54 protein-coding genes (2 of these 54 only partly in view) are annotated in these 55,544 nt (G+C 64.5%); 43 read left to right on the top strand and 11 right to left on the bottom strand.

The window, feature by feature from the left end; genetic code table 11:
* The 18 genes in view from KAK11_RS01465 to galE are tightly spaced (at most 46 nt apart) and all read left to right on the top strand, a layout consistent with a single transcriptional unit that may run on beyond the window.
* Positions 1-548, top strand: partial view of a COG4648 family protein gene (locus tag KAK11_RS01465; protein WP_310737725.1) — the 3' portion only. The gene continues 10 nt to the left of window position 1, outside the view; 548 of the gene's 558 nt are visible here — the last part of the coding sequence; its start codon lies beyond the left edge, outside the window; its stop codon occupies positions 546-548.
* Positions 541-2,232, top strand: coding sequence for an ApeI family dehydratase (locus tag KAK11_RS01460; protein ID WP_210805427.1), 1,692 nt, complete (start codon positions 541-543; stop codon positions 2,230-2,232). The genes KAK11_RS01465 and KAK11_RS01460 overlap by 8 nt, the downstream gene beginning before the upstream one ends.
* Positions 2,225-2,965, top strand: a complete 741-nt coding sequence (locus KAK11_RS01455; RefSeq protein ID WP_210805425.1) for a glycosyltransferase family 2 protein — start codon at positions 2,225-2,227, stop codon at positions 2,963-2,965. The genes KAK11_RS01460 and KAK11_RS01455 overlap by 8 nt, the downstream gene beginning before the upstream one ends.
* Positions 2,962-3,951, top strand: coding sequence for a lysophospholipid acyltransferase family protein (locus KAK11_RS01450; protein ID WP_310737724.1), 990 nt, complete (start codon positions 2,962-2,964; stop codon positions 3,949-3,951). Before KAK11_RS01455 ends, KAK11_RS01450 begins: the two co-directional genes overlap by 4 nt.
* Complete coding sequence (locus KAK11_RS01445; RefSeq protein ID WP_210805423.1) at positions 3,948-5,513, top strand: HAL/PAL/TAL family ammonia-lyase; 1,566 nt, start codon at positions 3,948-3,950, stop codon at positions 5,511-5,513. Before KAK11_RS01450 ends, KAK11_RS01445 begins: the two co-directional genes overlap by 4 nt.
* Entirely contained in the window at positions 5,510-5,965 is a 456-nt protein-coding gene (locus KAK11_RS01440; RefSeq protein WP_210805421.1) for an acyl-CoA thioesterase, read from the top strand. Before KAK11_RS01445 ends, KAK11_RS01440 begins: the two co-directional genes overlap by 4 nt.
* On the top strand, positions 5,962-6,576 hold the full coding sequence (locus KAK11_RS01435) for a LolA family protein (RefSeq protein ID WP_210805419.1): 615 nt from the start codon (positions 5,962-5,964) through the stop codon (positions 6,574-6,576). The genes KAK11_RS01440 and KAK11_RS01435 overlap by 4 nt, the downstream gene beginning before the upstream one ends.
* Positions 6,569-8,938: an MMPL family transporter gene (locus KAK11_RS01430; protein ID WP_210805417.1), complete on the top strand. Its 2,370-nt coding sequence runs from the start codon at positions 6,569-6,571 to the stop codon at positions 8,936-8,938. Before KAK11_RS01435 ends, KAK11_RS01430 begins: the two co-directional genes overlap by 8 nt.
* A complete protein-coding gene (locus KAK11_RS01425) occupies positions 8,935-10,014 on the top strand; it encodes a class I SAM-dependent methyltransferase (protein ID WP_210805415.1) in 1,080 nt (359 codons plus the stop codon). The genes KAK11_RS01430 and KAK11_RS01425 overlap by 4 nt, the downstream gene beginning before the upstream one ends.
* Positions 10,011-10,610 carry a DUF3261 domain-containing protein gene (locus KAK11_RS01420; RefSeq protein ID WP_210805413.1) on the top strand — a complete coding sequence of 200 codons (600 nt, stop codon included), beginning with the start codon at positions 10,011-10,013 and terminating at the stop codon, positions 10,608-10,610. Before KAK11_RS01425 ends, KAK11_RS01420 begins: the two co-directional genes overlap by 4 nt.
* 3 nt (positions 10,611-10,613) lie before the next feature.
* Complete coding sequence (locus tag KAK11_RS01415; protein ID WP_210805411.1) at positions 10,614-11,801, top strand: beta-ketoacyl-ACP synthase; 1,188 nt, start codon at positions 10,614-10,616, stop codon at positions 11,799-11,801.
* Positions 11,802-11,803: 2 nt separating this feature from the next.
* Positions 11,804-12,262 (top strand): hotdog family protein, encoded by a 459-nt coding sequence (locus KAK11_RS01410; RefSeq protein WP_210805409.1) that lies wholly within the window; start codon positions 11,804-11,806, stop codon positions 12,260-12,262.
* On the top strand, positions 12,262-12,993 hold the full coding sequence (locus tag KAK11_RS01405; RefSeq protein ID WP_210805407.1) for a 3-ketoacyl-ACP reductase FabG2: 732 nt from the start codon (positions 12,262-12,264) through the stop codon (positions 12,991-12,993). Before KAK11_RS01410 ends, KAK11_RS01405 begins: the two co-directional genes overlap by 1 nt.
* Positions 12,990-14,216 carry a beta-ketoacyl-ACP synthase gene (locus tag KAK11_RS01400; RefSeq protein ID WP_210805405.1) on the top strand — a complete coding sequence of 409 codons (1,227 nt, stop codon included), beginning with the start codon at positions 12,990-12,992 and terminating at the stop codon, positions 14,214-14,216. The genes KAK11_RS01405 and KAK11_RS01400 overlap by 4 nt, the downstream gene beginning before the upstream one ends.
* Before the next feature lie 46 nt (positions 14,217-14,262).
* Positions 14,263-14,688, top strand: coding sequence for an excinuclease ATPase subunit (locus KAK11_RS01395; RefSeq protein WP_310737723.1), 426 nt, complete (start codon positions 14,263-14,265; stop codon positions 14,686-14,688).
* 29 nt (positions 14,689-14,717) lie between these two features.
* A complete protein-coding gene (locus KAK11_RS01390) occupies positions 14,718-15,323 on the top strand; it encodes a hypothetical protein (RefSeq protein ID WP_210805401.1) in 606 nt (201 codons plus the stop codon).
* A gap of 9 nt (positions 15,324-15,332) precedes the next feature.
* Positions 15,333-16,028 carry a 4'-phosphopantetheinyl transferase family protein gene (locus KAK11_RS22120; RefSeq protein ID WP_210805399.1) on the top strand — a complete coding sequence of 232 codons (696 nt, stop codon included), beginning with the start codon at positions 15,333-15,335 and terminating at the stop codon, positions 16,026-16,028.
* Entirely contained in the window at positions 16,025-17,062 is a 1,038-nt protein-coding gene (gene galE, locus KAK11_RS01380; protein WP_210805397.1) for a UDP-glucose 4-epimerase GalE, read from the top strand. The genes KAK11_RS22120 and galE overlap by 4 nt, the downstream gene beginning before the upstream one ends.
* Here galE and KAK11_RS01375 read toward each other — a convergent pair.
* Genes KAK11_RS01375 through KAK11_RS01365 form a run of 3 tightly spaced genes read right to left on the bottom strand, consistent with a single transcriptional unit; the run spans position 17,019 to position 20,378 of the window.
* On the bottom strand, positions 17,019-18,248 hold the full coding sequence (locus tag KAK11_RS01375) for an FAD-dependent monooxygenase (RefSeq protein ID WP_210805395.1): 1,230 nt from the start codon (positions 18,246-18,248) through the stop codon (positions 17,019-17,021). The two genes, galE and KAK11_RS01375, sit on opposite strands and share 44 nt — an antisense overlap.
* Before the next feature lie 10 nt (positions 18,249-18,258).
* Positions 18,259-18,996, bottom strand: coding sequence for a nucleotidyltransferase family protein (locus KAK11_RS01370; protein ID WP_210805393.1), 738 nt, complete (start codon positions 18,994-18,996; stop codon positions 18,259-18,261).
* Positions 18,993-20,378 carry a hypothetical protein gene (locus KAK11_RS01365; RefSeq protein WP_210805391.1) on the bottom strand — a complete coding sequence of 462 codons (1,386 nt, stop codon included), beginning with the start codon at positions 20,376-20,378 and terminating at the stop codon, positions 18,993-18,995. Before KAK11_RS01365 ends, KAK11_RS01370 begins: the two co-directional genes overlap by 4 nt.
* 176 nt (positions 20,379-20,554) lie before the next feature.
* On the opposite strand from KAK11_RS01365, the gene KAK11_RS01360 reads away from it, so the two are divergent.
* From KAK11_RS01360 to KAK11_RS22115, 13 genes are all read left to right on the top strand, one after another.
* Positions 20,555-21,607: an SPFH domain-containing protein gene (locus tag KAK11_RS01360; RefSeq protein WP_210805389.1), complete on the top strand. Its 1,053-nt coding sequence runs from the start codon at positions 20,555-20,557 to the stop codon at positions 21,605-21,607.
* Positions 21,608-21,623: 16 nt separating this feature from the next.
* A complete protein-coding gene (locus KAK11_RS01355) occupies positions 21,624-23,297 on the top strand; it encodes a DUF4178 domain-containing protein (RefSeq protein ID WP_210805387.1) in 1,674 nt (557 codons plus the stop codon).
* Between the two features lie 30 nt (positions 23,298-23,327).
* Entirely contained in the window at positions 23,328-23,549 is a 222-nt protein-coding gene (locus KAK11_RS01350) for a DUF350 domain-containing protein (RefSeq protein WP_210805385.1), read from the top strand.
* Positions 23,550-23,635: 86 nt separating this feature from the next.
* Positions 23,636-25,213 (top strand): polyamine aminopropyltransferase, encoded by a 1,578-nt coding sequence (locus KAK11_RS01345; RefSeq protein WP_310737737.1) that lies wholly within the window; start codon positions 23,636-23,638, stop codon positions 25,211-25,213.
* 8 nt (positions 25,214-25,221) lie between these two features.
* Positions 25,222-26,850, top strand: a complete 1,629-nt coding sequence (locus KAK11_RS01340; RefSeq protein ID WP_210805381.1) for an NAD(P)-binding protein — start codon at positions 25,222-25,224, stop codon at positions 26,848-26,850.
* A gap of 10 nt (positions 26,851-26,860) precedes the next feature.
* A complete protein-coding gene (locus KAK11_RS01335) occupies positions 26,861-27,196 on the top strand; it encodes an SMR family transporter (protein ID WP_210805378.1) in 336 nt (111 codons plus the stop codon).
* A gap of 81 nt (positions 27,197-27,277) precedes the next feature.
* Positions 27,278-27,652 carry a hypothetical protein gene (locus KAK11_RS01330; protein WP_210805376.1) on the top strand — a complete coding sequence of 125 codons (375 nt, stop codon included), beginning with the start codon at positions 27,278-27,280 and terminating at the stop codon, positions 27,650-27,652.
* Positions 27,653-27,750: 98 nt separating this feature from the next.
* Positions 27,751-28,113 (top strand): DJ-1/PfpI family protein, encoded by a 363-nt coding sequence (locus KAK11_RS01325; protein WP_210806595.1) that lies wholly within the window; start codon positions 27,751-27,753, stop codon positions 28,111-28,113.
* Between the two features lie 20 nt (positions 28,114-28,133).
* A complete protein-coding gene (locus tag KAK11_RS01320; RefSeq protein WP_246498191.1) occupies positions 28,134-28,574 on the top strand; it encodes a hypothetical protein in 441 nt (146 codons plus the stop codon).
* Between the two features lie 84 nt (positions 28,575-28,658).
* The gene (locus KAK11_RS01315; protein WP_210805374.1) at positions 28,659-29,078 is read left to right on the top strand and encodes a VOC family protein; all 420 of its coding nucleotides are present in this window, start codon (positions 28,659-28,661) and stop codon (positions 29,076-29,078) included.
* The gene (locus KAK11_RS01310) at positions 29,079-30,890 is read left to right on the top strand and encodes a M48 family metallopeptidase (RefSeq protein WP_210805372.1); all 1,812 of its coding nucleotides are present in this window, start codon (positions 29,079-29,081) and stop codon (positions 30,888-30,890) included. It abuts the gene before it with no gap.
* A 97-nt stretch (positions 30,891-30,987) separates the two neighbouring features.
* Entirely contained in the window at positions 30,988-32,331 is a 1,344-nt protein-coding gene (locus KAK11_RS01305; protein WP_210805370.1) for a trypsin-like serine peptidase, read from the top strand.
* 124 nt (positions 32,332-32,455) lie between these two features.
* The gene (locus KAK11_RS22115; RefSeq protein WP_310737722.1) at positions 32,456-34,399 is read left to right on the top strand and encodes a methyl-accepting chemotaxis protein; all 1,944 of its coding nucleotides are present in this window, start codon (positions 32,456-32,458) and stop codon (positions 34,397-34,399) included.
* Here KAK11_RS22115 and KAK11_RS01295 read toward each other — a convergent pair whose 3' ends face one another.
* Positions 34,400-34,975 (bottom strand): hemerythrin domain-containing protein, encoded by a 576-nt coding sequence (locus KAK11_RS01295; protein ID WP_210805368.1) that lies wholly within the window; start codon positions 34,973-34,975, stop codon positions 34,400-34,402.
* 62 nt (positions 34,976-35,037) lie between these two features.
* The gene (speD, locus tag KAK11_RS01290) at positions 35,038-35,436 is read right to left on the bottom strand and encodes an adenosylmethionine decarboxylase (RefSeq protein ID WP_210805366.1); all 399 of its coding nucleotides are present in this window, start codon (positions 35,434-35,436) and stop codon (positions 35,038-35,040) included.
* Positions 35,437-35,560: 124 nt separating this feature from the next.
* On the opposite strand from speD, the gene tkt reads away from it, so the two are divergent.
* The 5 genes from tkt (at position 35,561) to KAK11_RS01265 (ending at position 43,829) form a co-directional block, all read left to right on the top strand.
* Positions 35,561-37,606 (top strand): transketolase, encoded by a 2,046-nt coding sequence (gene tkt, locus KAK11_RS01285; RefSeq protein WP_210805364.1) that lies wholly within the window; start codon positions 35,561-35,563, stop codon positions 37,604-37,606.
* Between the two features lie 41 nt (positions 37,607-37,647).
* Positions 37,648-38,628, top strand: coding sequence for an energy transducer TonB (locus KAK11_RS01280; protein ID WP_210805362.1), 981 nt, complete (start codon positions 37,648-37,650; stop codon positions 38,626-38,628).
* 11 nt (positions 38,629-38,639) lie between these two features.
* Positions 38,640-39,641 carry a type I glyceraldehyde-3-phosphate dehydrogenase gene (gene gap, locus KAK11_RS01275; RefSeq protein ID WP_210805360.1) on the top strand — a complete coding sequence of 334 codons (1,002 nt, stop codon included), beginning with the start codon at positions 38,640-38,642 and terminating at the stop codon, positions 39,639-39,641.
* A 187-nt stretch (positions 39,642-39,828) separates the two neighbouring features.
* Positions 39,829-41,835 (top strand): S8 family peptidase, encoded by a 2,007-nt coding sequence (locus KAK11_RS01270; RefSeq protein WP_210805358.1) that lies wholly within the window; start codon positions 39,829-39,831, stop codon positions 41,833-41,835.
* A 125-nt stretch (positions 41,836-41,960) separates the two neighbouring features.
* A complete protein-coding gene (locus tag KAK11_RS01265) occupies positions 41,961-43,829 on the top strand; it encodes a S8 family peptidase (protein WP_210805356.1) in 1,869 nt (622 codons plus the stop codon).
* On the opposite strand, the gene KAK11_RS01260 is transcribed toward KAK11_RS01265, so the two are convergent.
* From KAK11_RS01260 to KAK11_RS01250, 3 genes are read right to left on the bottom strand one after another with little or no spacing between them, the layout of a single operon-like run.
* Positions 43,773-44,483, bottom strand: coding sequence for an SPOR domain-containing protein (locus tag KAK11_RS01260; RefSeq protein WP_210805354.1), 711 nt, complete (start codon positions 44,481-44,483; stop codon positions 43,773-43,775). The genes KAK11_RS01265 and KAK11_RS01260 overlap by 57 nt on opposite strands.
* A gap of 13 nt (positions 44,484-44,496) precedes the next feature.
* On the bottom strand, positions 44,497-45,324 hold the full coding sequence (locus tag KAK11_RS01255) for a biotin--[acetyl-CoA-carboxylase] ligase (protein ID WP_210806589.1): 828 nt from the start codon (positions 45,322-45,324) through the stop codon (positions 44,497-44,499).
* Positions 45,324-45,869 carry an SET domain-containing protein gene (locus KAK11_RS01250; RefSeq protein WP_210805352.1) on the bottom strand — a complete coding sequence of 182 codons (546 nt, stop codon included), beginning with the start codon at positions 45,867-45,869 and terminating at the stop codon, positions 45,324-45,326. Before KAK11_RS01250 ends, KAK11_RS01255 begins: the two co-directional genes overlap by 1 nt.
* 131 nt (positions 45,870-46,000) lie before the next feature.
* Here KAK11_RS01250 and KAK11_RS01245 point away from each other — a divergent pair, with 131 nt between their 5' ends.
* The gene (locus KAK11_RS01245; protein WP_210805350.1) at positions 46,001-48,589 is read left to right on the top strand and encodes a DNA topoisomerase III; all 2,589 of its coding nucleotides are present in this window, start codon (positions 46,001-46,003) and stop codon (positions 48,587-48,589) included.
* 31 nt (positions 48,590-48,620) lie between these two features.
* Positions 48,621-49,607: an AEC family transporter gene (locus KAK11_RS01240; protein WP_210805349.1), complete on the top strand. Its 987-nt coding sequence runs from the start codon at positions 48,621-48,623 to the stop codon at positions 49,605-49,607.
* A 9-nt stretch (positions 49,608-49,616) separates the two neighbouring features.
* Here KAK11_RS01240 and bamE read toward each other — a convergent pair whose 3' ends face one another.
* On the bottom strand, positions 49,617-50,126 hold the full coding sequence (gene bamE, locus KAK11_RS01235) for an outer membrane protein assembly factor BamE domain-containing protein (protein ID WP_210805347.1): 510 nt from the start codon (positions 50,124-50,126) through the stop codon (positions 49,617-49,619).
* A gap of 159 nt (positions 50,127-50,285) precedes the next feature.
* On the opposite strand from bamE, the gene KAK11_RS01230 reads away from it, so the two are divergent.
* From KAK11_RS01230 to KAK11_RS01215, 4 genes are read left to right on the top strand one after another with little or no spacing between them, the layout of a single operon-like run.
* Positions 50,286-51,566, top strand: coding sequence for a glutamate-5-semialdehyde dehydrogenase (locus KAK11_RS01230; protein WP_210805345.1), 1,281 nt, complete (start codon positions 50,286-50,288; stop codon positions 51,564-51,566).
* A gap of 11 nt (positions 51,567-51,577) precedes the next feature.
* Positions 51,578-52,297 (top strand): 7-cyano-7-deazaguanine synthase QueC, encoded by a 720-nt coding sequence (queC, locus tag KAK11_RS01225; RefSeq protein WP_210806587.1) that lies wholly within the window; start codon positions 51,578-51,580, stop codon positions 52,295-52,297.
* Positions 52,294-52,875: a LemA family protein gene (locus KAK11_RS01220; protein WP_210805343.1), complete on the top strand. Its 582-nt coding sequence runs from the start codon at positions 52,294-52,296 to the stop codon at positions 52,873-52,875. The genes queC and KAK11_RS01220 overlap by 4 nt, the downstream gene beginning before the upstream one ends.
* Positions 52,876-52,879: 4 nt before the next feature.
* The gene (locus KAK11_RS01215) at positions 52,880-53,287 is read left to right on the top strand and encodes a DUF4124 domain-containing protein (RefSeq protein WP_210805341.1); all 408 of its coding nucleotides are present in this window, start codon (positions 52,880-52,882) and stop codon (positions 53,285-53,287) included.
* Here the strand turns inward: KAK11_RS01215 and KAK11_RS01210 are convergent.
* Together KAK11_RS01210 and folE are read right to left on the bottom strand one after the other, a co-directional pair.
* Complete coding sequence (locus KAK11_RS01210; RefSeq protein ID WP_210805339.1) at positions 53,284-53,709, bottom strand: BLUF domain-containing protein; 426 nt, start codon at positions 53,707-53,709, stop codon at positions 53,284-53,286. The genes KAK11_RS01215 and KAK11_RS01210 overlap by 4 nt on opposite strands.
* Positions 53,710-53,723: 14 nt before the next feature.
* The gene (gene folE, locus KAK11_RS01205) at positions 53,724-54,398 is read right to left on the bottom strand and encodes a GTP cyclohydrolase I (protein WP_246498300.1); all 675 of its coding nucleotides are present in this window, start codon (positions 54,396-54,398) and stop codon (positions 53,724-53,726) included.
* Positions 54,399-54,595: 197 nt separating this feature from the next.
* Here folE and rsmB point away from each other — a divergent pair, with 197 nt between their 5' ends.
* A protein-coding gene (rsmB, locus tag KAK11_RS01200; protein WP_246498190.1) for a 16S rRNA (cytosine(967)-C(5))-methyltransferase RsmB crosses the window boundary here: on the top strand, positions 54,596-55,544 show its 5' portion. 350 nt of this gene lie beyond the right edge of the window; the window shows 949 of its 1,299 coding nt (coding positions 1-949); its start codon is at positions 54,596-54,598; the stop codon falls past the right edge of the window.

Raw genomic sequence — 55,544 nt, 5'->3', positions numbered from 1 at the left:
CTACCCTGCTGTCAGTCCTGGTGGCCTTGATCACCGTGGCCTATCCGGCCGTGGTTTTTTTCGGGCACGCCGTGCTGGATCCGCGCTGGCTAGCCTTGGGGCTGGTGCTGTTGGCGGTGCTGCGTGCCTGGGCCAGCCAGCAGGCGCTATGGTGGTTGGCGGCAGTGGGAGCGCTTGCATTGGCGGCCGGAACGGCCTGGGGGGGCGGTTGGTTGCCCCTGAAGCTCTATCCAGTGTGGGTCAATGCCGTCTTACTGCTGGTGTTTGGCTGGAGCCTATGGCGTGGGCCGCCGGTGATCGAGCAACTGGCTCGCCTGTCTGAGCCTGAGCTGCCGCCTCGTGCGGTGGCTTACACGCGCCAGGTGACCCAGGTTTGGTGCGGCTTCTTTGTGCTTAACGGCAGCGTGGCCGCCTACACAGCCCTGGCCTGCAACGAGCAAACTTGGGCGATCTACAACGGCGTGGTTGCATACGTTCTCATGGGTCTGTTATTCGGGATCGAGTGGTGCGTGAGACAGCGCGTCAAGGCGAGTGTTGAACATGGTTGAACAACAAGGATTGACCACCGTCATGACGCGTCGGCAAGGCGCCGATGCGGTGGTAGCCTGGGTGGCTGGGCAGGCCCGTACCCGTGCTGAGTTTGAGCACGATGTGGCTGCCTGGGCCTGGATGTTCCAAGCCCAAGCCGGGCAGCGCGTGGCGTTGCTGGCCGAAGATACCTACACTTTTGCTGCTGCTCTGATGGGGGCCTGGCAGGCCGACAAAACCGTGGTGCTGCCCGGAGACGCGCAGCCGCAGACCGTGCGGCGCTTGGCTGAAGCGGTGGACATTCATGCTGCGGACTTGCCCCAGGGGTGTTGGCCGATCCCGAAGGCTGAGCACCGACCCTGGCGCTTTGTCGACTTGGACCTGCAACGCCATCGCTTGGTGGTGCAGACCTCGGGCTCCAGTGGCGAACCCTTGGACATCGCTAAGCAATTGAAACAGCTCGACGCCGAAGTTCGAACGCTGGAAGCCGCCTTTGGTGGCCTGATGAGCGACCCTGCACTGAAGGTCTTGGCGACGGTGTCTCATCAGCACATTTACGGCCTGCTGTTTCAGGTGCTCTGGCCATTGAGCAGCGGACGCGCCTTGGTTGCCGGTCGGCTGGAGTATCCCGAGGCCATCTTGGCAGCCATGTCGCAAGGGCCGAACGTGCTGGTGGCCAGCCCGGCCCACCTCAAGCGATTTCCAGACGCTCTGCCATGGGGGCAGGTGCGAGGCCACACACGCGCTGTTTTTTCATCCGGCGGCCCCCTGCTGCCTGACGCATCTCAAGAGGTGCATCGCCTGACCGGCCTGTCGCCGATCGAGGTCTACGGTAGTTCAGAAACCGGTGGCATTGCGTGGAGACAACGTGCCGAGCATGGCGACATCTGGCGCCCATTTGCGGCGGTCCAGTTGCGGCAAGTCGATGGGCTGTTGGAGGTGGCTTCCCCCAATCTCCCCGACGCTGCACCGTGGCTGACCAGCGACTTGGTGAGGCTTCATGAAGACGGCTGCTTTGAATTGCTGGGCCGGGCAGATCGAATCGTCAAAGTCGAAGAAAAGCGCATTTCCCTCACCGCTGTAGAGCGCATGTTGATGGCGCAGGACAGCGTCCGAGAGGTCAAGGTGCTTCCCTTGACCGAGGCCGATCGTGTGCGCTTGGCTGCTGTTGTGGTGCTCAGCGGGGCCGGTGAGTTGGCCTTGCAAACTCACGGCAAGAAGGCCTTGACTGACCAGCTCAAGCAGGCCTTGCTGCAAGTTGTCGAGAGGGTGGCGTTGCCGAGGCGTTGGCGCTTTGTCGCGACCCTGCCTACCAATGCCCAGGGCAAAGTAACCGAGGCACTGCTCACACAGTTGTTTCGGCCAGAGCGACCCTCCGTCCAGTGGCTGCATCGCGGCGCCACAGAAGCACAGGCTGTGCTGGATATCGTCCCGGAGTTGGCTGTCTTTGATGGCCATTTCCCGGGAAGCCCCTTACTGCCTGGCGTGGCTCAGCTCGATTGGGCGATTGCGCTTGGGCGCGAGTGCTTTGCGCCTGCGGGTGTCTTCACGCGGGTCGATGTGCTTAAGTTCCAGGTTCCCATCTTCCCGGGCTGCCGCGTGCATCTGCACTTGCATTGGGATGCCGCCAAGTCGGTGCTGAGTTTTCAATATCTGTCTGGCGAGCAAAAGCATGCCAGCGCAAGGGTGATTTTCCATGCCTAAGACAGTGGCCGTGATCCCGGTCTACAACCATCCCTCCACCATTGCAGCGATGGTGTCGGGCGTGCGAGAGCACGGCCTTTCTTGCATCTTGGTGGATGACGGCAGCGAACCCGGCTGTGCAGCTGTGCTCAAGAGTTTGGCGGCAGCGCAGCCTGAGGCGGTGACCTTGGTGGTTTTGGCTGTCAATCAGGGCAAGGGGGGAGCGATGATGGCTGGCCTGCGAGAGGCGGCTCGCCAGGGCTACAGCCACGCCTTGCAAATCGACGCCGACGGCCAGCACGATGTGCATGACATCCCTAAGTTCCTGACACTGTCTCAGACACAGCCTGATGCGGTCATCACAGGGTGTCCCCTCTATGACGAGAGCGTGCCCAAAGGTCGCCTGATCGCGCGTTACGCCACCCATGTTTGGGTGTGGATCAACACCTTGTCGCTCGACATCCGCGACTCGATGTGCGGCTTCAGGGTCTACCCTCTGGAGCCCGTGCTGGCGGTCATCGATCGAGAACGTCTGGGCAAGCGCATGGACTTTGATTGCGAGGTACTGGTGCGCCTGCATTGGCGAGGGGTGTCCATCGTCAGCTTGCCAACGAGGGTTACCTACCCGCAGGATGGCGTCTCGCACTTCAAGGTCTGGTTGGACAACGTCTTGATCTCTCGCATGCATGCCCAATTGTTCTTTGGCATGCTGCTGCGCCTGCCCAAAATCCTGTGGCGCAAGGTGGCGGCGTGAGCCTCGATGCGGCAAGCCGCTCACCCGCTGTTGCCACCCATTGGGCGCAGTTGGGGGAGAACACCTTTGTGGCAGGCATGTGGTTTCTCTACGGGGTATACAAGTTATTGGGCCGTGGGCCGTTTCTGGTGTGTCTGTATCCGGTCGTTTTTTACTACTGGGCCACACGCCGTGCGGCCCGACAGGCGTCCCTTGACTATCTGCGCCAGATGCACCGCCAGCACGGCGTACCCGCTCGGCCACCCACCTGGCGTGACAGCCTGCGCCACTTCCTGTCGTTCGCCGACACCTTGCTCGACAAAACGCTGGCGACCAGCGGCAGCTATCGCTTTGACCGTATCCGCTATGAAGGTTTGGAGCCCATGCTGGAGCGTGTGCGCAGTGGTGAGGGGGGGGTCTTCATCACCGCCCACATGGGCTGCCTAGAGCTTTGTCAGGCCTTGGCCGGGCGGTGCCAGGATTTGCGCATTCATGTGCTGGTGCATACCCGCCACGCAGAGCGCTTTAACCGCATGTTGAATCGGCTCAACCCCCACAGCGGCGTGCAGTTGATGCAGGTGACAGAGATCACACCGGCCACGGCGGTGCTGTTGGCAGAGAAAGTGGCCCAAGGCGAGTTCGTTGCGATCGCCGGAGATCGCGTCCCGGTTCAGATGGGACCTCAGAGCTGTGTGGACGTGCAGTTTTTAGGGCGCAGTGCAGCACTCCCGATCGGGCCTTACGTGTTGGCTTCCTTGCTGAAGTGCCCCTTGTACCTACTGGCCTGTATTCGAGAAGGCCGTGAACACACCCTCATTTTTGAGCCCTTGGCCACGGTGGTTCGCTTGCCGCGCGGCCAGCGCGTGCAAGCGGCAACAGATCTGGCGCAGCACTACATGAGTCGCATTGAAGCCTTGCTGGTGAGGGCGCCTCTCGAGTGGTTCAATTTCTTCGCGTTCTGGGCGCAGCGTGCGCCCCAGCACGCCCCCCCACCTTCCCATCCATGAACGCCGCAACCTCCCCCACCACCCTGGTCGTGTTTGATGGCCAGCGCCTTGATATTGCCGATGTACTAGCCCTGTCGCGTCGGCAAGCCCAGGCGCGTTTGTCCGAGTCGCCCGAGTTCAGGGCTCGTATTCAGCGAGGGGCGGACTTCCTGGACCGTTTGCTGCGTGAGGATGGGGTGATCTACGGCGTCACCACTGGCTACGGGGACTCATGCACCGTCAGCATTCCGGCCGACTTGGTGCCCCAACTCCCCCATCATCTCTACACCTATCACGGATGTGGGTTGGGGCAGTTCCTCAGCCCCGAAGAGACGCGCGCTGTCTTGGCCACTCGCTTGGCTTCGCTGTGTCAAGGGGTGTCGGGGGTGAGTTGGGCATTGCTGGCGCAGCTTGAACAGTTCTTGTGCCATGACCTCCTGCCGCTGATTCCCGCCGAAGGGTCGGTTGGCGCTAGTGGTGACTTGACTCCTTTGTCCTATGTGGCCGCTGCCTTGTGCGGAGAGCGAGACGTGTGGTGGAAGGGTGAGCGCTGGGCGGCAGACGAGGCCTTGCGCGAGTGTGGCTTGGTGCCTCTTCGCCTGCGCCCCAAGGAAGGCTTGGCCATCATGAACGGCACTGCGGTGATGACCGCATTGGCCTGTTTGGCTTGGCAGCGCGCTGAGTCTGTGGTGCGGCTTGCAACACGATTAACCGCGTGCAATGTGGTGGCGAGTGCGGGCAATGCCCATCACTTCGACGAGCGCCTCTTTGCCGTCAAACCTCATGCGGGTCAACAGCAAGTGGCGCAGCGCATTCGTGATGACTTGGCCAGCTCGCGTCCCGCTCGTAATGAACAGCGCTTGCAAGATCGCTATTCACTGCGCTGTGCGCCACATGTGTTGGGTGTGCTCCAGGACGCCTTGCCGTTCCTGCAGCAACTTATTGAGAACGAATTGAACAGCGCCAATGACAACCCCATCATCGATGGCGACAGCGAGCAAGTGCTGCACGGTGGGCATTTTTATGGGGGGCACATTGCGTTCGCCATGGACAGCCTTAAGAACGCGGTCGCCAACGTGGCGGACTTGATGGACAGGCAGCTCGCCTTGCTGGTGGACACCCGATACAACCATGGACTGCCCCCTAACCTATCAGGCGCTCGGGGGGCGCGAGCAGCCATCAATCATGGCCTCAAGGCCTTGCAGATCAGTGTGTCAGCCTGGACCGCAGAGGCCTTGAAGCTGACCATGCCTGCCTCTGTGTTTTCGCGCTCGACCGAATGTCACAACCAAGACAAGGTCAGCATGGGGACCATTGCCGCGCGGGATGCCTTGAGGGTCTTGACTCTGACCGAGCAGGTCTTGGCTGGCATGCTGATCGCCGCCCGGCAAGGCTTGAGCCTGAGGCAAGACATGGAGCCCAGCTTGCAACTCACCCCGGCGCTGCAAGGTTTTCAGGCTGGGCTATGCAAGCGCGTCGCTCTGGTGGATGAGGACAGGGCTTTGGACGCCGAACTGCTGAGTTTGGTGCAGGCTCAGCAGCAAGGGGCATGGTCAGGTCTGTATGAGGAGCCTAACGCATGAGCCAGACTCGATGGCCTTTGCCGGTCAGCTCGGAGTTGTCCGCTCGACTAACGCACGACATCGAGGTGACGCCTGCGTTTTTCGACATCGACCCCATGGAAGTGGTGTGGCACGGCCACTATGTGAAGTTCATGGAACTTGCGCGCAGTGCTTTGATGTCTCGCCTGGGTTACAACTATGCCGAAATGCGAGACTCAGGTTTTGCTTGGCCTGTGGTGGATATGCGGCTCAAATACGTGCGCTCTGCCGTATTGGGGCAGCGCCTCAAAGTGCGGGCGCGCATCGTGGAATGGGAGAACCGCTTGAAGGTGGACTTCTTGATCACAGATGCCCAGACCGGTCAGCGTCTGACCACGGCCTACACCATCCAAGTGGCCGTGGACATTGCCAGCCGAGAGATGCGTTTTCTTTGCCCAGAGATTCTCTGGGAGAAGCTTGGAGTCTTGGCATGAAGCGCCGCGTCATCCTCGGTGTGGGCACTGCCCTGACCATGCCACTGTGGGCCCAAGAGCGCGATGCCCTGGCCGAGATTCGCTCGCGCTTGTCCAACACTGCCTTGCTGCGTGGCCAGTTCGAGCAACGTAAGACGGTCAAGGGCTTTAAGCAGCCTTTGCTCTCGCGGGGAGACTTTCTTGTGCAAAGGGGCCGCGGTGTGATCTGGCGTACCCTGGAGCCACTGGCTAGTAGCTTAATCCTCACCCGCGATCGATTGGTGAGCCGTGGTGCCGATGGCACCGTTCAGCAGCAGTTGGATGCGGCGCGTGAACCAGCGGTACGCGGCATCACCGAACTGATGTTTGCGGTTTTGAGTGCCGATTTGGCGGTGCTGGCACAGCGTTTCAGTGTATCGCCGCACCTCAAGACGGCCGAGGCATGGCAGATGACTCTGCTGCCCAAAGACGCATCCCTGGCACAGTGGGCCACGCGTGTGGAGATCGAGGGCGACAAGCAGGTCCGGCAAGTGCAGTGGCAAGACGGCTTGGGCGATATGAGCCGCATCCGCATGAGTGGCCATCTGAGCAGCCCTGCGCTGAGCAAAGACGAAGAGGCTTGGCTTGCTTGATGGGGTGAACCTCTCGTCGCAGGCGCTCCAGCGTTGGCGTTGGGCGGCTTGGGCTTGGCTGCTGGTGGTCTTAGCCGTGGCGGTGCACCAGTGGCGGTTTTGGGCACAGCCCCATATCACCACTGACGTGATGGCCTTGCTTCCGCAGGATCCCCAAGACAGTGCCTTGTCGCGTGCTAGCCAACACTGGAGTGCACAGGCCTCGCGTCAGGTGGTTGTGGTTCTGGGCAGCGCAGACTGGGCGCACACCCGGGCCGCTGCAGCGGCCTGGCGCCAGGCGCTGCCGGCTGATGCAGGTTTGCGCGAGCAGCCTTTGGCGGACGTTCAAGCCTTGAGTCGGCAGGTGGCTTTCTATGCGCCATGGCGTGATCGTTTGCTGACTACTGCACAACGGCTGGAGTTGCAGCACCTTACACCCGCCCAAGGGGCAGATCGAGCTATGGCAGGCCTGATGCAGCCTGGTGGCAGCGGGCGCCTGACCGACTGGGCTGCGGATCCGTTGGGTTTGTGGGCAGCCTGGTGGAGTGCTCGTGCTGGCGATGTACAAGCACGTCAGCGTGACGGCGAGGCACACCTTCATCGTGAAGACCTCGACTGGTTGGTGATGGTGTACGAGTCGGACCGCGCCGCCACCCAATTGGACGGTGAGCGCCGGCTGGCCCAAGCCCTAGAGCGGGCCGCCATCGCGGCGCAGGCGCAGACGCCGGATCTAAAGGTCTTGCGCGGCGGAGTGCCCCTGCATGCCGAAGCGGCAGCGGCCCAAGCGCATGGCGAAGTCAACACCATTGGCTGGGGCTCGCTGGCTGCGGTGATGGGCTTGATGTGGTTGGCCTTTCGCTCGCTCAAGCCCCTGGCCTTGACGGCCGCATCTTTGCTGATTGGGGTGGCGGTGGCCACCTCGATGACGATCCTGTGCTTCGGTGAGATTCATTTGGTCACCCTGATCTTTGGTTCCAGCCTGATCGGCGTTGCCGAGGACTATGGGATTCATTACTTTTCAGCCCGGCAAGCCCAGCCGCGAGTGCCCTCTCCTCGACTGATGCACAGCCTGCTGCCTGGCTTGCTGCTGGCACTGGCCACCAGTGTGCTGGGCTATCTGGTTTTGGGCTTGGCCCCGTTTCCGGGCTTGCGCCAGATGGCCGTGTTCTCGGCCACTGGTTTGGTCGCCACCTTCATCACGGCGTGGGCTTGGTTTCCGGGCCTGGACCGAGGGGCGGCACCCCGCGCCACGGCACTGGCTACTCGCGTAGCGGCTTCCTTGCCGCACTGGCCGCGGTGGCGGGCCACCAAGGTCGGCTGGGGCGCTGCAGTGCTGATGTTGGCCGTGTTGGGCGCGGGCGCGCTGACTTTGCGCGCCCAGGATGATTTGCGGCAGCTTCAAAGCGGGGCACCGGAGCGTCTGCAAGAGCAAAGACAACTCTCCTCCTTGCTCGGGCTGCCCAGCCCTCTGCAGTGGTTTTTGGTCACGGGGGCATCGGCTGAGCAGGTGTTGCAACGTGAGGAGGCATTGACCCGGCGCCTAGCGGGCCTGGTCCGTCAAGGACGTTTGCAAGGCTGGCGCGCGGTGTCGGATTGGCTACCGTCGGTAGCGCAACAGCAGGCGGATGGAGCTCTCACAGGTGCTTTGGAAGCCGCGGTCGTGGCAGAGTTAGGGCGCCGCTTGGGTGAGCCGTTGCAGCGGTCTGTCATGGCATCAGGCCCGCTTACCCTGGATGTTTGGTGGGCCAGCGAGGCCTCTCGCCCGGCACGCAGCATGTGGCTGGGCGAGGTAGGCGGCGAGATGGCATCAGTGGTGATGCTGCGTGGCGCGTTTGGACCGGCCGATCTGCCGCTGCTGTCGGCGGCCGCAGATGGCCTGCCGGGGGTACGCTGGGTAGATAGGACCGCAGATACTTCAGCCTTGTTGGCCCGCTATCGCATGACCATGGGCTATTTGCTGGTGCTGGGCCATGTGGTGGTGGGCGCTGCCTTGCTATGGCGCTTCGGGCGCTCGGCCTGGCGTGCCTGGTTGCCCACGGTGCTGGCCACAGGCTTGACACTCAGTGGCTTGGCGTTCTTAGGGCAACCCTTGCAACTGTTCCATGTGCTGGCCCTCTTGCTCCTGCTGGGCGTGGGTATCGACTACGGCGTGTTCTTGTTGGAACACCCTGACGACGGTGGCGCCTGGTTGGCCGTGATCGTCGGGGCCCTCAGCACGGCATTGTCGTTTGGCTTGTTAGGGCTATCGGCCCTGCCTGCGCTGCGGGCCTTCGGGGTGACCGTGCTCTCGGGCTTGGCCTGGGTGCTCTTGCTGGCGCCCCTAATGCGGCTCAGCTTGGTGTCACCACCGGCTCACTCTTCCATTGCTCGGACTAACCTATGACCACGCATCGTTTCTCACCTCCCGGTCAAAAGGCCTTCGCGGCTCGCTTTGAGGCCCAGCGCATTGCCTTTGGGCCGGTCGTCTTTCACTGTGTGCGGCTGGCGTGGAAGCGAGGCTGGCTCCAAGCCATTGCCGACAGTGCCGGGGAGGGATTGAGCGTGGCAGACATGGTGACGCAAGGCCTGGGCACTGACTACGCATTGCGGGTGGTGCTGGAGTCTTGTCTCTCTGCCGGGGTGGTGGCGCTAGAGGCTGACCGCTATGTGCTGGATAAGACGGGTTACTGCGTTCTGACTGACACCATGACTCAGGTGCACCTGGATTTCATTCATGACATTTGCTATGAGGGGCTGATGAAGCTGGAGGCATCGCTGGACGAGGAGGCACCGCGAGGCCTGAGCGTGCTGGGGGAATGGCCGACCTTGTACGAAGGTTTGTCGCGTCTCCCGGAGCCGGCCAAGACAAGTTGGTTTGCCTTTGATCACCTGCATTCCGACACATCCTTCCCGTCCATCTTGCCGGATGTGTTCAAGACGGAACCACTGCAGTTGATGGACATCGGGGCCAACACGGGAAAATTCGCACGCGTGGCGTTGCAGCATGACGCCAAAGTCCACCTGCACATGGTGGATTTGCCCCAGCAATTGGCGCTGGCCGAGATGACGCTCAAGGAGGCCGGCCTGCGTGAGCGCGCCACACTGCACCCTCGCAACCTATTGGACACGCAGGCTGAGTTGCCTGGCGGCATGGACTTGGTGTGGATGAGTCAGTTCCTGAGCTGCTTCAGCGAAGGCGCGATGGCCAGCATCTTGCAGCGCGCGGCGCGGGCCTTGAAGCCCGGCGGCCAGTTGCTGATCCTGGACACCTTTTGGGACCGTCAGCGGTATGACATCGCGGCCTATTGCCTGATCAATACCTCGCCCTATTTCACGGCCATGGCCAGTGGCAACAGCAAGATCTACGAGGGCTCGGTCTACATTCGCCTTGCGCAGGCTGCAGGCCTGCAATTGCAGGATGTACGCGACGGCATTGGCTACAGCCATTCTCTGATGCGTTTTAGCAAGGCGGCGCAGTGAGCCAAGGCAAGAAGCTGCCACTGGCTATGCTGGCTGCGCTGCTGATGCACGGCTGTACCAACTCGCCGGCACCAGACACCAGCCATGACCTCCCCCTGCTGCGCTTGTCGCCTGCCAGCCTGGGTTGCGTGCTCAGCGCACAGCAGCGTATCGTCGTGGCGACGCAAGGGCGTGCGGAACAGAGTGCCGAGGTGTTGCTCGAAGTGGATGCCGAGGCAGTTCGCCTGGCGCTGGTTGCGCTGGGTCAAACCGTCGCTCGCTTGAGTTGGGATGGCCTCACCCTTAACCAACAGCGCGCCGCGTGGGCGCCCGAGCCTCTCTCCGGTGAGCGCGTTTTGAGCGAGTTGCAGATGGCGGGTTGGCCCCTGCAGGCGGTGCAACAGGCGTTGCCACCAGGATGGACGATGAGTGCTGACACGAATGTGCGTGAATTGCGACAGGCAGGCGAGCTGAGACTGCGCGTGCACTATGAGGCGAACCGTGTCTGGAGCTTGGACAATCCGAAGCAAGGCTATCGTCTGACGATCCACACGTTGACGCACAGTGCGGAGCCCACGCAAACCGCCGCCTTACCCTTTGGATCCGCTTGCCGCTGAACCATGTCTGTGCCTGTCTACCTCCATGCACTCGGTTTGAGTTGTGCCTTGGGCAGCAGCCTGACCGACATTCGTCAGCGGCTGTTCGCTGAGTCGCCTTGGCGGCTAAGCCGCAGTGCCGCTTGGTCACCGGGCAGGGAACTGCCGCTGGGGGTGGTCTGCGACGCTTTACCCGCCTGGGCGCCAGAGGCTCCGGCGCGCTGGCGAAGCCGTACCAATCAGCTCCTGCGCCTCGCGATGGCCTCCTTGGAGCCGGCCGTCTTGGCCGCGCGCGAACGCTACGGGGCGCACCGGGTGGCGGTCATTCTGGGTAGCAGCACTTCGGGTGTGGCTGAGGGCGAGAAGGCGGCCAGGGCCCGAGCCCAAGGTCAGCCCTGGCCCGCAGACTTTGACTATGCCGTCCAAGAGATGGCCAACGGCGCGGCGTTTGTCGCCCAAGCTTGGGGCCTGACAGGCCCCGTGCATGCCTTGTCGACCGCATGCTCGTCGGCGCCCAAGGCCATGGCCAGTGCGGCGCGTCTCTTGCGGATGGGGCTGGTGGACGCGGTTGTGACGGGCGGGGCAGATGCTCTGTGCGAGTTGACGGTGGCTGGCTTCTCCGCCCTGGATTCCGTGTCGGATCAAATCTGTCAACCGCTGTCAGTGAACCGCCATGGCATCAACATTGGTGAGGGCGCCGGTTTGTTTTTGATGAGTCGAGAGCCAGGCCCTATTCGTTTGGCGGGTTGGGGCGAAACCTCGGATGCACACCACATGTCGGCGCCTCACCCCCAAGGGCGGGGCGCTATCGAGGCCATGCAACAAGCCTTGGCGCGGGCAGGGGTAGGGCCCCAGGTCGTGGACTATGTCAACCTGCATGCCACCGCGACAGCTCAAAACGACGCCATGGAAAGCCTGGCGGTACAGCAGGTTTTGGGAACGAGCGTGCCTGTCAGTGGGACCAAGCCCCTGACGGGGCATGCACTGGCTGCGGCCGGTGCCGTAGAGGCCGGCCTATGCATTTTGGCCTTGACGGACAATCCGCGGGGCCACTTGCCGCCGCATTGGTGGGATGGCCAGATCGACCCCGCCTTGCCCGCCCTGACGGTGGCTCAGGCTGGAGATAGCCTGGGCAGACCCTTGGACTGGGTGATGAGCCACTCCTTCGCTTTCGGTGGGAGTAATGCGGTTCTGTTGCTGGCCAGAGATTGACCATGAGCCTAAGCCCTTTGCCGCCCTTGCAGTCTTGCCTACCGCACCGCGGCGGGATGCTATTGATTCATCGCCTGCTTCAGGCGGACGATGAGACCGCCCTGGTCGAGGTCGATGTCCGCCCTGACAGCCCCTTTGCGCAGCCCGAGGGTATGCCGGCTTGGGTGGGACTGGAGTACATGGCGCAGGCCGTTGCGGCCTGGGCGGGAGTGCGTGCCCAACGCGCCGGGCGTAAGCCGCGCTTGGGTTTCTTGCTGGGCACCCGTCGCTATGAGGCTCACACCCCGTTGTTTGCCCATGGCACTACGCTCCAAGTTCAGGTCCGGTGTGAGTTGATGGCCGACAATGGGCTCGGTCAGTTCGAGTGTCAAATTTCAGCGTCTGGTCATCTGTTGTGCCAGGCCAAAGTGTCCGTGTTTGAGCCGGAAGATGCCGGCGAAGTCTTGGGAGGAGCGCGTTGATGTCTGACGCCTGGGTATTGGTGACGGGCTCCAGCAGGGGCATTGGCCGAGAGGTGGCCTTGAGACTGGCCCGAGAGGGCTACAACGTTGTGGTGCATGGCCGCGGGCCGTCCGCTGCCGCGCAGTCTGTGCATGACGACATTCAGGCTATGGGTCGCCAAGCCCGATTGTTGTGCTTCGATGTTGGCGACCGTGCCGCTGCGGCGCAAGCCTTGTCGGCCGACCTTGAAGCGCATGGCGCCTACTATGGCGTCGTCTGCAACGCGGGCATTGCCCGAGACAATGCCTTCCCCGCCATGAGCGGCGACGAGTGGGACGAGGTCGTTCACACCAACTTGGATAGTTTCTACAACGTGCTGCATCCTGTGGTCATGCCCATGGTTCAGCGGCGCAAGCCTGGCCGCATCGTCACGCTCTCTTCAGTCTCCGGCTTGGTGGGCAATCGGGGGCAAACCAATTACAGCGCGGCCAAGGCCGGCATCATCGGCGCCACCAAGGCCTTGGCGATTGAGCTGGCCAAACGCAATATCACAGTCAACTGCGTGGCCCCGGGCCTGATCGACACCGAGATGTTGCCCCCTGAGGTGCTCGAAGAGGCAATGAAGATGATCCCCATGCGCCGCATGGGTCAGCCTGCCGAAGTGGCGGGGCTCGTGGCCTTCCTGATGTCGCCCGATGCCGGCTACATCACGCGCCAGGTGATCTCCGTCAACGGGGGGATGTTCGGATGAAGCGCGTGGTCGTGACGGGGTTTGGTGCCATCAGCCCCTTGGGCCACGACTGGCCTGCTGTATTGGCTGGGCTTCGTGCCGGCCGCAATGTGGTGCAGGTGATCTCCGAGTGGGAGCAATATGAAGGCTTGAACACGCGCTTGGGCGTACTCGCGGCTCCTTTCGAGCTGCCGGCCCATTACAACCGCAAGGCCATTCGTACCATGGGCAAGGTAGCCATCATGGCCACGCGGGCTTCGGAGCTGGCGTTGGCCGATGCGGGCTTGCTGGGCGACCCCCTGGTGACCAGCGGCCGAATGGGCATCTCTTATGGATCATCGGCAGGCACACCCAAGTCCATGGGGGACTTCGGCCGCATGGTCACCGAGAAAACCACCGAAGGCATCAATGCGGGTACCTATATCAAGATGATGTCGCACACGGCGGCAGTCAATATGGGTGTCTTCTTGGGCATGACGGGCCGCATCATCACCACTTCGAGTGCCTGCACTTCGGGCAGCCAAGGGATTGGCTACGCATTCGAGACCATCCAAGCGGGCCGCCAAGTGGCCATGCTGGCGGGCGGTGCGGAGGAGTTGGATGCTACCGAGGCCGCGGTTTTCGACACCTTGTTTGCCACCAGTGTCAACAACGAACGGCCTGAGGCCACGCCGCGGCCTTTTGACATTGCGCGCGATGGCCTGGTACTGGGAGAAGGGGCATGTACCTTGGTGCTCGAGGAACTTGAGCATGCCCGCGCCCGAGGCGCTCGTATCTATGCCGAAGTGCTGGCTTATGGCACCAACAGCGATGGTCGCCACGTGACGCAACCCAATGCCGAGACCATGGCCCAAGCCATGCGCTTGGCCTTGAATGAGGCAGGGCTCACGCCTCAAGACATCGGTTATGTCAATGCGCATGGCACGGCCACCGACCACGGCGATGTGGCTGAAACCAATGCCACCCATGCTGTGTTTGGCGAGCGCATACCTATCAGCTCACTGAAGAGCTATATGGGCCACACCTTGGGTGCCTGCGGTGCGCTCGAGGCCTGGATGAGCATTCAAATGATGCACGAGGGCTGGTTTGCACCCACTGTGAATTTGAATGAAGTTGATCCTCGCTGTGGCGCGCTGGACTACATTACCGGCGCAGGGCGAAGCCTGCAAACTGAGCTGGTAATGAGTAACAACTTTGCCTTTGGCGGCATCAATACTTCTTTGATTTTCAGGCGTTGGGCCTGATTTGGCTTCCGAACTTTCAATGATGGAGATGACTATGAGAAAGGCCTTGATCGCCTTCACTTTGGGTGTCGCAGCGCTCGCCCCAGCGGCGGCCCGTGACACGCCTTATATGATCGCGCTTGCCGATGTGCTGGCCATGCCGGAGGCAAATGGCAAGCTGGATGGCTCGGTGAAATTTTTCATGAAGGGTCAAGCCACGCCTAAAGTGCAGCAGCGCTTTTCTGAAGACGTGTCGAACCGGAAGACTAACGGTGTAAACAAGGAAGACGTTGAGGGCTGCAAATGGGCGGCGCTTTCTGCCCTGATGGCTTTCCAGGAAAAAGCCAAGGCCAGCGGCGCCAATGCTGTCGTTGACATCGTGAGCTATTACAAGAAGCGCGAAGTCGTCAACTCCACCAGCTTCGAATGCCATGCCGGTGCGGTTGTCATCGGTGTCGCCCTCAAGGGCACTTACGCCAAAGTAGACAATTGAACACTCATTTGAAACAGGAGGAGACTGCTATGTTCAAAAACACCAATTCGCGGCGGCTGTGGCTGGCCATGGCTGCAACATTGGCATTGGGATCGGCAGGGTTGACCACCGGCTGTGCGACCCATGTGAAAGCCACTGCGCTGACCAACCCACCACCTGCTGAGGTCTTCAGCGCCTTCGGACGCATTGAAGTCAAGCGCTTGCGCGCCACCAAGCCGCTGAGCGAACCCGGTTTGGCCAAGATTCAAGAGAATCTCGACAAGGACCTTCGTGCCAGCTTAGAGGCATGGAACAAGCGCCCAGAAAACGGTCGCACCTTGGTGATCGAGCCCATCGTCGAAGAGCTGGAATTTAAGCATGGTGCCCAGCGCGTATTGCTGGGCCCCTTGGCTGGGAGCTCGGGCGTATTGATGCGTTTGAAGATTACCGACAACCAGGGCCGACAAGTCGCTAACCCAGAGTTCTTCCAGCGCGCCGACGCTATGGCTGCTGGCTGGGTCATGGGCGTGCACGACAACATCATGCTGACTCGTGTGGCCAACTTGGCCAGTGCTTATGTCATCAGCAATTACAGCCATGCTCACGGAGGCCCCACCGGTGCGGACGGCAAGGCCCTTGGCGGTGGCACTCGATAAGCTTGTCGCGTGTCTGGAGCTGGCGATTGCTGGTTAGCGGCCGCTGCCACACAGCAGCTACCGGTCAGCTATCGGCCCAGCCCCGAGGAGGCCTTGCGGGCCGCTACCCTGCCCGCCCAACGGGCGGCGCAGTTCTTGACTGGCCGCTGGCTGTTGCGCGAGCTGCTGACAGAGATTGACCCTGGCCGCTGCATCACTGACTGGGACATCACTGTGCCCAGCGAGGCGGCCCCGCAGTTGCGGAGCCGTTTGCGCCAGCCGCCCTATTTGTCGGTCAGTCATTCGAGACATCAAGTGTTGGTGGCCGTTTGCGCTCAAGACGTGGGCGTCGACATCGAGGTGCCGGTGGCAGGACGAGACCGTAGCGCCTTGGCGGCGCTCGTTTGTCCCGAGCTTCCGGCATTGACAGCGGCGGCGGCTGTGCCAAAACCACATGGCTTTTATCTTTTGTGGACGCTGAAGGAGGCTTGGCTCAAGCGTGGCGGTCTGGGTGTGAGTCCGGGGCTGCTCCAAGCCTTGCGGGTGCGCCCTGCACAGCCAGAAGACGAACTCGTGGCCCGGGCTTGGTCTGGCGGTGAGGGTTGTCTGAGCGTGGTCTGTTCGGCTGCCCTGCAGATACGCTGGTCGACCCAGTTCAACCGGCCCGCTGAATGGGCCGATGCCGGTACTTGGGCGCTGGATGACTTGACTGTGTCGCCAACGTGAGCAAGCCGGCAAAGATCCTCTTGACCGGTGCGACCGGCTACATCGGTTCCCATGCCTGGGTGGCGCTGTCGCAAGCGGGCTGGGACGTGGTGGGTGTGGACAATTTTGCCAATAGCCACCCGGCGGTACTGGAGGGTCTGACGCGCTTGTTGTCGGGGCCGTTGATGTTTGAGTGTGCCGATGTGGGTGATGCTGCTGCGATGTCCGCACTCTTTGCGCGCCATCGCATTGATGCTGTGATGCACTTTGCAGCGCTCAAATCTGTGCCTGAGTCTTTGCTGCGGCCTTTGGACTATATGGCTGTCAATGTGGGGGGGCTGCTTACGCTGACCCAAGTCATGCAAGCCCACAACGTCCAGCGCTTGGTCTTCAGTTCCACCGCTGCCCTTTATGGTGCATCTCAGCCGCCGCCGCTGCGAGAAGATGCTGCGCTGGAGATCAGCCATCCCTATGCGCGCAGCAAGTGGATGGGCGAGCGCCTGCTTGCGGATCTGCTGGCGGCCTTTCCGGCGTGGCGGGTTGCGACTTTGCGTTACTTCAATCCGGCAGGGGCTCATGAGAGCGGCTTGATCGGTGAGCGCCCGCGTGGCCCTGCGGACAACCTGATGCCTTGCTTGGGTGAGGTGGCATTGGGCCTTCGGCCGCACCTGTGGGTATACGGCCGGGATTACCCCACGCCCGACGGTACGGGATTGCGCGATTACTTGCACGTGCAAGACATTGCCGACGGACATGTGTCTGCGCTCGAGCATCTCATGGAGCAGCCCGACTCGTTCACCTTGAACTTGGGGCGTGGCGAGGCGGTGAGCGTGCTGCAGATGATTGCTGCTTATGCTCAAGCCTGTGGTCGACCGATCCCTTATCGAGTCATCCCGAGGCGTGCCGGCGATGTGGCCGCGAGTTGGGCCGACTGCAGCCAAGCGGCACAGCGCTTGGGATGGCAGGCGCAGCGTGACGTGGCAGCCATGTGCCGCGACAGTTGGCGCTGGCTCAGCGCCGCCCAAACATCATCTGCCTTGCCAGCGCCGACTTGACCGGCGGCAAGGCCTGCAGCGCGGCCAGCCCCAGGCCGCGGGCAGCGGCCAAGCCCGGCAGGCGCCAAGTGAAGCTGCGGGCCAGGAAGTCGGTGGCGGCGATCATGCTCCAGCGGTCGGGGTTGCGGCTCCATTCGACGCGGCGCAAGGCCTTGTCCAAGTTGCTGCTTTGGCGCAAGGCTTGCACCAGGGCATAGGTATCGCGCAGGCCCAGGTTCAGGCCTTGGCCCGCCACGGGGTGCAGGGTTTGGGCGGCATTGCCGATGCGCACGGTGCGGCCGCTGACCAAGCTGCGCTCGGCGTTCAGGCCCAGCGCAAAGGACTTCAGTGGTGTGATGGCGGTCAGGGTGCCCGCTTGTGGCGGGATCAAGCTTTGCAGCACCGCCAAACGCTGGCGGTCGTTCAATTCGGCCACCGGGTCGTCGCCCGTTGGAACGCACCACACGAGTGAGGCTTGGCGCTGACCGGGCATGGTCTGTGGTCCGGGGGGCAGCGGCAGCAGCGCGACCGGGCCTTGCCGGGTGAAGCGTTCAAAAGCGCTGCCGGGGCTGGCGCCCACGCCCTGCTCTGGGGGCTGCAGGGTGACGGTGCCGACCCAAGCCGTTTGCTGGTAGTCGTGGGTCACGGCCTTGCGGGCTTGCTCGGCGAACACGCCGCCCTCGGCCACCACGGCCAAGTCAAAGGTTTCGGCCACATCTGCATCCACCTCCACGCCCGCAGCCACCTCTTTCAGGCCCTTCACCGGCGTGCCAAAGCGCAGGCTGTAACGCTCGGGGTGAGCGGCGCAAGTGGCTACCCATGCGGCTTGCAGCGGGGCCACCACCTGGCCATAACGCAGCACCGCGCCCAGTTGTGGCACACCTTCGTCGGCAGCGCGGATCAGCACCTCGGGCTGCACCCCACCCAAGTCCATGGTGGGCGGCGCTTGTGACACATGCACCTCGATGATGGCTTGGGCGTGCTCTGCGGGCCACACCTGCAACTGCTGCAACATCTGGATGGAGCCCAGCGAGAGTGCCAGGGTGCGTGGGTCGCCCGACACGTCTTTGTCGGCGGGGCGAGCATCAAACACCGTGACTTGGGCTTGGGGCCAGCGGCGCGCGGCCAGCAGGGCCAAGGCGAGGCCCACGGGGCCTGCGCCGATCACGGCCATGCGGACAGGTGGGACGTTCGCGCTTGGCAGCATGGAAGTTGCGTCAGACATAGGCGGCATACAAGGATGGTTCGGCATTCACAGCGGCCAAGGTCTCGGGGCGGCCAACATCCGTCCAGCGTCCCTGCCAGCGGCGGGCACCCAATCGACCTTCGGCGATGGCGTTCTCCAAGATGGGTCGCAAAGCCAGGCGTGTGCCGGGGAGGATGTGGGCAAAGGGCTGGGGCTTGAACAGGCCCACACTGGCCCAGGTGAGCTTGGGCCCGCCTTGGCTGGTGGCCAAGCCTTCAGCGGTGATCGCAAAGTCGCCGTTTGGGTGGTGCGGCGCATTCGGGGTCAGCCACAGTTCGCCCACACGGTCGCTGGCGGCGAACGTCTCAGCGTCTTGCGCAGCAAAGGCAAAACCGGGCAACAGTACATCGCCCGACACCACCCAAAACACCTCATCCCCCTGGGGCGCCAGCCAGGGCAGGGCCTTGGCAATGCCGCCTGCGGTTTCCAGCGCGCCGCCATGGTCGCGGCCTTCGTGGCTGTAATGCAGGCGCAGGCCAAAGCGGCTGCCGTCACCCAAGGTAGCGGGGAACTGTTCCTCCAGCCAGGCGGTGTTGATGACCACCTCTTGCACGCCCGCACGGGCCAGGGCCAGCAGATGCCACTCGATCATTGGGCGGCCTTGCACCACCAGCAGGGGCTTGGGCGTGGTATCGGTCAGCGGGCGCATGCGCTCGCCGCGGCCTGCGGCCAAGACGATGGCGCGCGGGGGACGTCGGGCCGCGGTCATTGCAAGATCACCGTACCGACCGCCTGTTTGCCCAGTGTGGCCTTGAGGGTGCAGTTGTCGGCCTTGGCTTGGCGGATGGCGGCATCGCCTTTACCCGCCGGGCTCCAGGCCTCGACCTGGCTCACGCTCATGCAGGCCTTGCTGCCGCCCTGCAGCTTGGCGCTGATTTCTTGCACTTGGTCGGTGCTGTTCACCAGCATCACATAGCTGTGCTTGCCTTGTTGCAAGGCCGCGCCGTAGACACCGCTAGGCAAGTTGATGGGACGCTGTGCCACGGTGGCGCCCGGCGGTACTTTGGAGAACAGGGCTTGCAGGGCATGGGCCACGGGGCGGCGCTCGCCGGTGGCGGACATCATGCCGTGGCTCTTACCCTTCTTCTGCCAGGCAAAGTCTTGGATCTGCCAATAGATCAAGCCACTGGCGCCTTTGCCCAGCAGCAGCACCGCGCTGGAAGCGGCATGCACCGCAAACTCGGGCGTGGTGACCTGCAACTCATCGTCTGCAAAGAAGTCGTCTTCGTCGGAGTGCTGCTTCACACCAAACTCGGTGATCATGATGGGCCCGAATCTGCCCTGGCCCATGAAGCTGGCCGTGCCGCTGTCGCGCCGGTCGGCCAGCACTTCCGGGGTGTCGTACACATGGGCCGAGACATAGCCCAGGGCCTTCTCGGCGTTGGTCTCTTTCATGCCGCCGATGAAGTGGTCGAACTGGCGCAAGCCTGTGCCAGGGCCATCAATCTTGATGTTCTTCAGGCCATGCTCGTCCAGGGCCTTGCGCGTGCTCAGCGCCAGTTTCGCGTATTGGGCCGGCACAAACTTGGTGCCCCAGGCGCCATGCGGTTCGTTCACCAGCTCAATGCCGTCGGGTTCAATCCCCAGGCCCTTGAGATAAAGCAGTTGCGCCACGATGCTGCGGGCATAGTCGTCGATCAACTCGGGCAAAACGTAATTGGCCTTGGACTTGGAGCCCACCTTTTTGGCCTGGGTCTTCACCCAAGGTTCAGGCACGCGCCAAAAAATCAGGTGCGGGGTGATACCGAGGGCGCGCATTTGGTCGCGAAACTCGGTGAAGCGTTCGCGTTGCTCGGCGCTGTCATGCTTTTTGATCAGCGCCAAGCCTTCTTCCACGGTCATGCCTTCGCGCAGCTCTTTGAGCGGAACCTTGGGGTTGAGCGACACCCGCACAAAGCGTGCGTTCAGGTCTTTGAGCATTTGGCTCGTGACGCCGGGGTTTTTATTGTTCAGCCAGACCTGGGTGCCAAAGCCCAAAAAGGTGTGGCTGTTGCCAAAGTCAAACGTGGCCTCGGCGGCGTGTGCCAGCGGGCTGATGAGGGCTGCGCCCAAGGCCACGGCCAGCGCAGAGTGTTTGAGAGCGTGCAGCATGATTCTCCTGATGTGGGGCGCGCGCATCAGCCCAGGGCGGCGGCGCTTGCGCAGAAGTCTACGCGTTGTGCATTCCCCCTTGATTGCTGATTGTTCATCTCTGAAAAACCCTGCGTCACCACGTATCATCCCCGCGCTGGCCAAAGGTGGCCAGACGATTGCGCGAAGGAGCAGCCATGGGCCTGATGGATTTCATCAAGAAACAGTTCATTGACATTCTGGAGTGGACCGAGTCCGGCGACGGGGTCTTGGCCTGGCGCTACCCCATGGCGGATAACGAAATCCAGTACGGCGGCTCGCTGACGGTGCGCGAGAGCCAAATGGCCGTCTTCGTCAACGAAGGCAAGGTGGCCGATGTGTTTGGGCCGGGCATGTACAAGCTCACCACCCAAACCTTGCCGGTGCTGACCTACCTCAAGAACTGGGACAAGCTGTTTGCCAGCCCGTTCAAGAGCGATGTTTACTTCTTCAGTACCCGCCAGCAGATCGACCAGCGCTGGGGCACCAGCCAGCCCGTCACCATCCGCGACAAAGACTTCGGCGCGGTGCGCCTGCGCGCCTTTGGCAACTTTGCCTACCGCATCACCGACCCCAAGCTCTTCCACACTGAAATTTCCGGCACCCGCGACCGCTACACCACGGAAGACCTGGACGGCCAGTTGCGCGGCATGATGCTGCAGCACATCAGCGATGCGGTGGCCAGCAGCGGCGTGCCCTTCTTGGATTTGGCCGCCAACCAGATCGAGTTCGCTCAGGCGCTCAAGGCTGCCACGGCAGGCTCGTTTGAGGCCATTGGCTTGAAGCTGGAAAGCGTGACCGTGCAAAACGTCTCGCTGCCCGAAGAGCTGCAAAAGATCCTCGACCAAAAAATTGGCATGGGCATGGTCGGCAACGACATGGGCAAGTTCATGCAGTACCAAACCGCTCAGGCCATTCCGGCCATGGCCCAAGGGGTGGGCCAAGGCAGCGGCGGCGGTCTCGCGGGCGATGCCATGGGCTTGGGTGCGGGCATGGCCATGGGCCAGGTCCTGGCCCAGCAAATGGGCTCGGCCATGGCGCAGGCCAATGCGGCCTCGGCGGCAGCGGCTGTGCCCGCGCCTGCAGCCCCTGCCATGACGGCCGACCAAGTGATGGCCACGCTGGAAAAGCTGGGCGACTTGAAGGCCAAGGGCATCTTGACCGACGAGGAATTCGCCGCCAAGAAGGCCGACCTGCTGGCCAAGCTCTGAGGCTTGGTTCTCCCTCTTGGCAGCACCCACGCCTGACGCGCCCGCCCCGCGCGCCCAACGCACCTGGCAATCCACCTGCCCGCATTGCGGCGCGCCGGTGGAGTTTGCCTCGGCCGCGTCGGCCAGCGCGGTGTGCAGCTTTTGCCGCAGCACCCTGCTGCGCGAGGGCGACGCCCTGCGCCGCATCGGCGAAAGCGCTGAGGTCTTCGACGACCACTCGCCCCTCCAACTGGGTGCCACCGGCCGCCACCAAGGCGTGGGCTTCACGGTGGTGGGGCGGCTGCAGTTCCGCACCACCGACAGTGTTTGGAACGAATGGCATCTGCTGTTTGATGCCGCTGCCGGCGAGGTGGCGCGGCTCAAGTCCGCGTGGCTGAGTGAAGATAACGGCGCTTATGTGCTGGCCTTTGATCTGCCCTCGGCCAGCGATGCGCCTAAGGCGGATGAGATCGTCGCGGGTGAGCGCCGTGTGGTGGATCAGCAGATCTGGAGCGTGGCCTCCGTGGTGCAGGCCCGCATCACGGCCGCCCAGGGCGAGCTGCCCCAGCCCCCGCTGCTGGACAAGCCCTTCACCGTGGCCGAGCTGCGTAATGAGCGCGGTGAGGTCGGCTCGCTGCAATACCTCGCGCCCGCCCAGCCGCAGTGGTCCACCGGCCGCGCCATCACGCTCAAAGGCCTGGAGATGCGGGGCCTCAAAGAAGGCGAGTCTGCCGCGGCCCTGAAGGGCAAGGCCTTGGAGTGCCCCAGTTGCGGGGCGGCGCTCGCGCCCACCCTGGCCACCACGCAAAGCCTGACGTGTGGCCAGTGCAAGGCCGTGGTGGACATCTCGCAGGGCCTGGGGGCCGACCTTGCGCACTACGCGCAGAACAACTCGGGCTCAGGCGGCGGCCTGGAGCCCCAAATTCCCCTGGGCAAGGTCGGCAGCTTCAACATCGGGGCCGAAGGCACGCAGTCCTGGCAGGTGGTGGGCTACCAAGAGCGCTGCAATGTGCCCCTGCCCAGTGACGAAGACGACGAGCAAGTCTTCTGGCGCGAGTACCTGCTCTATAACCGGCAGTTGGGCTTTGCCTTTTTGGTCGATACCAACGAAGGTTGGAGCATCGTGCGCCCCCTCACAGGCGCGCCCACGGTGCGTGGCGAGAAGGCCAGTTGGTCCAGCGTGCAGTTCCGCCAGCGCGAGCGCTACCAGGCCAAGGTCACCTGGGTGCAAGGCGAGTTTTACTGGCGCGTGCAGCGCGAAGAAATGGCTTGGGTCACCGACTATGTCGGCCCCAAGGGTGAGCTGCTGTCGCGCGAGCAAACCAAGGGCCAAGACGCCAGCGAGGTGGTGTGGTCTTATGGCAAGACGCTGACGCTGGACCAGGTGGCCACGGCCTTCCGGCTCGACGCCAAAGCCCGCCAAGCCCTGCGGCGAGATGCCTCACCGCTGTCCGGCCTGGGCGCTTCTTTGGGCTCGGCATCGGCCGACACCGGCCTCAGCGCAGGGGCCATCATGGTGATGGTGGTGATTGGCGTCATTGTGCTGATGCTCACCATGTGCAGCAGCGACGATTGCGACAGCACCCGCAAAGCCTACGGCGAAGCCAGTGCCGAGTATCAGCAGTGCAAGCGCAACCAAAGCTCCGGCGGCTTCCGCAGCAGCGGCGGCTCGTTCGGCGGGTTTTCAAGCGGGGGTGGCGGGCACAAATAGCCCACTGCACCAGATCAAAAGGAGAACAACATGTCCATGGATTGGTTGAAGCCAGCCGCTGTGCTGGGCTCGGTGCTGTACGCCGTCATCGGCGTGGTGATGCTGTGGGCCAGCTTCATCATCATCGACAAGCTCACCCCCTACAAGCTCTGGGAAGAGATCGTCGAGCACAAAAACATCGCGCTGGGCGTGGTGGTGGCCGGCATGTTCATCGCCATCGGGCAGATCGTCGCAGCGGCGATCCACGGTTGAGGTGGGCTTGTTGTGAACGCCGCCACGGGGGCGCAGAGGCCCAGAGATCGAGGGCCTCGCGCTAGCGATGAGGTTCAGGTTTGAGCGTGACCCAGACCGAGGAGCCAACGCCCAGCCGCGCTTCCCCCGCTGAAGTCCTGCTGCTGGCCTCAGTCTTCCTGATTGCCGCGTGCGGCTTGGTCTATGAGCTGGCCGCCGGTGCGCTGGCCAGCTATTTGCTGGGCGACTCGGTGCTGCAGTTCAGCACCATCATTGGCACCTACCTGTTTGCCATGGGCGTGGGCTCTTGGCTGTCACGCTTTTTTGAGCGGCAATTGGTGGCGCACTTTCTGCGCATCGAGCTCTTGGTGGGCTTGATCGGTGGCCTGATGCCCGCCGCCTTGTTCTTAGCGCATTCCAGCTTGTCCGTGGCCGGGCATATGGTGGGCTCGGGCCTGCCATTTCGGGTGCTGCTCTATGGCCTGGTGTGGTTGGTGGGCGTGCTGGTGGGCTTGGAGATTCCGCTGGTGATGCGGATCTTGAAGCGCCAGTTCTCACGCGCCTATGCGCTCAAAGATTTGGTGTCTCAGGTGCTGACCTTTGACTACCTGGGCGCGCTGGCCGTGGCGGTGGCCTTTCCGCTGCTGTTGGTGCCGCACCTGGGGCTGGTGCGCACGGGCCTGTTTTTTGGCTTGCTGAACGCCGCCGTGGCGGTGTGGGCGCTGTGGATGTTCCGGGGCGAGCTGCGCCGCTGGGGCGCACACGCAGCAGCCTGCGCTGCGGTGGTGGGCGCTTTGGCGGCTGCGTGGTGGGGCGCCGATGCGCTGACCACCTGGGCCGAAGACCGCTTTTATGGCGAGCGCATCGTGATGCGCGCCACCAGCCCCTACCAAAAAATTGTGCTGACCCAAGGGCACTCGGGCGTGCGCCTGTTCTTGAACGGCAATCTGCAGTTCCATTCCCGCGACGAGTACCGCTATCACGAGGCCCTGGTCCACCCGGCCATGGCGGCGCATGGCGCGCCCAGGCGTGTACTGGTGCTGGGGGGCGGTGATGGCATGGCGGTGCGCGAAGTCTTGCGTTACCCCTCGGTCGAGCAAGTCACCCTGGTGGAGCTGGACCCGCACATGACCCAGCTCTTTGCCAGCGAGCCCTTGCTGACCGCGCTCAACGGCCAAGCCCTGCGCTCGCCCAAGCTGCGCATCATCAACCAAGATGCGTTTGCATGGCTTGAAGGCAACAGCGAGACCTTTGATGTCATCGTGGTCGATTTTCCCGACCCCACCAACTTTGCCTTGGGCAAGCTCTACACCACCAGCTTTTATGCGCTGCTGGACCAGCACCTGGCCGCCAGCGGCTATGCGGTGGTGCAGACCACCTCACCGTTGATGGCGCGCAAAAGCTATTGGACCGTGGCCACCACACTCGAGGCCGTGGGCCTGACCACCACGCCGTATCACGCCCATGTGCCCAGTTTTGGCGAGTGGGGCTTTATCTTGGCCAGCCGCCGGCCTTGGCGCATGCCGCAGGCGTTGCCCGAGGGCTTGCGCTTTTTGACCCTGGGCACCTTTCCCACCTTGTTCGAGTTCCCCGCCGACATGGCCCGCGTGCCCGCCGAGCCCAACCGGCTCTCCACCCAAGGCCTGGTGCACACCTTCGAGGCAGAGTGGGGGCAGGTGCGGTGAGACAGGGCTTGCGCCGCCGCACCCTGCTGGGTGCCGGTGTGGCCAGCGCAGCGTGGCCGCTCAGCGCCTGCCGCAACGAGGCCACCCCCACCCCGGCCCGCTGGGTGGGCCACACCCCTGAGCGTGGCCACCGCCTGCGGGCTCCCTTGCCTTCGCTGGCCACGGCCGCCCCACCACAGCGCGTGGGTGCGCTGGTGCTGGGCGGCGGTATCGCCGGCTTGTCCGCACTGCGCGCCTTGAAGGCAGCGGGTGTGGCCGATGCAAGCCTGCTGGAGCTGGAAGACAGCGTGGGCGGCAACAGCCGGGGTCATCTGATGAAAGGCCAGCCTTGTCCTTTGGGCGCGCACTATCTGCCGGTGCCAGGCCCGGCGGCGCGCGAGGTCAGCGAGTGGCTGCACGAGATTGGCCTGATGCGCTTTGATGCGCTGCGCGGCACCAGCCTGCCCGACGAGCGCCACCTGGCCCATGCGCCGCAAGAGCGGCTGTGGAAGGACGGTGCGTGGCAAGAAGGCCTGCTGCCGCGCGCCCACGAGCGGTCCGCCACCCAAGCGCAATACCAGCGCTTTGCCCGCGCGGTGCAAGCCGCCAGCCGCCTGGGCTTTGCCCTGCCCACCCACCGTGCGCCCTTTGGGGCAGAGCATGCCGCGCTGGATGCCCAGACCTTTGCCCACTGGCTGCAGGCGCAAGGCCTGGACGACGCGGACCTGCTGGCCTACTTGGACTACGCCTGCCGCGACGACTATGGCGCGGGTTTGGCCACGGTCTCGGCCTGGGCCGGCTTGCAATACTTTGCCAGCCGGCATGGCTTTCATGCGCCGGGCGATCAGGGCGATGGCGGCGACGGCGAGGCCCCGCGCAGCGAGGGCGTGTTCACCTGGCCGCAAGGCAATGCCTGGCTGGTGGAGCGCCTGGCCCGCCCGCTGCAGGCCCAGGTGCACACCGGCCGCACCGTGTTGCGGGTCGAAGAAGGCAAGCACGCGGTCGACGTGTGGGCCTGGAGCGAAGCCCGCCGCCAGGTCGAGCATTGGCAGGCCCCCCAGGTGGTCTTGGCCCTGCCGCTGTTTGTGGCCGCCCGCGTGCTGGCCACCCCACCCGCTGCGTTGCCGGCAGCCCTGCAATCTGCACGTTATGCGCCGTGGTTGGTCAGCCACCTGCACCTGCGCGAGCCGCTGATCGACCGCCCAGGCCTGCTGCCCGCCTGGGACAACGTGGCCTATGCGCCCGCCGGCAGCACCCACGCCCTGGGCTATGTGGACACCCAACACCAAAGCCTGCGCCCCGACCGCGGCCAGCACACCGGCCCCGGCGTGATCAGCGCCTATCACGCCCTGCCTGAGAGCGAGCGCGCTGCCTTGCTGAGCCAGCCGGCCGAGCACTGGGCGCAGCGCGTATTGGCCGACCTGAGCCTGATGCATGCCGACATCGCGGGCAAAGTCAGCGCCATGGAGCTGTGCCGCCACGGCCACGCCATGCGCATCCCCACCCCCGGCACCCGCAGCCACCCGGCCCTGGCGGCGCTGCGCCAGCAACGCGGCCGCATCCGCTTCGCCCACAGCGAGCTGGCCGGCTACTCGGTGTTTGAAGAAGCCTTCACCTTGGGGTTGGCCGCAGGCGCCGGGGCCAAGCCGACGCCTTAGCATCTGCGGCATGAATGCTGCATACATCTATCTGGCCGTTGCCATCGTCACCGAAGTCATTGCCACCAGCTTTCTCAAAGCCTCGGTGGGCTTCACCCGCCCTGTGCCCAGCCTCATCACCGTGGTGGGCTATGCCGCCTCCTTCTACTGCTTGGCCCAAGCCCTGCACACTATTCCCACCGGCGTAGCCTATGCCATCTGGTCGGGCGCAGGCATCGTGCTCATCTCCATCGTGGGCTGGTTGGCCTTCGGTCAAAAGCTGGATGGCCCGGCCCTACTCGGCATGGGCTTGATTGCGGCCGGCGTGGTGGTGATCAATGTGTTCTCGGCGTCGGCGCCGCATTGAGGCGGACGCCTCATCTGAGCATGGGATGACGCCCGCCGCGTCATCAGCCAGCATGTCGGCTGCTGCAACAAGGAGACCGGCATGACCGCAGAGCAATGGCTTCCCCTCTTGGCCTTGGGGGCCTTATTGGGCGCTTGTGGGCAAATGACGCGTGTGGTGGTGGGCGTGACCAAAGCCAAACGCGACAACCCTGCAACCCCTTTGGACCTCCAGCAACTCTTGGTCGGCTTGTTGATCGGTGCGGTCGCCGGCGTGCTGGCCACCATGGCCACCACCACAGGCACGGCCACTAACCCAGCGGGCGGCTTGGACGCCAAGGCCTTGATGGGGCTGGTGGCCGCAGGCTATGCGGGCGCGGATTTTCTGGAAGGCATGGCCGGCAAGCTGGGCCAGACGAAGCCCCCGTCATCCCCGCCAACCCCCACGCCCCCGCCGCCCCCGCCCAGCAGTACCTGACTTATGTGATGATCCACAGCCAACGACAAAGCTGAGGATCTGATGGCCGAGCCGACTGCGCCCAAGGGCGCCCGCCACCGCGTGATTTTGGCGACGGCATACTCTTCGGCCACCCACTGATCTCTGTCCGTACCGGAGTCTTTGTGCTGCACGCTGCGGGTTGCTTGGAAGGCAAGCGCGCCACCACGCATTGTGGCTCTCTGCAACGCCTGCGAGAACTGGGCGATGTAGCGGTGGTGGAAGAGCGCTGGGTGCGCGATGGTGCGGTGTGGACGTCTGCTGGTGTCGCGGCGGGTATGGATGTGATACTGGCGGTGATCGCCGATGTGGCCGGCGATGAGGTCGCAGGGCGGGTGCAGTTTGCGTCCGAGTACTATCCCGCACCTCGCCGATACGGTAACTTCATGGACCACCCCGGCATGCCGGCCTACGCCCGTTCCGGCGCGGGCAGCGCCTCTTGATGACACAGCCCGGAGCCCTCATGCCCCCACTCGTCCGCCACCTGCTGGCCCTGGTCATTGGCCTGATGGCCGGCAGTGCCGTCAACATGAGCCTCATCCTCTTGGGCGGCCAACTTGTGCCGCCGCCACCGGGGACTCAGACCCAGACCATGGAGGGCTTGGCGGCCGCGTTGCCGCTGTTTGGCCCGCAGCACTTTGTGTTCCCCTTTCTGGCTCATGCCTTGGGCACGCTGGTGGGTGCGGCCGTGGCGGCTACAGTGGCCGGTTGGGGTGGCGCGGCCATGAAGGCCTGGCCCGCCTGGGCGGTAGGCGCGTTTTTTTTGAGCGGCGGCGTGGCCAATGTGTGGATGCTGGGCGGGCCGCTGTGGTTCACGGTGTTGGACTTAGGCTTGGCCTTCCTGCCCATGGCGTGGTGCGGGCTGCGTTTGGCGACGGCCTTGCGGGCCGCGCGCCAGGCCTGATGAGAGCGCTGCAGAACTTAGCCCTGATGATTCACCACCCGTCAGTCGCCTGAGAATACCGACTTTGCCAACCCGTTGAGCCCCATGAAATACCTGCACACCATGGTCCGCGTGACCGACCTTGACGCCTCTTTGCGTTTCTATCGCGATGCCCTGGGCCTGGAGGTGCTGCGCCGCACCGAGCACGAGGCCGGCCGCTTTACCTTGGTCTACTTGGCCGCCCCCGGCCAGCCCGAAGCGCAGGTGGAGCTGACCTACAACTGGGACCCCGAGGTCTATACCGGCGGCCGCAACTTCGGCCACATTGCCTTCGCGGTGGATGACATCTACGCGACGTGCCAGCGCTTGATGGACCACGGCGTGCAAGTGGTGCGCCCGCCGCGTGACGGCCGCATGGCCTTTGTGCGCTCGCCCGACCAGATCTCTATCGAGCTGCTGCAAGCCGGGCCGGCGCTGGCACCGGCCGAGCCTTGGGTCAGTATGCCCAACGTGGGAAGCTGGTAAGTGCCTGCACCCCTCACGCAGCGCCAGCGCTGGCGCTTGACGGTGCTGGCCTTGTGGGGGGCCAGCAGCGTGCAGATCATTGCCTTGCTGCCCATGGCTTTGGGTGTCGCGCTGGTGGCGGGGATGTATCCGCACCCGCTGTTTGTGTGGGGCGGCGCGCTGGTGCTGGTGGGCACATGGTGGCTCATGCAAGGGGGCGAGGAGCCAGAGGGTGAAGAGGTCTCGCGCAGCCAAGCGCCGGGTCTGTGGGCCATGTTGGACGAGTTGGCGGCCGCCATGCAGGTGAGGCTGCCCCAGCGGGTGGTGCTGGTGACAGAGGCCACAGCGGCGGCTGTGGATCATCAAGACCGTTGGCGGCCTTGGGTCTACCACCAGACTTTGGTGCTGGGGGTGCCGCTGCTGCAGGGCTTGTCTGCGGCTGAGATGAAGGCCGTGTTGGCCCACGAGTTGGCGCACTTTTCCCGGCACTTTGGGTGGGGCGGTCATTGGCTGTACCGGGCGCGGGCAGGGTGGACGGCCTTGCTGTCTGCTGATCAGGCCGATGAGTCGGTGTGGTATCGCGCGGCGGGTGCCTATGCACGGTGGTTCGCGCCGATGTTTCAGCGCCTGACGGTGCAGGAGTCGGTGGCCAATGAGTACGAGGCCGATGCTTTGGCGGCTCGGGTCTGCGCCCCAGAAGCCTTGGCCCAGGCATTGCTGCGCATGAGTGCATCGCAACTGCCTGCGCGTCGCAGACGATTTGGTGTGGGGCCTTGCCCCGAGAGTGCCTTGCGTGACGAGGGCTTGCGCCTGGCTGCGCCGCTGTCGGCCGCCGGGGTCCAACAGGCCTTGAGTTTGGACGCCCAGGCCCATGTTGCAGCCGACCCCCTGACCCACACGCACCCGCCGAGCCACGCAAGGATCAGCGCGATCTTGGGTGCTGTGCCGCCGCAGTTGAGCCTCGAAGGCGTGGCCCAGGATCAGGCTGCGGGCCCGGTTTGGTGGGGCGCCGCGTGGCCGGATGTGTTGGCTCAAGCCGAACGGGAATGGCGGGGGCAGTGGCAGCGAGCTTGGGCCGCGCAAGCTGCCTGGCATGCCGCTTGTGAGGCCCGGTTGTCTGCGCTGCAGGGGCCCTCAGCACCGCCCGCTGAGGCGGGAGGAGAGGCTGAGCGCCTCGAATGCTTGGTGACGCTGGAGGAGCCCGCCTGGGAAGGCGAGCCCTTGCTGCCGGATCAAGCAAGTTTAGAGCCCTTGGCGCTGTTCTGGTGGGCCGTGGCCCTGTTGCAGGCCCAGCATCCGCAAGGCCTGGCCTGGGCGGAGGCAGCCATACGCAGCGCCCCTGTGTTGGCCGCCCCGATGAGGCGGCGTCTTGCTTTCGAAAATCCTTTGGGCTCCAGCCCAGAAGAGCGGCGTCGTCAGGAGGCCTTGTGGGCGCGCGCGCTGGCTCGACGAGATGCTGCGCGGGCCAAGGCACTGGGCGCCGGCCCACAAGGTGTACAGGCTTGTCAACTGCCCGTGTGGCGCACGGAGGCCTTGCGCCGGGCCTTGGCAGCGGACTCGGCGGTGCAGCAGGCTTCGCTCATCGGCTATGACATCGCGCTCGCGGATGGTCGCCGCTTCGAGTTAGCCATGTTGTGCCTGCGATTGGATGTCTCGCAGGGCGTTCAGGAGCCAGAGATTCAAGACGTCTATGCGCAGTTGATGGCCCGTGTCGCTACACCCCTGAGGGTGGCGGTGGTGCAAAGCTGGTGGAGCACCGAAGCCTGGCCCGAATGGCTTGTGGCCCATGAGCATGCGCACTCAGCATCGGTGCTGAAGCCACCCTCAAGCTAGGGACTTCAACGCCAACTTCAGGGTTTACGGGATAGGCCGCTGTGTGCACTTGACGTGCAATGGCAGCTTCTACCTTCACAAACCCTTTGGAGTGCATATGCGATCTCTTCCTCGTTTGATGGCCACAGCCGCTGCGGCCCTGTGTCTGGTGGGTGCAGCTTGGGCGGCACCGGCGGCGCTGCCGCATGAGTTGCGGGCTTACAGCTTTGCCAGCCCCGAGCAGGTGGCGCAAGGCCGTGGTGAGGTGGTGGCCAGCCACACCGTCGAGGCAGCCGGTGCGCCTTGGGTGCGTTTGCAGTTCAAGGATGTGCGCTTGATGCCGGGATCCAAGCTGCGCATCACCTCCTTGCAGGACGGCGCTGTGCAAGAGTTGAATGCGCGCACCTTGCACCAGTGGCGCAACACCTCGGCCTACTTCAATGGCGAGGCTGTGCGTGTGGAGCTGCTGGCTGGCAAGGGCACCAAAGGCAATCGCTTTGCTGTCTCGCATGTGATGGTCGGCCAAGTGCCGGTGCAGACGGAAAGCCAATGCGGCGCAACGGACGACCGCGTGCCCTCCAATGCGCCGGATCGCGCTCGCTTGGTGAATGTGGGCTGCACCGTCAACCTGATGAGCAATGGCTGCTTTGTGACCGCCGGCCACTGCCTGGCCAGCCCAGGTTCAGTGAACGTGGTGGAGTTCAATGTGCCGCCATCGGCCAGCAATGGCGCCATCGTGCACCCTGCACCTAAAGACCAATATGTGCCCACCACCAACCGTCAGTTCAAGAACAGCGGCGTGGGCAAGGATTGGGGCGTGTTCACCACCAGCCCGAATGCCACCACCGGCCTGACGGCGCTGCAGGCCCAAGGCTCTAGCCTGAACTTCGCCACCGCCGTGCCGGCCGTGGGCGCCGATGTGGTGATCACCGGCTATGGCGTGGACAGCGGCTCGGCCAACCAGACCCAGCAGGTCTCCAACGGCCCCATCGTGAACGTCAACACCACGGCCCAGTCGCTGCAGTACAAGTCAGACACCGAAGGCGGCAACAGTGGCTCCGTGGTGCTGAGCGGTGGCAATGTGGTGGCCATTCACACCCACGGTGGCTGCACCACCTCGGGCACTGGCGGCAACCAAGGCACCCTCTACACCAACCCTGATCTGCAAGCCGCCTTCACACAAGTCTGCGGCGCCACCCCCACGCCACCCACCTGCAGCAGCATTCGCAGCGTCAAGGCGTCTTGCAGTGCCAAAGGCAAGATCACGGTCAATGTCCGTCTGACAGACAGCAGCCATGATGGCCAGTCGGTGGTCGTCGCCATCGACGGCGCTAGCCAAGACGCGCCCATCAACGGCGATCTGGCTCGCGCCAGCCTCACGCGCCAAGCCTCAGGCAGCCACACTTATGAGTTGATCGACCCAGAAGGCTGCGTGGCGCCCAAGACGGTGGTGTGCCCATAAGACAAACCGGGGCGGGTAAATGGGTGCGAATGGGCATCCATTTACCTTGATCGGATGTCGCGCACACGTTGCAACATCCCTGCTGAAAACATGGGCTTATCGCCCAGGTACGGAAGGGATTGCAATGAACCGATGGCTCAGCCGGCTCACCTTGAGCGGCAAGTTCTTGTTGCTGGCCGTGTTGGCTGTGGCCATGCTGGCCGTGCCCACGGTGCTGCATGTTCAAAACACACTGTCCGACTTGCGGCAGGCCTCGCGTGAGGAGTTGGGGCTGCAGCCGGCGACGGAGTTGCTGAAGCTCATCCGGCTGACGCAGCAGCACCGGGGCTTGTCCAATGGCGCCTTGGGCGGCAATGCAGACGCAGCTGGGCAGCGGGCCAAGGTCCAAGAGGCTGTGGAAGCGGGTTGGGCTGTTGCGAGCGAAAAGCTCGCCTTGGTGGGGCATCCTGAAGATGTGAAGAATTTGGAGGCCCTGCAGCAGCGCTTCAAAGCCTTGGGGGCTGATGTGGCGGCCAAGCGCATTGCGGCGGGCCAGAGCTTCAAGCTGCACACCGAGCTGATCACGCAGCAGCTGAACCTTTTGTATGACGTGGCCGTGGATGCGGAGTTGGTGCTTCACCCTCAACCTACGGGCTACTTTTTGCAAGATGTGCTGCTGCGCTCCTTGCCTGCGCTGAGCGAGACCTTGGGCCAGATGCGCGGTGCTGGCATGGGTTTGCTGGTCCGGGGTGAGGCCAGCGCACAAGACAAGGCGCGCCTGCAGGCGCAGATCGCCCTGGCGCGCGTGCAGGCGCAGGAGGTGCAACGGGCCCTGCAGATGGCCGCGCAAGACCCCAAAGTCGCCAGTGCGCTGGGTGAGGCCAAGGCGCAGGCTCAGGCGGCCGTTGAGCAGGGCTTGAGCTTGGTGGAGCAGCAGTTGGTGGCAGCTGAAACGCTGAACCACCCGAGCGCCGATTACTGGGCAAAGATGACGCAAGTGATCGATGCCCAGTTCAAGCTGGGTGACTTGACGCAAGAGACGCTTTTTGCCGACCTGACGCTGAATGTCAGCACGGTCAAAAAGACACTCTGGCTGTCGATGATTTGGATTGCCTTGGTGTTACTGGGTAGCTTTGGGTTGATGATGGCCGTCTGGCGGCAGACCACCACGTCCTTGCGACAAGCCGTTGCGGTGGCGGAGGCTGTGGCCAGCGGCGACCTGAGTCAAAAGTTGGCGGCTCAAGGTGAGGATGAGATGGCTCAGTTGCTGCGTGCTTTGAGCCGCATGACCCACAGCTTGTCGCAGGTCGTGGCCGTGGTGCGCGGCAATGCCGAGCAAGTGGCCACAGCCAGCGCCCAGATCGCGCAAGGCAACCACGACCTCTCCAGCCGCACCGAGCAGCAGGCCAGCGCCTTGCAGCAAACGGCAGCTTCCATGGACGAGTTGGGTTCGACCGTGAGCCAGAACGCGGATAACGCCCGCCAGGCCAATCAATTGGCACAAGGGGCCAGCGATGTGGCGGCGCGAGGCGGTGAAGCCGTGGGTGAAGTGGTGGCCACCATGCACCAGATCAGCGCCAGCGCCAAGCAGATTGCCGACATCATCGGCACGATTGACGGCATCGCTTTCCAAACCAACATCCTGGCCCTGAACGCGGCGGTGGAAGCGGCCCGCGCCGGTGAGCAAGGCCGAGGCTTTGCCGTGGTGGCGGCCGAGGTGCGCAGCCTGGCCCAGCGCTCGGCAGCGGCAGCGCGCGAGATCAAAGGTTTGATCACCACCAGCGTGGAGCGGGTGGAGCAGGGCCGCGCTCAGGTGGACCGCGCCGGTGCCACCATGGAAGAGATCGTCAGTGCGATCAAGCGCGTCTCGGACATCATGGGCGAGATCAGCACGGCCAGCGTGGAGCAAAGCTCAGGCGTCAGCCAGGTGGGTCAAGCGGTGTCTCAAATGGACCAAGCTACCCAGCAAAACGCCGCCTTGGTCGAGCAGAGCGCGGCGGCTGCAGAAAGCCTGCGCGGCCAGGCCTTGGAGTTGCAGCGGGCCGTCGCCTCGTTCCGGCTCAGCCAAGGCGCTTACGCCGCCGCGTGATCAGCCCAAGCCAATCGGCGCCGGGGCTTTTTGCAGGATTTTTTGAACCACCGGTTGGTAGGTTTCGAGAGAGCCATGCCCGGCCAGTGGGTCGCGATTCTCGGCGAAGGCTTGGTCCAGCTCGGCCCAGTCTTCAGGGCTGAGGTGGGCCTTGGCGGCGGGCAAGATGGTCTGCTCTTCCAGGCCCATGTGTGAGAGATAAAACTCCACATAGCGGCCGACCGCGTTCTCAAACGCCTCGCGGCGCGACTCGCCCATCACCTCATAGGCAATCATCAGGTGTTCCAGGTGGCGGATCGCGCGCTCGCCGTTCGTGTGCTCTTGGTCTAAGCGCTTGAGCGTCTCGCTCAAGCCCGGCACCTTGCTGCGCAGCTTGGGGAAAAGCAGGGTGGTTTCTTTGGTGTGATGCAGCCGCTCGGGGAACTCATCAATGTAGAAGAGCATGGCGCGCAGCACCTCAAAGTCTGGCGGCGTGCCGTTGCGGCGAGATTGCTGCAAGAGCATGCTCAACGAGCGCAGCATGGCGGCCAGGGCGGCGTGTTCTTCTTGAATGATGGTCAGGGTCAGCGGGCGCATGTCTTTGTCTCCAACGAGAGGAGGAGACTGCCCGCCGGAGAGCCGTTCGAGCTTGACGCGCGTCAAATCGTTTGCAAAAGGCGCCCGCCGCGTTGCAGGCGGTGGCATTCCGTCTCAGTCGCGCCAAAGGCCTGTTGCAGGCGCGCCATCAGGGCCTCGGCCTTGGCGCTGTTGTCTTGCCCCAGGTTGCAGACATAGACATCCAAGGTCACCGCGGCCAGCTCAGGCCAGGTGTGAAGGGCCAAGTGGGATTCGGCCAGCAGCACCACGCCCGTCACACCGGCGCTGTCCTCAGGCTGTCCTGGGGCGGCTTGAAAGCGATGAAACAACTCGCCCACGGCCTGCAAACCGGCCTCCGCCACGGCGGCCAAGCACAGCGAGCGCAGCGCGGCGGGGTCGGTCATGGCGGGCTGCGCCAGAGGGCAGCCGCGCAGGTCAGCGGTGAGGTGCAGGCCATGCATAGGGGGCGGATCATATCGGTGCGGGTCATCCCTGACGCTCCTCGCCTAAAATCTCACCTTTCTCCTCCTTCCCTCCCTTCCTTCTCGGGGCCCACGCCCCGCCAGCCCGCCTGAGAGACGCCGCATGTCCACTTCCGCCCAGAACCAACCTCCCTTGATGGCCCATGCCATTCGCGCCCTGGCCATGGACGGGGTGCAGCAAGCCAACTCCGGCCACCCCGGCGCGCCCATGGGCATGGCCGAAATGGCCCAGGCGCTGTGGACGCGCCACCTGCGACACAACCCCCAGCAGCCGCTGTGGGCCGACCGCGACCGCTTTGTGCTCTCCAACGGCCATGGCTCCATGCTGATCTATGCGCTGTTGAACCTGACCGGCTACGCGCTCTCGCTGGACGAGCTGAAGAACTTCCGCCAACTGCACAGCCTGACCCCCGGCCACCCTGAAGTGGACGTGACCCCCGGCGTGGAAACCACCACCGGCCCGCTGGGCCAGGGCATCACCAATGCCGTGGGCATGGCCTTGGCCGAGAAGCTGATGGCCGCCGAGTTCAACCGCGATGGCCACACCATCGTCGACCACCACACCTATGTCTTCATGGGCGACGGCTGCCTGATGGAAGGCATCAGCCACGAAGCCTGCGCCCTGGCTGGCGCCTGGAAGCTGAACAAGCTGGTGGCCCTGTACGACGACAACGGCATCTCCATCGACGGCCAAGTCGCCCCTTGGTTCATCGACAACACGCCCCAGCGCTTTGAAGCCTATGGCTGGAATGTGATCGGCCCGGTGGATGGCCACAACGCCGACGCGGTGGACGCGGCGATTGCCCAAGCCAAGCTCAGCACCGAAAAGCCCACGCTGATCGTCTGCAAGACCAGCATCGGCAAGGGCTCGCCCAACCGCGCTGGCACGGCCAAGGCCCACGGCGAGCCCCTGGGCGCCGAAGAGATCAAGCTCACCCGCGAAGCCCTGGGCTGGTCGGCAGAGCCCTTTGTGATTCCTGAGGACATCCGCGCCGCCTGGGATTGCACCGCCCAGGGTGCTGCTGACCAGGCCGAGTGGGACGCCCGCTTTGCCGCTTACACCGCTGCCTTCCCTGAGCTGGCTGCCGAGTTCACCCGCCGCATGGCCGGTGAGCTGCCCGCCAACTTTGCCGAAGTGGCCGTCGAAGCCGTGGGCAGCGCCCACGACAAGGCCGAGACCGTGGCCAGCCGCAAGGCCAGCCAGATCGCGCTGGAAGTCTTCACCGCTGCGCTGCCCGAGCTGCTGGGCGGCTCGGCCGACCTGACCGGCTCCAACCTGACCAACACCAAGTCCACGCCCAATCTGCGCTTTGACTTGGCGGGTGATGTGGTCAAGAACGACGCTGGCGTGGGGGGTCGCCACATCAACTACGGTGTGCGCGAGTTCGGCATGGCCGCCATCATGAACGGTGTGGCCCTGCACGGCGGCTTCATCCCCTACGGCGGCACCTTCCTGACCTTCTCGGACTACAGCCGCAACGCTATCCGCATGGCCGCGCTGATGAAGCGCCGCGTCATCCATGTCTTCACCCACGACTCTATCGGCCTGGGCGAAGACGGCCCCACCCACCAGTCGGTGGAGCACGCCGCCAGCCTGCGCCTGATCCCCAACCTCGATGTCTGGCGCCCCGCTGACACCACCGAGACGGCCGTCGCCTGGACCATGGCGCTGGCCAACAAGCATCGCCCCACCGCCTTGCTGCTGTCGCGCCAAAACCTGCCCTACGCCCCCAAGGAAGACGCTGACGTCATCACCAAGGGCGGCTATGTGCTGTCTGAGCCTGTGAATGTGGGCCTGAAGAAGAAGGCGCAAGCCGTCATCATCGCCACCGGCTCCGAAGTGCAACTGGCCCTGCAAGCACAGGCCGAATTGGCCAAGGCCAAGATCGCCGTGCGCGTGGTCTCCATGCCCAGCACCACGGTCTTTGACCGGCAAGACCTGGGCTACAAGCTCGAAGTGCTGCCCAAGGGCCTGCCGCGCATCGCCATCGAAGCCGGTGTGACGGACGGCTGGTGGAAGTACGGCTGCGCCGCCGTGATCGGCCTGGACCGCTACGGCGAATCCGCCCCCGCGGGTGTGCTGTTCAAGCTGTTCGGCTTCACCGTCGACAACCTGGCGCTGACGGTGCGCAAGGTGCTGGGCAAGTAAGGCGCCCAGTCCGTTTTCGATTACGCTGAGGGCCAGTGCAGATGCGCGCTTCGACTTGGATGGTGCTGCTGTGGGCTGGCCTGGTCGGTGCAGCGCATGGTCAAGAGCATCTTGACCAATCCCATCCGGCTGCAGCCTGCATTGCCGTGGCAGAGGCTGGTGCTCCGGAGTTGCCGGAGTATCCATTCGGGCTGTACAAAGAGGGCGTTGAAGGCAAGGTGAAGGTGCAGCTGACTTTTGTGGCACCAGACAAGGCGCCGCATGTCAAAGTTATCAAAGCCTCCGATGACCGCAGCTTTGAAGCGTCCGTGCTGCTGCACGTCAAGCAGTTGCGTGTCCCTTGTGCACAAGCGTCGGACCTTCCCTTTGTTCTGGTGCGGGAGTACGAGTTCAAGAAAGACAGTAGAGAGACCTTTGTCCTCAACAATGACCTTGAACGAGCAAAGAAGCAGGAAGTGCTTCGGTCCTGTCTCAAACATCGTACGGGGTTGAAGATCCCCAAGTACTCGTCAGCCGCACGGCGCGAGGAAGTTCAGGGGGCAGTGCTGGTGACCTACCGATTCACCAGTGCGGACGAGGCTCCGAGCTTCACCGTGACGGCGCCTCCCGAGCTAGGGCTACTTCAAGAGGCCACTCAAGAGTGGTTTGCTGGGATGCGTATGCCGTGCTACGACGGGGAGCCCTTTCATGGTCGGGTTGTCTACAAGTACAAGTTTGAGGGCGATGCCTATGGCTTCAAACCGGGTATTTCCTTCAAGGAGTTGCTGGCATTGAGCAGCAAGAGTCGATTGGCGACACTGCCTAGCAGCAGTGTTGACATGGCTTGTCCTTTTGATGTGCGTTTGACGTACTTCATGCCGTACCGACCCAACACGGTGAGACAGGTCGGTGACAGCGATGCCCGCCGCAAGCCATTGCTCGATTGGTTTGCTGATCTGTTGTTGCAGCTTCCTAAAGATGCCGAGTGGAAAGTCTTCGGCGACTCCACCACTTTTCAAGTTCCCTGTTATCAGTTCAAGTAAGGAGATATGACATGACCATCAAGATTGGTATCAACGGTTTTGGCCGCATCGGCCGCATGGTGTTCCGCGCTGCGGTGCAGAACTTTGCCAACGACATCGAAGTCGTCGGCATCAACGACCTGCTGGAGCCCGACTACTTGGCCTACATGCTCAAGTACGACAGCGTGCATGGTCGTTTCAAGGGTGAAGTCTCGGTCGACGGCAGCAACCTGATCGTCAACGGCAAGAAGATCCGCCTGACCGCGGTGAAGAACCCGGCCGAGCTGGCTTGGGGTGATGTGGGCGCGGACATCGTGATCGAGTCCACCGGCCTGTTCTTGACCAAGGAAACCGCCGAAGCCCACCTGAAGGCCGGTGCCAAGAAGGTGATCCTGTCGGCCCCGTCCAAGGACGACACCCCGATGTTCGTCTATGGCGTGAACCACGCCACCTACGCCGGCCAAGCCATCATCTCGAATGCGTCTTGCACCACCAACTGCTTGGCCCCCGTGGCCAAGGTGTTGAACGACACCTTCGGCATCAAGCGCGGCCTGATGACCACGGTGCACGCAGCCACCGCCACGCAAAAGACCGTGGACGGCCCGAGCAACAAGGACTGGCGCGGCGGCCGCGGCATCCTGGAAAACATCATCCCCAGCAGCACCGGTGCCGCCAAGGCCGTGGGCGTGGTGATTCCTGAGCTGAACAAGAAGCTGACCGGCATGGCCTTCCGCGTGCCCACCTCCGACGTGTCGGTGGTGGATCTGACGGTGGAGCTGAACAGCGAAGCCAGCTATGACGACATCTGCAAGGCCATGAAGGCCGCCTCCGAAGGCGCCATGAAGGGTGTGCTGGGCTACACCGAAGATAAGGTGGTGGCCACCGACTTCCGTGGCGAGAGCTGCACCTCGGTGTTCGACGCCGAAGCCGGCATCGCCCTGGACAAGACCTTTGTGAAGGTCGTGTCCTGGTACGACAACGAGTGGGGTTACTCGAACAAGTGCCTGGAGATGGCCCGCGTCATCGCCAAGTGATTGCTGACCACCCTCGACCCAGGGGGTGACAGACCAAAAGGGGCGCCCGGTGCGAACGGGGCGCCCTTTTTCTTGGATGAAGCCAGTTTGCACTGGGCAGAATCTTGCAATGTGTCACGAAGCCTGGCCGCAGGGTTATAGACCTCCGCCTAGACTTCGTTCTTTGATTTTTTCGAGCGAGACCGGGATGCACGCAGCTCTGACAACGCACGCTAAGCGGGCGCAACGCCGATTTCTGGCGGTGGTGGGGGCGGTGTCCGTCCTCAGCCTGGGGCTGCTGGCCAGCCCACTGCAAGCGGCAGAGCGCGGTCTGTTGACGCCGCCCCAGAAGGCGCTTGAAGCCCCAGGCCGCGTGATCGTCAAGTACCGCGCGGGTGCGGCGGCCTTGAGGGCCACCGCTTATGCTGCCAAGGCCGGCCCCCAGCAAGCGCTGGCCATTGGCCAACGCTTGGGCCTCAGCCTGCAAGACGGCCGCGCCTTGAGCGAGCGCTCGCAGGTGCTGATGGCGCCCGGCCTGAGCAGCGCCGCCTTGGTGCAGGCCTTGGCCCAGCACCCGGATGTGGAGTGGGTGGTGGAAGACCGCCGCCGCTTTGTGCGTGCCGTGCCCAACGACCCCTTGTTCCGTGCTGATCAAACCACCACCACGCCGGTCGTGGGCCAGTGGTATTTGCGTGCGCCAGACACCACCTTTGTATCGGCCATCAATGCCCAGGCGGCCTGGGACCGCACCAAGGGCGGCGGCAATCTGGTGGTGGCGGTGCTGGACACCGGCATCCGCAAAGAGCACCCTGATTTGGCGGGCAAGCTGCTGCCGGGCTATGACTTTGTGGGCTTCAGCGCCCCAGCCACGGGCTACAGCACTGCCGATGCCTTGGCCTATGCCAATGACGGCACGCTGGCTGATGACAACCCAGAGGACCCAGGTGATTGGGTCACCAGCGCCGAGGCCGCCACCAGCCGCTTTGAGGGCTGCGAGGTGTCCTCCAGCTCTTGGCACGGCACCCAGGTGGCCGGCTTGATCGCTGCGTCCACCAACAACGGCACGGGCATGGCCGGCGCGGCCTGGGACGCCAAGGTCTTACCGGTGCGCGTGCTGGGCAAATGCGGGGGCTTTGACTCCGAGATCATCGCAGGCATGAAGTGGGCGGCGGGTTTGGCCGTGCCCGGCATCCCGAGCAACAGCTATCCCGCCAAGGTCATCAACCTCAGCCTGGGCAGCTCCGGCGCCTGCACTCCGGCCTACACCGAGGCGGTGGCGCAGCTCGCGGCCGTCAAGGCCACGGTGGTGGTGGCGGCGGGCAACGAAGGCTTGGCCGTGGGCGCCCCAGCCAACTGCGCGGGTGTGGTCAGTGTGGCGGGTGTTCGCCATGCAGGCACCAAGGTCGGTTACTCCAACCTCGGCCCTGAAGTGACCTTGGCGGCGCCGGCGGGCAACTGCGGCCAGGACACCGGCCCTTGCCTTTACGCGCTGCTCTCCACCTCAGACACCGGCACCACCACGCCGGTGGGACCGAGCTACACCACCTCGGGTGCCGATGCCACCATTGGCACCAGCTTTGCCGCGCCCTTGGTGTCGGCCACGGTGTCGCTGATGCAGGCCATCAACCCCGAGGTCACCCCCGCGCAGGTCATTGCCGCATTGCGCTCGACCGCGCGGGCCTTCCCCAGCAGTGGGGCGGGCGCTGGGGTGTCGGCCTGCCAAGCGCCTGGCCTGATCCCTCAAGATTCGGAGTGCTACTGCACCACCAGCACCTGTGGTGCGGGCTTGTTGAACGCGGCCGCTGCAGTGGCCTCCATGTCAGGAGCTGCACCGACGTCTTCCTTCAGCTTCTCACCGGCCAGCCCACAAATTGGTGTCAATGTGTTGCTCAATGGCCAGTCCAGCACGGCCGCGGCCGGGCGCACGCTCACGGCCTATCAATGGGCCATCACCGCGGGCGGCACCCTGGCCAGTTTCAGTGGTGCGACCAACGCCGTCACGGCCACACTGAGCCCCGTGGCGGCGGGCACGGTGACGGTGCAACTCACGGTGACGGACGACCTGGGCAGTAGCCATGTCAGCAGCCAAACCCTGACCATCGGCAGCGCGCCCGCCCCCCAGCCGGTGCTGGAGTCTGGCGGCGGCTCCAGCAGCCCTGCGGCCCTCTGGGTGCTGGCGCTGTGCGCTGTCTTGCTGGGCCGTCGCCGCACCTGAAGCACAGGCGCACAAGCGCCTCTCACTGCCCTTTGGTTTGGGAGCCGTTGGTCGATAAGCCGTGAAGACTTCTCTTCACGGCGCCCGCAGCGTTGCGGGTGCCGGCATTTGCTGGACCCGAACGCATGACTTTGTTGTCCGCCGCCGTGCGCGGCCTTGTGACGGCTGCCCTGGCTGCCAGTGTGGTGGCTGCGGAGCGCCCTGCCGCGCCCGTGGTGCATGGCTTGATCGTCCGCTTGCATGAGGCCCCCACCTTGCAAAGGGCGCCCCAACGCGCCAGCGCACTGGAGGCCGACCGGGCCCAGCGCCAGCGCCACAGCCTGCGCTGGCAGGCCGTCGTGCAAGGGGCCGGTTTGCGCGGCCTGGCCGACTGGCGCCTGGAGCCTGTGGGCGCCGCCTCACAGCTCTTGGTGCCCCCCGCGCCGCTGACACCGGCCCAAGCCGCACAGTGGAAGGCCGCGCTGGCCGCCCGTCCGGAGGTGGCGTGGGTCGAAGAGGACGTGCGCGAGCCCTTGCAACAGGCGGTGGTGCCCAACGACCCGTGGTTTGCGGGTGCCAGCGGCCAATGGTGGCTGCAAACCGTCGCGGGCAGCAACAGCGTGCCGCTGGCCGACCGCCGTCGCGGCGTGCCCGGTGTGCAAAGTGCCTGGGCGCTGTCCACCGGCCGCAGCCAAGACGTGGTGGCGGTGCTGGACACCGGCCTCACGGTGCACCCCGATCTGGCCGCGCAGCGCCTGCTGCCTGGCTACGACTTCGTCTCGGACTGGGATACCCGCCTGGGCCGAGGCTATGCCAATGACGGCGATGGCCGAGACGCCGACCCCAGCGACCCCGGCGATTGGGTCAGTGCCGACGATCAGGCCCAAGACCCGGCGCGCTACGGCAGTTGCGCTCTCAGCGCCAGCACCTGGCACGGCACCGGCGTGGTGGGCGTGGTGGCTGCGGCCACCCAAAACGGTCAAGGCGTGGCGGCACTCACCTGGCAAGGCAAGGTCTTGCCGGTCCGCGTGGCCGGCAAGTGCGGGGCCTCGGTGCGCGACATCATCGACGGCATGCGTTGGGCCGCCGGCCTGTCGGTCTGCCAGCGCTGGCAGCAAGCACAAGACCCCGGCTCCGGCTGCGCGGCCTGGGTGCCGCTCAACCCCCACCCCGCCCGCGTGGTGAACATCAGCTTTGGCGGCCCTGCCGCCTGCCACGCCGAGTACCAAGCGACGGTGAATGAGCTGTGGCAGCGCGGCGTGGTGGTGGTGGCGGCAGCGGGCAACCAACATGGCGACCCCGCCCGGCCCGCCAACTGCGACAAGGTGATGGGTGTGACCGCGCTCAACCGGGATGGATTCAAGGCCAGCTATGCCAACTTCGGTGCGGCGGTGGGCTTGGCGACGGTGGGGGGCGATGACACCCGAGGCACCTGGGGCCGGCTGCTGGCGGATGGTGGCCTCTTAACCCTGCACAACGAGGGCGCTCAAGGGCCGGCAGCGGGCAGCTATGGCCGCTTGGTGGGCACCAGCTTTGCCGCCCCCATGGTCAGCGGCACATTGGCCTTGATGCTGTCCGTTCACCCGGAGCTCTCCGCCCAAGAACTGGTGGACGGCTTGCAGCTCAGCGCCCGGCCGCATGTCGGCTCTCGGCTCATGAAGACCTGTAGCGCCGCCAACCCAGGCCGCTGCCTGTGCAGCCGCCAAACCTGTGGCCCGGGTATGTTGGACACCGAGCAGGCCCTGCGCTATGCCCGTGCCAAAGCGCAAGGCTTGGTGTATCAAGCCCCGCAATGGTCGTGGGTGGAGCTGGACACGCCGGAGCTGGTGCAGGCCTTGGCGCTGGGCCCAGACCGCGAGCCCAGTGCCGGTGCGCAGCCCGAGGTGGGCAGTGCCACGCCAGCCAGCGCGGGCGGTGGGGCGCTGGAGGCGCCCGCCTTGATGCTGGCGCTGCTGGCCTTACTCTTCGCAGGCGCGCCAGCGCAGCGGCGCATCCGCTGCCGTCAAGGCGCGTAGCTTGCTCAAGGCGGCTGGGCTGAGTTGATCGGCCCGCAGCCGCACCTCGACGCGGCCTTCCGTCAGGCCCACCACGCGCGCGGTGCGCACGCCGCGCTCTTTGAGCTGACTGAGCCGCTCTTGGGCGGCTTGCGAGGTGCTGAACTCACCCAAGATCAGCCCCGGCGCCAAGTCGCCCGTGGCCTCGGTGGTCTTGAGCTGCAAGCGCTGCAACTCCGCGAGCTTGCGCTGGAGTTGCTCGCGGTTTTCAAAGCGGCCCATGGCAATCGCCCAGCGGCCCGGGATGTCACGCCGGATCTCGGCCCAGCCGCCTGGCGCCACGCCGGCCTGCACCAGGGCCTTGGTGGCCGTGGGAATCTGCGCCGGGCTCAGCGGGCCGGCCTCCAAGCAGGCCTGGCCATCGAACGAGGCGGCTTCTGCGGCGGCGCTGGCCGCCACGCTGGCGGGCGCCGAGGCTGCCGTCACCGGAGCGGCCGAGGCGGCTGCTGGCAGGGGCTGCAAACGGATGGCGTCTGGGCGGATCTGGCGCAAGAGGCGCTCAGGCTCGCGGTCCTGAGGTTGGGGCAGGCCCAAGGCTTGGGCAATGGTGGGTTGCTTCCAGGCCCAAAACCCCAGGTTGGCAATCAGCAAGGCAATGACCAGGCCACGCAGCATGCTTCAGGGCCTTTCAGTGAGCCAGGGGCGCTGGGCGCACACTGACCTCGCCACTGACGATGCGATGCGGCCCGGCCTGGCCCCGCACGACCAGCGCACCGTCCACATCCACCCCCTCCGCCAGGCCCTGTGGGCAGGCGGGGTCGGTGGTGGTGAGGGGGCGGCCGCGCAGAATGTCGCGCTGCGCAAAGGCCTCGGCGGCCTCTGCAAAGCCGTGCTGCTCAAAGCGCAGCAGGCGCTGCACCAGCACGGGCATGAGCCGGCCCAAGGCCCAGGGCGCAGAGGCGCCGGGGTGGAACTCGCTGAGCGAGGCCATGTTCTGCCCCAGGGATTGGATGTTCAAGCCCACACCGATGACGGCCACACGGCTGGCGCCGACGCCGATGGCCTCGATCAAGATGCCGCCCAGCTTGCGCTGGCTGCCGTCTTTGATCCAGAGGTCATTGGGCCACTTCAGGCCCAGATGTTGGCCGTCCGGGTCCAAGGCTTCGGCCACGCTCAAGCCCACCACCAGCGACAGGCCGGACCAATCGGCGCGCTGCAGCGGCAGGCTCAAAGAGAAGGTGAGGGAGGCTCCCAGGGCAGACTGCCAGGTGCGGCCCAAGCGGCCCCGGCCCTGGGTTTGTTGCTCGGCCACGAGCAGGCAGGGGTTCAGGTCATCGGCGCGCACATGGCGGTCGCGGCCGCTGCTGGCCACCACTCGCAGGCGCTCCACCAACTCGGCATTGGTGGAGGCAATGCTCTCGACCACCTCAATGCTCAGCCCAGGCAAGAGCGGGGAGAGCGTCTCCCACAGGGCCGGTGTGCCCCATTTGGCCAGGGTGGGGGAGGTGGCGCGCATCATCCGCCCTTGGCTTTTCTGGGGGCCCGCTTGGGCGCCAGCATGGTGCGACGGCATTCCGGCGAGCCGCAGCGGCATTCATAACGCTTTTTGAGGGCCGGGGTGTAGCGCTCGTCAATGGTCAGGCCGTAGTCGTAGAACAGCTCTTCGCCGGGGCCAATCGGCCGCAGTGCGTGGATGAACACGCGGCCGTCCTCGGTCTCCTCGGCTTTGCAGTTGGGCTCGCAGGCATGGTTGATCCAGCGCGAGGCATTGCCGCCGTAGAGGGCGTCAATCACCTGCCCGCCTTCAATCTGGAAGTAGAAGGTGTGGTCAGGCTGCAGCGGGTCGTGGGGATGGCGGTCCAGCGCCTCTTGCCAGGAGATGCGCTGGCCGGTGTATTCAATCAGCCGCTCACCGGGCTCCAGGGTGGTGGTGGCAAACACGCCCCGGCCATGCACGCCGCTGCGGCGCACCTGGATGCGTCGGCCGCCCTTGGCCCGCTCGCGCGGTGTGGAGTCGGCGGCGGGGGCCTTGGGCGTCTTGGCTTGCGTGGGCGATTTCATTAGGTACATTGAAAGCATGGGCGCGCGCGTGTGTGCGTGCACACCTGCGAGCGCGTGCGCGTAAGCGCGCGCGAGCTGCGATTGTAGGCATGGCGTTTTGTCTGTGCCCCGAAGGTCAACCTGAGAAACGAATGAGCAAGTCACTGATCATTGCCGAGAAGCCCAGCGTGGCGCAGGACATCGTGCGGGCGTTGACGCCGACTGCAGGGAAGTTCGAGAAGGCCGCCGACTACTTTGAGAACGACCGCTATGTCGTCACTTCGGCGGTGGGCCATTTGGTGGAGATCAAGGCGCCCGAGGAATATGACGTCAAGCGCGGCAAGTGGAGCTTTGCCCACCTGCCCGTGGTGCCGCCGCACTTTGACCTGGCTCCCATCGACAAAGCCAAGACCCGCTTGGCGGCGGTGGTCAAGCTGGTCAAGCGCAAGGATGTGACCGAACTCATCAACGCCTGCGACGCGGGCCGAGAAGGGGAGCTGATCTTCCGCTTGATCGTGCAGTACGCCGACAACCTCAAAACCCCGCTGAACAAGCCGGTGCGCCGCCTCTGGCTGCAGAGCATGACGCCGCAGGCCATTCGCGATGGGTTCGAGAAGCTGCGCAGCGATGAGCAAATGCGCGGCCTGGCCGATGCGGCGCGCAGCCGCTCTGAGGCCGACTGGCTGGTGGGCATCAATGGCACGCGCGCCATGACGGCCTTCAACTCCCGCGATGGCGGCTTTTTCCTGACGACGGTGGGCCGGGTGCAAACCCCCACGCTGTCCATCGTGGTGGAGCGCGAAGAAAAAATCCGCAAGCACATCGCCCGCAACTACTGGGAAATCAAGGCCGACTTTGGTGCTGCCGCAGGGGAGTACGAAGGCAAGTGGTTTGACCCCAACTTCAAGAAAAACGACGACGCGGACCGCCGTGCCGACCGTTTGTGGAGTGAGGCCGAGGCCCAAGGCATTGCCGCTGCCGTTAAAGGCCAGCCCGGTGTCGTCACCGAAGAAGCCAAGCCCAGCACGCAGGCGAGCCCGCTGCTCTATGACCTGACCACACTGCAGCGTGAGGCCAACTCGCGCTTTGGCTTCTCGGCTAAGACCACGCTGAGCCTGGCCCAGGCCTTGTATGAAAAGCACAAGGTGCTGACCTACCCCCGGACGGACTCGCGCGCCCTGCCTGAAGACTATCTGGGCACCGTCAAGCAGACCTTCGAGATGCTGGCGCATGAGGACATGCCCGGGCCGCTCAAAGAGCTGTCGCAGCATGCCAGCAAGGCGCTGAAGGCCGGCTATGTGAAGCCCAGCAAACGGGTGTTCGACAACGCCAAGGTCTCAGACCACTTTGCCATCATCCCCACGCTGCAAGCACCTAAAGCGCTGAATGAGCTGGAAGCCAAGCTCTACGACCTGGTGGTCAAGCGCTTTTTGGCGGTGTTCTACCCCTCGGCCGAATTCATGGTCACCACCCGCATCACCAAGGTGGCGGCGGCTGGCGCGCAGCACCACTTCCAAACCAACGGCAAGGTGCTGGTCAACCCCGGTTGGCTGGCCGTGTATGGCAAGGAAGCGCAGGACGAAGACGCCAACTTGGTGGCCGTGCAGCCCGGGGAGAGCGTGAGCAACGAAGGCGTGAGCCTGAACGCTTTGGCCACCAAGCCCCCCGCGCGCTACACCGAAGCCACGCTGCTGTCGGCCATGGAAGGGGCGGGCAAGCTGATCGACGATGAGGACTTCAAGGCGGCGATGCAAGAAAAGGGCTTGGGCACCCCTGCCACCCGCGCTGCCACCATTGAAGGCTTGATCCTGGAAAAGTACATGCTGCGTGAGGGCCGCGAGCTGGTGCCCACGGCCAAAGCCTTCCAACTCATGACCCTGCTGCGCGGCCTGGACATTGAAGACCTGACCAAACCCGAGCTGACCGGCAACTGGGAACACCAGTTGGCTGAGATGGAACACGGCCGCCTCTCGCGCGACCAGTTCATGAAGGCGATTGCGGGCCTGGCCGAGCGCATCGTCAAAAAGGCCAAAGAGTACGACCGTGACACCATCCCTGGTGACTACGCCACCCTCAAGGCCCCTTGCCCCAACTGCGGCGGCGTGGTCAAAGAGAACTATCGCCGCTTCACGTGTACCGGAAGTGCTGGCGCCGAAGAAGGCTGTGGCTTCTCCATCACCAAGATCCCGGCCGGCCGCAGCTTTGAGCTGCACGAGGTCGAGCAGTTCTTGGTCGATAAAAAGATCGGCCCGCTGGAAGGCTTCCGCTCCAAGGCCGGTTGGCCCTTCACGGCTGAGCTGAAGCTGGCCCATGACGAGGTGGAAAGCCAGTGGAAGCTGGAGTTCGACTTTGGCGAAGACGCCAAGCAGGCCGAAGAAGGCGAGGCGGTGGACTTCTCGGCTCAGACCACCCTGGGCGCTTGCCCCAAATGCGGCAGCAGTGTGTTTGAGCATGGCAGCAACTACGTTTGCGAGAAGAGCGTGGGCCCTGGCCCCAGTTGCGATTTCAAGACCGGCAAGGTCATCCTGACCCAGCCGGTGGACCACACCCAACTCGCCAAGCTGCTAGAGACGGGCAAGACCGATTTGCTGGAGAACTTTGTCTCCAACAAGACCCGCCGCAAGTTCAAGGCTTTCCTGGCCTTTGACAAGAAGGAAGGCAAGGTCAGCTTCGAGTTTGAGCCGCGCGCCGCCAAGGTGCCGGCCAAGAAAGCGGCGGCCAAAAAGGCCGCCAAGGCGTGACCATTCACAGCGGCTTGAGGGGCGTTGGCGCATGACGCTGGCGCTGTTCTACAAGCTGCTGGCCATGGTGGCCGTGGTGGGCCTGGGCTGGGCCGTGGGGCGGCTGCGTTGGCTGGGCGATGAGCAGGCCGACCCGGCCCGCGTGCTGGCCAATGCGGCCTTCTTCATCTTCGCCCCGGCGCTGCTGTTCCGCACCACCGCGCGCATTGATTTGGGGGCCTTGCCTTGGCACATGCTGGCGGCTTATTTCATCCCGGTCGTGGCCATCATGCTGGCGGTCTGGGCTTGGCAGCGCTGGCGCCGTGAGGCTGAAGGCTTGCCCGTGGCCGCCCCGGCCACGCGGGCCATCACGGTGAGCTTTGGCAACTCGGTGCAGATTGGCATTCCCTTGGCGGCCGCCCTGTTTGGCGAGGCGGGCTTAGGGCTGCACCTGACCCTGGTCAGCCTGCACGCCTTGGTCTTGCTGTCCATGCTCACCTTGTTGGTCGAGGCCGACTTGGCCCTCGCACGCGCCCGCGAAGGCTCGGCCACCCAAGGCCGCGCCAGCCTGTGGCGGCTGCTGCGCGGCACGCTGCGCAACACGATTGTTCATCCGGTGGTGCTGCCCGTGCTGTTGGGCCTGGCCTGGAACGTCACAGGCTGGCCCATCCCCGATGCCATGGACGAGGTGCTCAAGCTCTTGGGCGCGGCCGTGGTGCCGCTGTGCCTGACCCTGATCGGCATGAGCCTGGCCTATCTGGGCCTGCCCCGCCCCCTGCACCACGCGGTGAGCCTGACCCTGCTGAAGATGCTGGCCCAGCCCTTGCTCGTCTGGCTGGCCGGCCGCTATGTGTTTGGCCTCAGCGGCCTGCCGCTGAATGTGTGCGTGATGATGGCCGCGCTGCCCGTGGGCTCCAACGCCTTGCTCTTTGCCCAGCGCTACCGCGCCCAAGAGGCCGAAACCACCGCAGCCATCGTGCTCTCGACGCTGAGCTTGGTGGCGGCGGTCCCGCTGTGGTTATGGGTGTTGACCCCTTGATAGGCTGACTCAGCGCCCCGCATCCCGCTCACGCGGGTCGTCTTGCGTGGCCGTGGCGATCACGGTTTTGTCTTTGCCAAAGGTCACGCTGAAGACCTTGCGCTCTTGGCCGTCTTGAAAGCGCCAATCCCAAATGGTTTCGTCGGGCTTGAGATCAAACCGGTGGGTCTTGGCAGGCTGGCCCAAGAGTTGGCGCACTTCCAAGTCGCTCATGCCTGGCTGCACCTTGGCAAAGTTGGCCGGCTGCAGCAGTTGGCGCAGCGAGCTCATCTTGCCGTCGGGGCCGATCTCGATGACGTAATTGGTGGTGCCCTCGGGCTGGCGCGGGTACTCCAGCACCTTGGAGCCATCGGCCCGCTCGACGGTGCGGGTGGGCTCGCCAAACTGCTGGCGCACATCGGACTCGCTGGCCACGCCTTCTTCGAGCTTGGCCACGCGCTCTTGGTCGCAGGCGCTCAAACCAGCCAGGGCGAGGGCGGTCAGCAGGGCAAGGGCAGTGTGGCGGGCATGAAGTCTCATGAGGCTCTCTGGAGTGAAAGAGCAGGCTTAACGCCTGCACAGGCCGAAGGGACGACGCGCAGCATGTCATGCGCGGTGGGGTGTAGCGCGCCCCTTCAGCGCGAGGATGTGCGCGATTTGGGACAATGGCCCCCCAATTGACTTTTTTGCGCGACGAACATGACTGCGATGGATGTCTCTGCCCACATGTCCCATTTGGGGGCGTCTGCCCGGGAGGCATCACGCACCATGGCCGCCGCGCCCACCCGCGCCAAGAACCAAGCCTTGCTGAACTTGGCGCGCCTGCTTCGCGAGGCCGGCAGCCCCTTGAGCGCCGCCAATGCCCAAGACCTGAACGCGGCGCGTGCCGCTGGCTTGGCCGAGCCTCTGGTGGACCGCCTCAAGCTGAGCCCTGCCGTGATCGCCACAGTCGCCGAGGGCTGCGAGCAACTGGCTGCCATGCCCGACCCGGTGGGCGAGATCACGGGGGTGAAGCGCCGCCCCACCGGCATCAGCGTGGGCCAGATGCGGGTGCCGCTGGGCGTCTTCGGCATGATTTACGAGAGCCGCCCTAACGTGACGATTGAGGCGGCCTCCCTGGCCATCAAGAGTGGAAACGCCTGCATTTTGCGCGGCGGCTCCGAGGCCTTTCACAGCAATGTCGCCCTGTGGCAGTTGGTGCAGGAAGCGCTGCGCGAGGCGGGTCTGCCCGAGGCCGCCGTGCAACTGGTGCAGACCACCGACCGCGCAGCCGTGGGCCAGTTGATCGCCATGCCTGAGTTTGTGGACGTGATCATCCCGCGCGGCGGCAAGGGCCTGATCGAGCGCATCGCCAACGAAGCCCGCGTGCCGGTCATCAAGCACTTGGACGGCAACTGCCACACCTATATCGACGCGCAGGTGGACCTGGAGCAAGCGGTGGTGGTGACCGAGAACGCCAAGACCCAGAAGTACAGCCCGTGCAATGCCACCGAGTCGCTGCTGGTGCATGCGCAAAGCGCTGCGGCCTTTTTGCCGCGCATCGGCGCCGTGTTTGCGGCCAAGGGCGTGGAGATGCGCTGCTGCCCGGTGGCGCGTGCGCTGCTGGCGGGCGTGCCGGGCGCGCAGCTGACCGAGGCCCAAGAGAGCGACTGGAGCGAGGAATACCTCGCCCCCATCATCAGCATCAAGGTGGTGGCGAGCCTGGATGAAGCCATCACTCACATCAACCGTTATAGCTCGCACCACACCGACGCGATTTTGACCACCCACCACCCCAGCGCCATGCGTTTTTTGCGCGAGGTCGATTCGGCCAGCGTGATGGTCAATGCCTCGACCCGCTTTGCCGATGGTTTTGAATATGGCCTGGGCGCCGAGATCGGCATCTCCACCGACAAATTCCACGCCCGTGGCCCGGTGGGCCTGGAGGGGCTGACCTCGATGAAGTGGGTGGTTCTGGGCCAAGGCGAGGTGCGGCAATGAGCGCAGCTGTCATGGCCGCGCAAAACCGCACAGCCCTGGTGCTGTTCTCGGGCGGGCAAGACTCCACCGTCTGCCTGGCCTGGGCCTTGCAGCGCTTTGCGCGGGTCGAGACCCTGGGCTTTGACTATGGCCAGCGGCATCGCATTGAGCTGGACTGCCGGCTGACCGTGCGCCAAGAGTTGGCGCGCCAGTTCCCGCAGTGGGCGGCCAAGCTGGGCGAAGACCATGTGCTGGACCTGAGCCTGCTGGGCCAGATCTCCGCCTGCGCCTTGACGGAAAACCGCGCCATTGAACTGGAAGCCAACGGCCTGCCCAACACCTTTGTGCCGGGCCGCAACCTGCTGTTCCTGAGCTTTGCCGCCACCTTGGCTTACCGGCGCGGCGCCAGCGTGCTGGTGGGCGGCATGTGCGAGACGGACTACTCCGGCTACCCCGACTGCCGCGACAACACACTCAAGGCCTTGCAAGTGGCGCTGAGCTTAGGGCTCGACACGCCCATGACGCTGGAGACGCCGCTGATGTTCCTGACCAAGGGCCAGACCTGGGCCTTGGCGCATGAGCTGGGTGGCGAGGCCTTGAACGCGCTGATTGCCGAGCACACCCACACCTGCTACCTGGGCGAGCGCGGCACGCGCCACCCTTGGGGCTATGGCTGTGGCGAATGCCCGGCCTGCCAGTTGCGTGCGGCCGGCCACACCCATTGGCTGCAGCATGGGGGGGCCAGCGCATGAGCGGCGCCGGCCTGGACGCGGCTAGCCAGTTTTCGTCTTGGGCGTGGCTGCTGCGGGCCGTGCTGCTGGCCGTGCTGCTGTTCTGGGTGGTGGGCGCCTACAACCGCCTGACGCGGCTCCGCAGCGCCATCGGCGCGGCCTGGGGCCAGATCGACGAGCAATTGGCGCGCCGCGCGGCAGCGCTCGACTCTTTGCTGGAGCTGGTGCGCGAGCCCTTGGCCGATGAGGTCACCACGCTGTCCGCGCTGGCTGCCGCTCAAGAGCGCCAGCAACAGGCCGCGCGGGCGGTGCGCGCCAAGCCGCATCTGGCCGCAGCCCTGCAAGCCTGGCAGTTGGCCGAGAGCGAGCTGGCCTCGCCCTTGGCCCGCCTGCAAGCCCTGCTGGAGCACCGCCGCGACTTTGAGGGTGCCGAAGCCGTGCGCCCCTTGATCCGCCAATTGGTGGAGCTGGTGCCGCGCATGAGCTATGCCCGCCAGGGCTTTAACGATGCGGCGGCCGCCTATAACGCGGCGGTGCAGGAGTTCCCGACGCGGCTGCTGCAGCGCCCCTTTGGCTTCAGGCCCACGGCCTCGCTGTGACGCCATGCGCAGCAGCTCGCTCTGGAAGGCCCTCGTCGCGCTGATGCTGGTATTGGCAGCCGCTGGGTGGTGGGCGCCCGCCGAGCTCGCCCAAGCCCAGGTCTGGATGGCTGCGCAATGGCGGCACTGGACAGGCAGCGAGCCCACGCCGGTGTTCCGACACACCGACGCCCAAGGCCGCGTCATCTACAGCGACCGCGCGCCTGCCAGCGGCGCCACCGCGGCCGAGCTGCCCCCTCTGACGGTGATGCCAACGGTGCCGGCGCCCGCGCCTCAGCGGCCCGCCCTCAACCCGGCTGAAGCGCTGCAGAAAGACCGCGCCCAACTGGCCGAGGAGGCCCAGAAACTCAAAGAGCAGCGGATGGAGCGATTGATTCAGTCGGGATCGACCGAGGCGAAGGGGTCGCCTTAGCTCTGCCCCATGATGGCCGCAGACGCCATCATTTCTTCGAACAGGGCTGCTGTTGCCTCACCCGAGACGGCGTAAGGGTCCAGCGTGGCGGTCTCGGAGTATTTGAGCAGCATGGCCGGGTTGAGCCGGTTGGTTTGCACCTGGCCCATGGACCACCCAGCAAAGCGGCGCTCGGCGATTTCTTCGTAGGCCAGCAAGGTGACCTCGGCATGGCGCGGGTCGGCGGCGATCTTGTTGTAGAGCGCGTTGACCGAAGCGCGGCCGCCTTCGAGCACCTGGATGAAGATGCCGCGCGACAAGCACAGCACGCCGGTGATGCCGCGCTCGGGGTTTTGGGTGCGCGACTGGCGCAGGATGCCGACCAATTCTTCGGTGTCAATCGCCGAGGTGGCTCGGCTGCAATACATCAAACGCACCAGCATGATGAAGGGCTCCTTCAGGACTTCTTGGGCAGCAGCGACAGGAATTCGCGACGCAGGTTGGCGTCTTTCAGGAAGGCGCCGCGCATCACGCTATTGGTCATGGCGGAGTCATTGTCTTTCACCCCGCGCCAGGCCATGCAGAAATGATCGGCTTCCATGACGATGGCTAAACCGTCAGGTTTGACGCGTTCCAACAAAGTGTCGGCCAGCATGATCACGGCTTCTTCCTGGATCTGCGGGCGGCTCATGATCCAGTCGGCAATGCGAGCGTACTTAGACAGGCCAATCAGGTTGGAGTGCTCGTTGGGCAGCACGCCGATCCAGAGCTTGCCGATGATGGGGCACATGTGGTGCGAGCAGGCGCTGCGCACGGTGATGGGGCCGACGATCATCAGCTCGTTCAAGCGCGAGATGTTCGGGAACTCGGTGACATCGGGCATGGGCTGATAGCGCCCCCGGAACACTTCTTCGACAAACATTTTGGCCACGCGCTTGGCCGTCTCTTGGGTGTTGTGGTCGCTCTCGGTGTCGATCACCAGGGCCTTGAGCACCTCGGCCATCTTGGCCTGGACCTCGGCCTTGATCTCGGCGAGCTCGCCTTCGCGCACAAAGGCCGAGATGTTGTCATTGGCGTGATAGCGCTTATCTGCGCCCACCAGGCGGTAGCGGATCCGCTCGGAGGCGGGCATTTGGGCCAGATCGGCCTCATCCAAGATGAGGCCCGAAGGGCGGGAAGGGGCTTGAGTGGGGTCGGCCATGCCGGGCTCCTGACGAGCGTGATCGAGGGCTGATTGTGGGGCAGAAGCCAAAGACCTTGCGGGCGCGGGGCTAGACTCAGTGGGTGAATGCGTCAAACACTTCCCCTTCCCCTCATGCCGGGCCGCCTTTGTCGCGGCTTTTGGAGCTGACCAGCGAGGCCGTGCAGGCCGTGCGCTCGGGTCGCTCGCTGACCGATGTGCTGGCCAAAGCCCCGCCTGCAGCGCGTGGTGGCACTCAGGCCTTGAGCTTTGCCGTCTTGCGCCGCCTGGGCGCGGCCCAGGCTGTGCGGGCGGGCTTGGCACCGCGCCAGCCGCCACCCAATGTCGAGGCGCTGCTGATCACCGCGCTGGCCCTGTTATGGCCCGATGAGAACCCGCCCTACCCCGAGCACACCTTGGTGGATCAGGCCGTCACGGCGGCCCGCAAGCGCATGCCTGCGGCCGCCAGCTTTGTGAACGCCGTGCTGCGCCGTTTTTTGCGTGAGCGCGACGTCTGGGTGGCCAAGGTCCAGCAAGACCCGGTGGCGGCCTGGAACCACCCGCTGTGGTGGATCGAGCGCGTGCGCCGCGATTGGCCCGAGCAGTGGCAAACCCTGCTGCTGCAAGCGCACCTGCACCCGCCCATGGCCTTGCGGGTGCATCGCGGCCGGGGCACGCCGCAGAGCGTCGTGGCGCGCTTGGCTGAGGCCGGCATTGCCGCGCATGCCGTGCCTGGTTTTGATGATGCGGTGGTGCTGGATCGCGGCTGGCCGGTGGAGCGCCTGCCCGGCTTTGCGCAGGGCGATGTCTCGGTGCAAGACCTCTCGGCCCAGCGCGCGGCCGGGCTCGTCTTGGGGGCAGGCTTGCCCGCTGGCGCTCGTGTGCTGGATGCGTGCGCAGCGCCCGGTGGCAAAACCGCGCACCTGTTGGAGCGAGCGCCCAGCCTGAACCTGCTGGCCTTGGATGCCGATGCCAGCCGCCTGGCTCGGGTGAAGCAGACCTTGGACCGCGTGGGCGCCACCGCCGAGCTCAAGGCCGCTGACGCGCGCCAGGTCGCGACGTGGTGGGACGGCCAGCCCTTTGATGCGATCTTGCTGG

The sequence above is a fragment of the Ideonella paludis genome, assembly GCF_018069865.1.
GTDB lineage: Bacteria > Pseudomonadota > Gammaproteobacteria > Burkholderiales > Burkholderiaceae_C > Ideonella > Ideonella paludis.
The sequence above is the reverse complement of the archived record's forward strand: the minus strand, read 5'-3'. Positions and strand labels throughout refer to the sequence as shown.

Excerpts from the sequence above, each read along its gene's own strand:
- KAK11_RS01360 (WP_210805389.1), top strand. The coding sequence starts at position 20,555 with ATGGGCCTGATGGATTTCATCAAGAAACAGTTCATTGACATTCTGGAG.
- KAK11_RS01365 (WP_210805391.1), bottom strand. The coding sequence starts at position 20,378 with ATGCTGCACGCTCTCAAACACTCTGCGCTGGCCGTGGCCTTGGGCGCA.
- KAK11_RS01295 (WP_210805368.1), bottom strand. The coding sequence starts at position 34,975 with ATGCGCCCGCTGACCCTGACCATCATTCAAGAAGAACACGCCGCCCTG.
- KAK11_RS01255 (WP_210806589.1), bottom strand. The coding sequence starts at position 45,324 with ATGCGCGCCACCTCCCCCACCCTGGCCAAATGGGGCACACCGGCCCTG.
- KAK11_RS01370 (WP_210805393.1), bottom strand. The coding sequence starts at position 18,996 with ATGACCGCGGCCCGACGTCCCCCGCGCGCCATCGTCTTGGCCGCAGGC.
- KAK11_RS01265 (WP_210805356.1), top strand. The coding sequence starts at position 41,961 with ATGACTTTGTTGTCCGCCGCCGTGCGCGGCCTTGTGACGGCTGCCCTG.
- KAK11_RS01400 (WP_210805405.1), top strand. The coding sequence starts at position 12,990 with ATGAAGCGCGTGGTCGTGACGGGGTTTGGTGCCATCAGCCCCTTGGGC.
- speD (WP_210805366.1), bottom strand. The coding sequence starts at position 35,436 with ATGCATGGCCTGCACCTCACCGCTGACCTGCGCGGCTGCCCTCTGGCG.
- KAK11_RS01440 (WP_210805421.1), top strand. The coding sequence starts at position 5,510 with ATGAGCCAGACTCGATGGCCTTTGCCGGTCAGCTCGGAGTTGTCCGCT.
- KAK11_RS01260 (WP_210805354.1), bottom strand. The coding sequence starts at position 44,483 with ATGCTGCGTGGCCTGGTCATTGCCTTGCTGATTGCCAACCTGGGGTTT.
- KAK11_RS01435 (WP_210805419.1), top strand. The coding sequence starts at position 5,962 with ATGAAGCGCCGCGTCATCCTCGGTGTGGGCACTGCCCTGACCATGCCA.
- bamE (WP_210805347.1), bottom strand. The coding sequence starts at position 50,126 with ATGAGACTTCATGCCCGCCACACTGCCCTTGCCCTGCTGACCGCCCTC.
- gap (WP_210805360.1), top strand. The coding sequence starts at position 38,640 with ATGACCATCAAGATTGGTATCAACGGTTTTGGCCGCATCGGCCGCATG.
- KAK11_RS01375 (WP_210805395.1), bottom strand. The coding sequence starts at position 18,248 with ATGCTGCCAAGCGCGAACGTCCCACCTGTCCGCATGGCCGTGATCGGC.
- KAK11_RS01250 (WP_210805352.1), bottom strand. The coding sequence starts at position 45,869 with ATGAAATCGCCCACGCAAGCCAAGACGCCCAAGGCCCCCGCCGCCGAC.
- tkt (WP_210805364.1), top strand. The coding sequence starts at position 35,561 with ATGTCCACTTCCGCCCAGAACCAACCTCCCTTGATGGCCCATGCCATT.
- KAK11_RS01335 (WP_210805378.1), top strand. The coding sequence starts at position 26,861 with ATGAATGCTGCATACATCTATCTGGCCGTTGCCATCGTCACCGAAGTC.
- KAK11_RS01390 (WP_210805401.1), top strand. The coding sequence starts at position 14,718 with ATGTTCAAAAACACCAATTCGCGGCGGCTGTGGCTGGCCATGGCTGCA.
- KAK11_RS01445 (WP_210805423.1), top strand. The coding sequence starts at position 3,948 with ATGAACGCCGCAACCTCCCCCACCACCCTGGTCGTGTTTGATGGCCAG.
- KAK11_RS01405 (WP_210805407.1), top strand. The coding sequence starts at position 12,262 with ATGTCTGACGCCTGGGTATTGGTGACGGGCTCCAGCAGGGGCATTGGC.
- KAK11_RS01215 (WP_210805341.1), top strand. The coding sequence starts at position 52,880 with ATGCGCAGCAGCTCGCTCTGGAAGGCCCTCGTCGCGCTGATGCTGGTA.
- KAK11_RS01305 (WP_210805370.1), top strand. The coding sequence starts at position 30,988 with ATGCGATCTCTTCCTCGTTTGATGGCCACAGCCGCTGCGGCCCTGTGT.
- KAK11_RS22115 (WP_310737722.1), top strand. The coding sequence starts at position 32,456 with ATGAACCGATGGCTCAGCCGGCTCACCTTGAGCGGCAAGTTCTTGTTG.
- KAK11_RS01240 (WP_210805349.1), top strand. The coding sequence starts at position 48,621 with ATGACGCTGGCGCTGTTCTACAAGCTGCTGGCCATGGTGGCCGTGGTG.
- KAK11_RS01415 (WP_210805411.1), top strand. The coding sequence starts at position 10,614 with ATGTCTGTGCCTGTCTACCTCCATGCACTCGGTTTGAGTTGTGCCTTG.
- KAK11_RS01425 (WP_210805415.1), top strand. The coding sequence starts at position 8,935 with ATGACCACGCATCGTTTCTCACCTCCCGGTCAAAAGGCCTTCGCGGCT.
- KAK11_RS01350 (WP_210805385.1), top strand. The coding sequence starts at position 23,328 with ATGTCCATGGATTGGTTGAAGCCAGCCGCTGTGCTGGGCTCGGTGCTG.
- KAK11_RS01270 (WP_210805358.1), top strand. The coding sequence starts at position 39,829 with ATGCACGCAGCTCTGACAACGCACGCTAAGCGGGCGCAACGCCGATTT.
- KAK11_RS01315 (WP_210805374.1), top strand. The coding sequence starts at position 28,659 with ATGAAATACCTGCACACCATGGTCCGCGTGACCGACCTTGACGCCTCT.
- KAK11_RS01320 (WP_246498191.1), top strand. The coding sequence starts at position 28,134 with ATGCCCCCACTCGTCCGCCACCTGCTGGCCCTGGTCATTGGCCTGATG.
- KAK11_RS01410 (WP_210805409.1), top strand. The coding sequence starts at position 11,804 with ATGAGCCTAAGCCCTTTGCCGCCCTTGCAGTCTTGCCTACCGCACCGC.
- KAK11_RS01230 (WP_210805345.1), top strand. The coding sequence starts at position 50,286 with ATGACTGCGATGGATGTCTCTGCCCACATGTCCCATTTGGGGGCGTCT.
- KAK11_RS01460 (WP_210805427.1), top strand. The coding sequence starts at position 541 with ATGGTTGAACAACAAGGATTGACCACCGTCATGACGCGTCGGCAAGGC.
- KAK11_RS01330 (WP_210805376.1), top strand. The coding sequence starts at position 27,278 with ATGACCGCAGAGCAATGGCTTCCCCTCTTGGCCTTGGGGGCCTTATTG.
- folE (WP_246498300.1), bottom strand. The coding sequence starts at position 54,398 with ATGCCCGCCTCCGAGCGGATCCGCTACCGCCTGGTGGGCGCAGATAAG.
- KAK11_RS01220 (WP_210805343.1), top strand. The coding sequence starts at position 52,294 with ATGAGCGGCGCCGGCCTGGACGCGGCTAGCCAGTTTTCGTCTTGGGCG.
- KAK11_RS01245 (WP_210805350.1), top strand. The coding sequence starts at position 46,001 with ATGAGCAAGTCACTGATCATTGCCGAGAAGCCCAGCGTGGCGCAGGAC.
- queC (WP_210806587.1), top strand. The coding sequence starts at position 51,578 with ATGGCCGCGCAAAACCGCACAGCCCTGGTGCTGTTCTCGGGCGGGCAA.
- KAK11_RS01280 (WP_210805362.1), top strand. The coding sequence starts at position 37,648 with ATGCGCGCTTCGACTTGGATGGTGCTGCTGTGGGCTGGCCTGGTCGGT.
- KAK11_RS01210 (WP_210805339.1), bottom strand. The coding sequence starts at position 53,709 with ATGCTGGTGCGTTTGATGTATTGCAGCCGAGCCACCTCGGCGATTGAC.
- KAK11_RS01455 (WP_210805425.1), top strand. The coding sequence starts at position 2,225 with ATGCCTAAGACAGTGGCCGTGATCCCGGTCTACAACCATCCCTCCACC.